Raw genomic sequence first — 57,671 nt, forward strand, 5'->3', positions numbered from 1 at the left:
TATAGGTTTTGAACAATACCGAAATTTACTATGAAAAAAACTCTTTGTGCTGTTACAGCATCTGTTTTGGCGACCACCGCATTTGCCCAAACTTCTGGTCATGGTGCAGGTCAGCTTAATGTTTATGGTAAAGTCACTCAAAATACTTGTCAATTAGCGCCAAGTTCTGCTAATGTTCAAGTTGAATTGGGTAGTACTCCAGTTGACCAATTGGCAAAAGCAGGTAGTGTTTCTGCTCGTCCAGCCAAGCCTTTTACGATCGAATTGATTAATTGTCCAGCAAGTTATGTGGTGGTTGATGGCGAGCAGGCTGGTACTAAGCTGACTCAAGCAGCGGTTAAATTTGCCACTTCTCCTAATGTTACCGAAGATGGCTACTTGAAGAATGTGTCAGCCAGTGCTGCTAAGGCTGAAAATGTTCAAGTGCGTTTATTGAACGCTGATGCAGGTGATGAGGTCATTAATTTAAGAACCAATGCTAATGCACCAAGCAAAAATTTAGCAGATGCCAACGGTAGTATTACTTTTAATCTAAAAGCTCAGTTGGGTTCTAAAGAAGGCAATGCCACCCCAGGTCATTTCCAATCAAGCGTACCATTTGAGATTGTTTATAAATAATAGCAGTATTTTCATCCGTTGATGATGTGATGCATTTGACCAAAACCATCTGATTTCGGATGGTTTTGTTGTCTTTGTGCTAAGTACGAGGAAGATAAAGTGTCAAAATTTTTATTAGGATTGGGTGTTTTTTGTTTAAGTATGGCGGCTCAGGCCAGTATTGTCATTCAAGGCACGCGAGTGGTTTATCCAGGCGATGCCAAAACTGTTGAAGTAGAGCTGTCAAATCCAGATACTCTGCCTGCACTTGCACAATCTTGGATTGAACATAGTGATAAAAATAATCCAGGCAAGATTCCTTTTATTATTACACCGCCGCTAACCCGTATCGAAGCCAATACCGAGCAGAGCTTGCGTGTACGCTACACGGGTGAGGCTCTGCCAAGCAATCAAGAAAGTTTATTTTATTTAAACATTTTAGATGTGCCGCCCAAGCCTAAAAATGCTCAAGACGAACAGAGCTATCTGCAAGTGACAATTTTAAGCCGATTGAAGTTTTTTTATCGTCCAAAAGGTCTGCCGTATTCAATCGATGAGGCATACGATAAAGTGACGTGGCAGCTACAAGGGCAGTCCCTGACACTGCATAATCCCACGCCTTATTACATTACTTACGCGGCTCTTGCAATTAAAGATGCTAACCAAACAGTTGTCCAATCGATCTCAGAGATCGATATGATTGCGCCGTTTTCCACTCAGACGATTGAACTACAACAGCACGCGCCAAATGCTACTAGCGTACAGTGGTATATTATCAATGACTATGGGGCGACTCAGCATGGCACCTCAAAGCTTCAATAATTTTGGCTAAAATATGATGAAATCACTGTTTCAAATAAGTATGGTGATAGGCTTAATCATACTGCCATCTGCGGTATTGGCGGACGGTGAGTTTGAGTTTGATGACGCATTTCTGTATCAAACAGGGCAACATATCAGCACTGAGCAGTTTCGTTTCGGTAATCCCATTGCCGCAGGTCAATATGTCGCTGATGTCTATGTTAATGGCGCTTATCGTGATCAGCTGACACTTCGCTTTGTGGATAGTGATAGCGAGCCCATTCGCGGATTGTGTTGGTCGCAAGAGCTTATGGAGGCGCTTGAGCTAAAAGCTGAAGCCGTAGTTCTGCAGCCAACTGCCAACTGTATATCAGCGCTGGATGCCACGCCAGAGCTTGGTTATCGTTTTGATATCACCACGCATAGACTTAATGTTGATGTACCACAAATCTATATAAATGCACGACCAAAAGGCTATATCCCTCGCTCAAGCTGGCGAGAAGGCGTGACTGCTGCGTTTTTAAAATATAGCCTCCATGGATACCACCAAAAAAATGATAGCAAAAGATCTGATCATCATTTTGCCAGTTTAAATACTGGGGGCAGCTTTGGGCGGTGGTCCCTAAATCAGCTGGGTTCAGCAAGCTTTGGGGAAGATGATCGTTATCAGCATCAGCAGCTGTATGTACAGCGTGATATGGATGATGTCGATGGCAGGCTCAAGATCGGTGATTTTTATACCCAAAGTCCATTGATTGATAACATCTCACTGCGAGGCGTATCACTGCTGTCTGAACCTAGGATGCTACCATATATTCAAAATGGTTACGCCCCTCTTATCCGAGGTCATGCAAGCAGTCCTGCCGTGATAAAAATTTATCAAAATGATTATATTATCCACGAGTTGTCAGTCGCGGCAGGACCGTTTGAGATCAGTGATCTACCTGCACTGTCCTCCACATCAGATACGCTCAGAGTGGTCATCTTGGAAGCAGATGGTGTCGCACGTGAGATGCTTGTACCATTTGCAAGGACAGCACAAATGCTCAGACCTGGACATATGCGCTATCATCTGTCGGCAGGTGCTTATCGCCAAAATCAGCATACTGATGATAACCTGCTGGTACACGGATCGGTACAGTACGGCATGAATAACCATCTGACTGCACAGGCAGGTGCGATCGTTCATCCAGACTATCAGTCAGTCACTGTGGGCGGGGTGACGGGCTTAGCATGGGGAGCGCTGTCTTTTGATATGAATGCTGTCCAAGCTGAGGGCTGGGACAGTGCCAGTAAGCTGCATTTGGGTTATCAGCATTATTTAAAATCTTCAAAAACTTATATTGACGCCGATGCTTATCATTATTTTTCTAAGGCTTATCCAAGTTTGGGCGATGTCATCAATCATACCAATCAGCCAGTTACACAAAACAAACACCTAAAGCAGCAATATCGGCTAAATGTCAGCCAAGATCTGTCTAAAGGGCTTGGCAGTGTGTATGCCTCAGGCACACTCAATCGCTATGATGACAAAAACGAAAGCAGTTATCAATTTGGTTATAGCAATGCTTATAAAAATATCCAGTATCGTCTCGGTGTCGGCAAAAGCTATAATCTGAATACTGATCGCTATGAAAATTCATGGTTTGCACATCTAACGATGCCATTTGATGAATATCTAAAAAATCCGTCCACGATCAGCGCGCAGCATAATCATCGCCAAGGCAGCGATTATTCACAAGTTTCATGGAATAGTGTCTTTGGCGATGCCGATCAACATCACTACTCGGTCGGGGTGGGTAAGCAAGATCATGAGGATGCGAGCGTTTATGCCAGTATTTCTGCAGGACTGCCAACAGCGCGCGTAGGGTTATCGGCATCACATCAAGGTGATAGCAGTCAGTTTAGTTATTCGGCATCAGGGGCGGTGGTGGCTCATGAGCACGGCGTGACTTTGGCTAATAACTTGGGCGAAACCTTTGCGATCATACGCGCCAAAGGGGCGAAAGGCACACCGATTACCGGAGGTAATGGTAACAAAATCGATCGCTTTGGTCATGGTATTGTGCCGACTTTGTCGCCTTATCAAATCAACCGTATCGGCATTGATGTCAATCATCTGCCCGATGATGTGGAGATCGAAGCCACAGCCAAGACACTGATTCCAAGAGCTTATACGGCGCATTTGGTAGAGTTTGCGACAAAGTCTGGTCAATTGGTGCTGTTTGATGTGAATAATTTGGATCTGCCCCCACTTGGCAGTGTCTATGATCAAGCCGGCAATCTGATCGGTCAAGTGGTTCAAGATGGCAGGGTATTGGCGCGCGTTCCAGACAGTCAAGGACAAGTGCGCATATCTTGGCAGTCGGGCGAATGCTTGATTGATTATGACATTCAAGATGAGTCAAGCGAGCTTGTCATCTATCCTGCCCAATGCCAAAATTAAGGAAAACCCATGAAACCAAACATAACATATGGCGTAATATTGGTGGGTATATTGACCAATGCGGCATTTGCCAATCACCAAGATATGCCAAATATTTTACCAGATGCCCATGCGACTTCGGCTGATCAAGTAAATCAGACGCTGGCGTCTGACGATCAGGCTATGGGAGCGGTCTTGGCGGTGTCATCTCAGATCCAAGATTGTCAAGTGTCTGTAGCGACAATCACCTGCACAGAAGAGCTGGTGCTCCAAAAGCCTGCAAATCAGCCTGAGCATTTTTGGATAAAAGCTGCCGACATGCCACCTGCTGGCAATGTCCGCACTGATATTTTTATCAATGATATTTGGGTGCCGACCATCGCTCATGAGTGGCAGCAGCGGTCAGCTTATTCAGTCACCGATATGCTCAGGCTAAAGGTCGTTTATACAGTTGATGCGCCAAAAGCCGGCGATTATCGCATGCCTTCTTGGAAGGTGCTTGATTATGTCTTGGGCTTACCTGACAGTCAGCACTCAATTGGGGTGAAGATGGGATTTTCAAAAGCGACTCAGCCAGTCATATGTACACTTGATAAGCAAAGTCAAAGCGTGACACTTGAGAATGTCGCAAGCAGTCAGCTTCGCCACCAAGGAAACAAGGTCAAGGCAGGCAGTTTTGTGGTGGGGTTGACCTGTAACAGCGATAGCCCTCAGATTGCCATGGCGATGACCGATGTCACACAGCCAAGTAACACCAGTGATTTACTGAGCATAGCCACAGGACGGGCATCAGCCAAAGGCTTGGCTTTACAGCTAAAGCGATCTGATGATCAAAATGTAAGCTTTACACCTCAAGCAGCCAGTTTTGAGATGCCGTCAGCCAATCAGTGGTATCTGCAAGCCAAAAACAGCACCCCAAATCAGCAGTTTGATGTGTATTATGTGAACACTCAAGGTCAGGTGACGGCAGGCAAAGTAGAAGCCAAGGCCACAGTGACTGTCGCATTTCGCTAGTCGTTAACGCATAAAAACCCAAAGCTTAGGATCAATCTAGGCTTTGGGTTTTTATGGATTAAATCACACTGTCAAATAAGCGGTGTTTTGATTTAGTCAGTTTGATTTTTGGTGCTTATTCATGTAATTAGCCACAAAACTACAGCTTGGAATGATTTGCTTGCCTTCAGCTTCGGCATATTCAACAGCGTGCTTGACAAGGGCTGTGCCAACACCACGACCTCCAAGCTGCGGCGGTACAAGCGTGTAGTGATAGTTAAGCGTATTATCATCAATGATGGCATAGCTTAGATAGGCAGTATGACCATCAATGGTAGTCTCAAAACGCTGAGTATCGGGGTTGTGGGTGATGGTGGGATTTGTCATCGCTAATCCTTAGACTGTTGTTTAACCTGTTGTCTTACCATGCTAGCATAAAATCAATATAATTAAAATCATCTTTTAATTCATCAGGCAAAACTATCATCTTTGATCAAATCAATGCCGATGTAAATCCCTTGCCCCACCTGCTAAAGCGTGCGATAATAGACGGTTATATATCTTAATTTGTATAGTTTACCAAATCGTTAATTTTAATTGTTAATCAAAGGCTTAGTATGGCTCAATACATTTACACCATGAACAAGGTGTCAAAAATTGTTCCCCCAAAGCGTGAAATCCTAAAAGACATCAGCTTGTCATTTTTTCCAGGTGCCAAAATCGGTGTCTTGGGTCTAAACGGGGCGGGTAAATCTACCTTGCTACGCATCATGGCAGGCGTGGACACCGAGTTTAATGGCGAAGCCCGAGCGGCAACAGGGATTAAGATTGGCTATCTGCCTCAAGAACCCCAACTTGACCCAAATAAAGACGTGCGTGGCAACGTTGAAGACGGTGTGCGTGAAGCCCTAGATGCCCTTGACCGTTTAAATCAAATCTATGCCGAATATGCCGAGCCTGACGCAGATTTTGATAAATTGGCTGCCGAACAAGGCAAAATGGAAGACATCATCCAGGCGTGGGACGCCCATAACCTAAACACTCAGCTAGAAAAAGCCGCCGATGCCCTGCGTTTGCCGCCGTGGGATGCTGATGTCTCTAAGCTGTCAGGCGGTGAAAAACGCCGTGTCGCTTTGTGCCGTTTGCTACTATCTAAGCCTGATATGCTCTTACTTGATGAGCCGACCAACCATTTGGACGCAGAATCGGTGGCGTGGCTTGAACGCTTCTTAAAAGATTATTCTGGCACGATTGTGGCGATTACGCACGACCGCTATTTCCTTGATAATGTCGCTGAGTGGATTTTGGAGCTTGACCGTGGCTATGGCTACCCCTATCAAGGCAACTACACCGAGTGGCTAGAACAAAAAAATAAACGCCTAGAACAAGAACAAAAACAAGAAGAAGCCTTCGCCAAAGCCCTAAAACAAGAGCTAGAATGGGTGCGTAAAAACCAAAAAGGTCAGCAAGCCAAATCCAAATCTCGCCTAGAACGCTTTGAAGAGATGAACTCACGCGAGTTTCAGCAGCGTAACGAAACGGCGGAGATTTATATTCCGCCGGGACCACGTCTTGGCAATAAAGTCATCGAAGTCAATAATATCTCCAAATCTTTTGACGGACGCTTATTGTATGAAAATCTGTCATTTAGCGTACCGCCAATGGCAATCGTCGGTATTGTTGGTCCAAACGGTGCTGGTAAAACCACGCTGTTTAATATGATTACTGGCAAAGACACGCCTGACACAGGCTCAGTGGAAGTGGGCGAGAGCGTGAAAGTGGCTTATGTTGGTCAGGTCAGAGATGAGCTGGACGACAAAAAGACCGTGTGGGAAGAAGTCTCAGACGGCTTGGATATGATTACGGTGGGTGAGTACACCACGCCAAGCCGTGCTTACATTGGGCGTTTTAATTTTAAAGGTCAAGACCAACAAAAACTCGTGGGCAACTTATCAGGTGGTGAGCGTAACCGCCTGCAACTTGCCAAGACCTTAAAACAGGGGGCGAACGTTATCTTGCTGGATGAGCCGTCCAACGACCTAGATGTCGAGACCTTGCGTGCCTTAGAAGATGCGGTGCAGGTGTTCCCTGGCACAGTCATGGTGGTGTCGCATGACCGCTGGTTCTTGGACCGTATTTGTACGCATATTTTGTCGTTTGAAAATGAAGAACCTGAATTCTTTGACGGCAATTACAGCGAATACGAAAAATGGCGTAAAGAACGCCTAGGTGCAGACGCCACACCCAAGCGGATGAAATATAAGAAGATTGGTGGGTAAATCGCCCAAGCCCCATCTTGATTGCTGATCAAGATGGGGTATTTTTATTAAGGATTATCAAGTGATTATAAAAGATTATACCATGGGTACAGTATTTACCAATCAAGACTTGATGGATACTTTTAAGGTATCTAATTCAGGGGGTATGCGCCGCAGTAAAGCAGCCGCCAGCATAGCCCTTAAAATTGGCATGGATCAACACGCCTTAGGCTGCCGTTTATGCAATGATTATCGCTTGGATAGGTGAGTTATTGTAGTTCATCACTGATCTTACTGTCTTATCATCATCCCACAAATATCCTTTTGGGATGATGAGTTTTGGTTCATTAAGTGGGTGGTTTGTTTGACTTTTTATAAGATAAAGCCTAGCATATCGCGCCATAAAAACAAAAAACGACATCATTTGATGCCGTTTTTTTATGATTTAAGGTTTAAAAACGCGACTCGTCATCTTGAGAATTGGGTAGGATAACTTTGTTGTCGGCTTCATTTTCTGCTTTATCTTGAATGCGCTTAAGTAGGCGAGCTGCCGCTTCACGACCACCCAAGCCAAACGCAAGCGCAAATGCCACCGCCACCGCGCCAAGCGTCAAGCCAAAGGCAAGATTGACAATGCTATCTGCAATGCCCATCGCGCGCAGACCCATCGCCAAAACCAAACCCATGATGAGCACGCGCACGATGTTCGCCAAAAGCCGCGAGCCTTGTTCTGAGCGCTCAACGATGCCCGCGATGAGATTGGCAAGCCAAAACCCGATGACCAAAATTAGGGCTCCAAGTATGATTTGACCACCAAAGGTGATGAACATCGCCACCAAAGTACGAATTTGCTCAAATCCTAAAATATCCGCTGCCGCAGTCACAGCAAACAACATGGCAAAAAACATGATGGTGCAGCCGATGACATCAGACAGCTTTTGATTGCCCAAAATGCTTTGTAGTCCCACGCGGCTAGGCAGCGCATCCAATTGAGTGCTTGCAAGCAACCCTTTGATAATGTTCGTGATCAAGCGAACCACATAATAGGTGATGATCAAAATGGCAGCCGCCGTAAAGATGTTTGGCAGCGCCTCCATGATTTTATTAAGCATATTGGTGGCAGGGCGTGAGATGGCTTCGATCTTTAGCGCATCCAGTGCCGCGATCGTAAAGGGCACAATCACCAATAAAAACGCCAATGAGCCTGCGATGCTTGGCAAATTATTTTGTTCGCTCACGCCGGCTTTTGTCGCCAAAGCTTGGATATTAAAGCCTTGTAAAAGATTGGTGACGATGCTGCGGACGACGCGCGCCACAATCAATCCCACAAAGAACACCAAGCCTGCCATCAAGAAATTTGGAATAAAATCAAAGATCTTATCGACCATATTGGTCAATGGTGTGAACAGGCCAGTGAGCCCAAGCTGACCGAGTACCATGGTCAGCACAATGAGTAAAATAAACCAATAAACCACATCAGCGATGGTGCTGCTCATTGGCTTGACGCCGGCTTCGTGAGACAGTTTTTCGTCCAAATTGGTTTTATTAAGCGCCATTTTGGCAGAGTTTTTTGCGATGGTTGCAACGCCCCAACCGATCACCCCGACGGCAATGGCGGCAAGCAGATTGGGTAAAAATAGCAGCACTTGATTGATCATATTGGCAAAAGGCACCGAGATCGAATTTAGGTTCACTTGATTGAGCGCCCCTGAAATCCCAATGATAAAAACAAACCAAAACACAAGCTTAGATAAGATCTGATCTACCTGATAATGTGTTCCTGTTGAGCGCTGAATGCGCCCATTGATATTAAATTTATTCAAAGCTTTTCGAGTGGCAGCAGCCAACACCAAAGCAGCCACCCAACCAAGTAAAAAAATCAAGATGGCGCCGATGATTGAGCCTGCAGGACCCTGCAGCCCCTGATTAAAAATCATCATTCTATGAAAATCCATGTCATACCCCTAAATAACACCCCGCCGAACCTTTGGGTATAAAAAGCTTGCACTACACCAAAGGCTGGCTTGATCCATGATTAGCAAACATGGCGAATGCCAGATGATTGCCGATAACTGAGTAAGATTGTAACACCAAACCCAAGCATTAAGCAGCTTTGGTAAATGTATTTTGATAATCTTAACAAGAATAATACAAGCTTTTTATGAAAGATTATTTAAAGCATAGTAAATTAGCCTAATTTTTGATATGATTAGCCAACCTTTTTAGTGACAAATTGTGAAATAGAGACAGTTTATGAAAAAACATGCGTTAGTTGCTGCTGTAGCTGCCACCTTGGTTTTGGCAGGTTGTAATAAAGATTCGTCAGCGGCTGAGCCTAAAGCGGGCGAAAAATCAACTGTGGTTACCGATAAAAGCACCGAAATTGAGCAAGTCAGTTATGTGTTTGGTTATGACGCAGGCAAATCTTTAAAAAGAATTGAAGAGCAGCTTGATATTGATGTCTATATGAAAGCCTTTAAAGATGGCTATGCTGGTGCTGAAAGTGCGTTGACCGAAGCGCAAATCCAGACGCTGGGTCAAGCTTATGAAAAGCGTAAGACTGAAGAAGCGATGAAAAAGCAAGAAGAAGCAGCGGCTACCAATAAGGCCGAAGGTGATAAATTCTTAGCCGAAAATGCCAAAAAAGCAGGTGTACAAACCACCGCTTCTGGCCTTCAATATAAGGTGATCACCGAAGGCACAGGCAAATCGCCGACTGCCACCGATGGCGTTTATGCTGCTTATGAAGGCAAGCTGACTGATGGGACGGTCTTTGATTCATCAGAAGGCGAAGCGGTACCATTTATGCTAAACCAAGTCATCAAAGGCTGGACAGAAGGGCTTCAGCTGATGAAAGAAGGTGGCAAATATGAGCTGTATGTGCCCAGTGATTTGGCTTATGGCGAAAATGGCGCAGTGAATGCTGGCATCGGTCCAAACAGTGTCCTGATTTTCACCATTGACCTAAAAAAAGTCGCCGACCAAAAAACCATCGAAGCTGAACAGCGCGCGATGATGGAAGCTCAAATGCGTGCCCTTGAGCAAGCACAAGCTCAGCAATAATTGCCGACACGCCAAAAACCACCCCATTGGGTGGTTTTTTATTGCTAAATTCTCACTAAATCATTGCAACCGAAAAATAAATTCGCTATAGTGAGCAAAATCATTGACAGCCTGTCAATTAACATGGATACATCATGCTCGGCACAACAAACTTATTGACGTATTTTTTGGCGGTGGTCGTGGTGATCATTTTGCCGGGTCCGAACAGTTTGTACTGCCTATCAGTGTCGGGATCGCATGGTCGGGAAGCAGGCTTGCGCGCACTAGCGGGCGTTTTGCTTGGTGATAGCATACTGATCATTGCCACCGTATTTGGTGCAGGTGCACTATTAAAGGCGCATCCGCAAGTGTTTGAGATGCTAAAGCTGATCGGTGGGACTTATTTGGCTTATATTGGGCTTAGGCTATTGATGGGCGCTTATCATACTTTCAAAAATCGCCAAGCCATTCTTGAGGCGACCGTTTCCATCAAGCCGCCCAAGCAACAAAATTATTTTTATCGATCCTTGAGCTTGAGCCTAACCAATCCCAAAGCGATTTTATTTTTTCTGTCGTTTTTTGTGCAGTTTGTTGATCCAAGTTATGACAAGCCTTTATTGAGTTTTTTAGTTTTGGCGGTGATTTTACAACTGGTCAGCTTTAGTTATCTGATGCTGTTGGTTTATACTGGCAAAGCTTTGGCTGAAAAATTTTCAAAACGCCCTGTCTTTAGTAGCTTTGCAATGTTTGGTGCTGCGATGTTATTTATCGGGTTTGGGGTGAATATGTGGACAAGTCAGTTATAACTTTGCCAACCAATTGGCGGCTGATGGATGAGAATGTAGAGGTTTTGATGCGATTTAAACATGTTATGATTTACGCGCTGATGATGAGCGCGGCGCCGATCGCCTTGGCAAATGAGTCAAATACTCAAGCCAATGACACTCCGCTGCAGACCGAAGCGGAGGAACAGACTCCTGATCCAGACCAGGCAGGGTGGGCTGATGAAAATCATCAGAACTTCAAAGACTGGCTACAAGACAGTGCGGATAATATTGATGGTTGGTTTGGTGAAAAAAGATCAAAACAATCTGCCAGAGCCAGTTTACGCGTGATGGTAGATACGACCTGGAATGAGTATGATGGCACCAAAATCAAGCCGCGTGTGCGAGGTCGAATCAAGCTGCCAACCCTTGAGGATCGTTTTAGCGTGGTTTTTGGTGACGATTCATTGGATTATGAAGCGCATGATGGTGCGCTCAATGATGATCGTACGGTCGCGCCAAACGCCAATGATCGCCGATACGATCGCCGCGAAACACGAGAAAGCAACTCCTCTTTGGCGCTGCGGTGGTCAAATTTTCGCCGTGATAATAAGATCGATGCTGATGTTGACCTAGGTGTCAGATCAAACGATGTCTATATCCGCGCCAAAGCCGAAAAAAAATGGCAGCTTGATCATGACATTGAGATGCGTTTTGAGCAGATGTATCGCTACGGCACCCACACTGAACATACCGCCGTCTCAACGCTTGAGTTTACTCAGCCGCAGTCGGAGCGTAGAAATTTGGTCAGTCGCAGTCAGCTGCATTATACCCATAAAGGCGACGAAAATTTATATTGGCACAGCAGTTTGTTTCAGCGCCATTTTATACCTGTCAAACATGGCACAGGCGAGCTGAACTATGGCTTATATGTGGGCGGGGACATTGAAGATAAAAAGGCACACCTGAACACTTATGGACCATATGCCGGCTATCGTCAGCCCGTATGGCGCCCTTGGCTGTTCTTACAAAGTGATGTCAGCTATTATAATAACAAACGTGAAGATCGAGACCATCACGCGTCAGTATTTGGGCGAGTCGAAGTCATTTTTTGATCAAATCTTTGACTGATGGCTTTTGTGATTACCTGAGCCCAAAGATCGTAGGTGATGGCACTGGGATGAAAGCCATCACTGGCAAACAGCTTATCAATGCTGTAGTCATCTAGAGAAAACTCGCCCCGTAGATACATCGCTTTGCCTGTTTGATCGGCTTGGCAGGTGTCAGCAAGCAGCTGATCAAGGTGCGCTGCTTGGGCTTGGATGAAGTGATTTAGCGGTCTTGGTAAAGCAGGCATCAGATGCATGGGCGGCAAACTCAAAAAGATGATTTGCTTGGCGCTAAATTTTCTTACCAAGATCTGAATTATGGCTTCGATATTATCTTGCCATTGCCTATCGGAAGTCTGCTTTAGCACATCATTGACGCCCATGCTGATCACGACTGTCTCTACAGGGCGGGCGCTCAAGGCATAAAGTCTTGCCAAAATTTGATGGCTGGTATGCCCAGAAGTGGCGTGCAGCTGATAATCGATGCGCCCAAATCTGCCGCCCTGTAAATGCTTGGCAAGATGAAAGTTAAGGCGACCTAATACTGCTTGGGCTTGGGTTGTGACGCCTACACCCGCCCCTGCCGAATCGCCAATGACCATCAGGCGTATCGTCGCTAGGTCTTGTCTGCTATCATCGATCACAAAGCTGCCAGTTCTATCACCGCTTGGCTCACCTAAGCTGATGACCGATCTTTTGACTGTGCGTGCTTGATGCAAATATAGGGGAATGAGTAACCAGTCGCGTTTACGAAATTTCATATCAAATCGCCAAATTTTTGCCAAATTCTAAGCGCTCATCTGATCGCTGCGTCAGAGTCTTAATAATTTGCAAATGATGCCATAATGATCTTCAAACATGGTTTGGGCGTCCAGCTGTGATAGCGGCAGCCAAAAAGCAGAATCGGCATCATCACCGCCTTGGACATTAGGCAGCTTGTCTTGGGGCGGCAACTCAAAATAATACGCCATGGTCACCGTCCGAGCGCGCTGGCTGCGTCCAGGTGCATCAAATAAGTGGCTTGCTTTTAGGCTGTTTTTGAGTAATTTGCTATCCAGCTGTGTTTCTTCTTGGACCTCGCGAATGCAGGCGTGATAAAAATCTTCATCGCCATCCACAAAGCCGCCAGGCAGTGCATAGAGCCCACGCCCATAGTCACCCCCTCGCTTGACCAATAAAATATGACCAGATTGCACGATCACGGCATCGCTTGTGATGAGACTTGGGGGATAGGGCGCCTCTTGCCAAGCAGCTTGATATGCTTGAATGTGCTGATATTCGCGTTTAAGATAATGATAGCTATCCGTGCGCTCAAACGCATCTAAAAACTTGCCACTGGCAGCAGTCAGTCTCTCAAACGCGGTGGACTTTTTATCCAAATCATCACCAAAATACGCTTTTCTGATCGGCGTGGCGGACAGCCCTTGAAAATTATCTACCTCAAAGCTGCCATACTGGGGAAAAAGATGCAGATAATACGAGCTTTCGTCTTTGGTGTGCCCGATGATGCCGATGCGTTTTTGGGCGCTGTCGCCTGTCATGCTCGTTATGGCGCGCTGCACACCGATCAGCCATTTATTATCATTATAAGTGGCGTCATTAATGGGGGCGCAGTGTATACGCTCACGCTCAAGTTCGCCAAAACTATTTAAAATCATGGTGCGCCGCTCATCGGCAGTGAACGGATTTTTTGGGGTGCGTGGCGCGTTCGATGAGCCAATCAAAACAATCACCCGATCTGCATGCGCCAGTGCCTGCATCACGACATGATGATGACCTTGATGAAATGGCTGAAACCGCCCAATAAAAACCAAATAATCAAACTGCCGTGATGAGTGCATATTTTTATCCAAAATTTAAAAAAGTTGGGTTGATAAAGTTAGGCTATGTTACCATATAGGATAAAGATTTGCATGATTTGTTGCTTAGGGTTCAAGTGCGCCATCGCTTGATGGGCTTGATTTGGGCTTAAGCCATGTTATTTTGACAGGATAATTAAAAAGAGAATTGCCATGAGCGAAGCTTTAACCAGTAATATTAAGATCACAGAGTCTGCCCAAGATTACCTTGCTGAGCTGCTTGCTAAGCAAGCGGTTGAGGGGATTGGCGTGCGTATTTTTGTGGAACATGCAGGTACGCCGCGTGCCGAGTGCTGCATGAGCTACTGTCAGCCTGACGAAGTTGATGAGGCAGATTTGCACATTGACTATGCCAAATTTACCGCACACATTGATGCTGATAGCATTCCTTATCTGCATGATGCGGTGATTGATTATAATAAAGATCGCTTTGGTGGTCAGCTGACTTTCCGCGCGCCCAACTCAAAAGTGCCACAAGTCGGCGAAAATGCCAGCATCGAAGAGCGCATTAATTATGTGCTGCAATCAGAAATCAACCCAAGTCTTGCAGGTCACGGCGGTTCGGTAGAGCTTTTGGAAGTCATCGAAGATGAAGCGGGTCTGACGGCTGTGCTGAAGTTCGGCGGCGGCTGTCAAGGCTGTTCGGCGGTGGATGTCACCTTGCGTCAAGGGGTAGAGGTGCAGCTAAAGCAGCAAATTCCTGAGCTGACCCAAGTGGTGGATGACACCGACCACAGCGTCTCGGACAACGCATATTATAAATAATTTGAATAAAACGCCCTTTGATGATCGTCAAAGGGGGTTTGTCTTATATGACAGAATCTTTAATGGCTTGATAGTCTTTAACGAGCAGGCGTGGACCAAACTGACTGACAATTGCAGACGCCACCGCGGCAGCTAAGCGGCCGCAGCTTGGCAAGTCCAAACCTTGTGATAAGCCGTATAAAAAAGCACCGGCATAGTTATCACCTGCACCGTTGGTGTCGATGACTTGGCTGACAGCGACACTCTCAATGCTGTGCTCAATGATGCCATTATCACCGCGGCAGGCTATGGTCGTAGGCTTATCGGAATTGGTGATGACCACCAAGTCGCTGTATTTAAGCAGTGCATTGACAGGGTCAGCATCGCCATCTGCCTCGGCAAACAGTGATGCTTCATCAGCATTACAGAACACGGCATCCACGCCTCGGCTTAGCATGGCAGTCAGCCCATCTTTGGCAAATTTAACGACAGCAGGATCAGCAAAGCTCACCGCAATCTTAGCGCCAGCAGCGCGCGCCTGTTTGTGCATCTCGCCAAGTGCTTCGCTGATAGAAGGCGACATGGCTAGATAGCCTTCTAAGTACAGCCACTTTGCACCCATCAGCGTCTGAAAATTAATATTAGTAGCGTCAATCTTGCTGCTTGCCCCTAAGTGGGTCTGCATCGTGCGCTCTCCGTCTGGTGTCACCAGTACGGCGCAGGAGCCCGTCGTACCATTGACTTGTACGGCATAATCAGCATCTGTATCGACGCCAGAGTCTGCCAAATCTCCCAAATAAAAATCCCCCATATCATCACCCCCGACTCGGCAGTGATAATAAGCACGACCACCCAAAGCTGCAAATGCCACCATGCTATTGGCTGCCGAACCGCCGCCAGCTTGTTTGGCAGGTTTTAGATTTTGTTCATCCAGCTTGGCAAACAGCGCATTTTGGGTATCGGTATCTGCCAGTGTCATATTACCGCGGGTTAAACCAGTGGCATCTAAAGCATCATCAGATAGGGTAAACTCAGTATCAACCAAGGCATTGCCGATGGCAACTACATCATACATGGCGCATTCTCTTTGAATTGTGGGGTGGATGGCTGATTGATGCCATCAGCTTAGCATTAATCAATGATTTAATACAAATTAAAATAAGCCATCTGATCGTCACAATCAAACGACTTATTCATGAGATGTCAGGATCAGTCGGCGGCTAATTGAACGACCAATAGATCGCTTTCAACATCAGGCAAGATGCTATCAGCAGTCGCGCCAGCAATCCACGCTGACAGACCTGTACGCTTATGACGACCAATCACCACTAAGTCCACCGCATGCGCTCGGCAATAATCAACAATGCCTTTACGCCCTGAGATGGCGGTCTTGATATTGACATGGTGCGCTTGCAAGTGGTTGCGCGCAAGCACTTCTGCTAGGCGTACACGAGCTTTTTGGCAGCGTTCATCGTCGATTTGTTCGTGTAAGGCTGACGCAGGGATCAGCTCATACCCAAAGCCAAGCATGGTCTCTTCGACGATGTGTAAGACCGAAAGCTGAGCTTGTGGTTCTGACTCCAAAATCCATTTGGCTTTTTGAGCGACCAGGTCGGTGTCGTCTTTTAGGTCGGTCACGAGTAATACATGCTGATACATCACTTTCTCCTTAGTTTGCCAAGCCGTTGGGTTAGTTTTAGTATATCAAAAGCTTGGTGATAAATCATCTTGGATTTGCTAAATTTTACCTTACATGATCATGCTTTTGTCATTGTCATCGCTATGGAGTTTGCCAATCTGTTCGCCATTATCTGAGATGGTCAGCAGATACACATCGCAGTTATTTGGGCGGACAGCCAGCTCATACGCAGCAAAGGCGCGCTTATCATGGACTTTTTGACCATCGGCATGAAGCAGCTGCCAAATGAGCATCCCAATCCACATGCCATGGGTAAAGACCACATAATCGCCATCATCCATTTGGGCAAAAGCTTGTCTGGCGGTCTTGACGCGCGTTACGAATTCATCAAAAGAGTCCGTCTGATCGCTGTCACGATGGGCGTTATCGGTTGCCCAAAATTCATCTGCCATCACACGAATTTCGGCTAAGCACTTTCGCTCAATCCTTTGAAAATCCAGCATATTAAATTCTTGGAGTGCATCAATGAGCTGACTTTCACGCCCAAGCTTGGTCAAATAAGGCTTGGCGGTCTGTGCGGTACGAATATATGGCGACACAAACACCGCTTGTGGATTAGGCAGTATTTTTATGAGCTTTGCGCTGAGTGTTTCGGCTTGTTTGATGCCCAGTTCGGTCAGATTGATGAGATGATTTTGGTTGATGATAATGCCTGCGTTGGATTCGCTTTGGGCATGACGGATAAGAAAAAATCGTTTCATAGAAAGCTAATATGAGCGCTAAAAGTGGCTGTATAAAAATCGCAAAACAGGTGTCTTTGATGGATCAAAGCGCATAAGAGAGCATAATTATGTTAAAATAACACACTTTTTTAGATAAATATATGACTTAATAAACAGTTTAACCAAAATTTTGGACAATTTCATGACGACACTTCATTCAAGTTTTGAGCTGATCGACAAGCGCAGCATTGAGGCGCTTGATATCACCGTTTTGACTTCGCGCCACCGTGCCACTGGTGCCATCCATTATCATTTGGCGTGCGATCATAGCGAAAATGCCCTGATGATTGGCTTTGCGACGCAGCCGATGACATCGCGCGGCGAGGCGCATATCCTAGAGCATGTGGTGCTGTGTGGCTCCGAAAAATACCCCGTGCGCGACCCATTTTTTAGTATGATTAAGCGGTCTTTGAATACTTTTATGAATGCGATGACGGCGAGTGATTGGACGGTTTACCCCTTTGCCAGTCAAAACAAAAAAGACTTTTTTAATTTATTGTCGGTGTATTTGGATGCGGTGTTTTTTCCCAACATTCATCCGCTTGACTTTGCCCAAGAGGGTATTCGCGTTGAGATCAATCAAGACAATCAGCCTGAATACCACGGCATTGTATTTAATGAAATGAAAGGGGCGATGAGTGGCGAGATCGATCAGCTGTATTATGCCTTGGCGCCGCATCTGTTTCCGACGACGACTTATCACTATAATTCGGGCGGCGATCCTGCCAAGATCCCTGATCTGACGCATGAAGATTTGGTGGCGTTTCATCAGGCGCATTATCACCCAAGCAATGCCATCATCATGAGCTTTGGCGATATCGCAGTCGATGACATCCAAGCTAGGATTCATGACGAGGCTTTTTCGCGCTTTGATGATATCCAACGACCAGCAAAAGGTAGAAAATTTTCATCTGTGCTTGAAAAGTCTTTGGATGCACCAATCCAAGTGAATGACACTTACAGTTCAGACAGCGCCGATCAGCAGATGACCCATCATGTACTGGCATGGCTTTTGCCAACGATCACCGATCCGCGCCTGCGCCTGTCGCTGCGCTTAGTGGAGGGGGTGCTGGCTGAACACAGCGGCTCGCCTTTGCGTGCGTATTTAGAAAGCCATCCACTTGCGACCGCACCAAGTCCGCTGCTTGGGCTTGATGACAGTCATTATCAGATGGCGTTTTATGCTGGTGTGCGTGGTTCGGAGCCTGAACATGCCGAAGAATTAGAACAGGGGATTTTGGCGTTATTAAACCAAATTGCCGATCATCCAATTTCCCAAGAAGTCATTGAAACCATTTTACATCAAATCGAAATTGATCAGCGTCATATCGGCGGTGATAGCATGCCGTATGGGCTTACCTTGATGCTTGAGGCGTTTAGTACCGCGATTCATGGCGGAGATCCATTGGATGTGTGGCAGATTGATGAGCACTTAGCATGGCTCAAACAAAAAGCCCAAGAGCCAAATTGGGTACAAAATTTGATTCGTGAATATTTGATTGATAATCCGCATCGCGTCCGCTTGACACTGTCGCCTGATACCCAAAAAGCGGCGCGCCTGATTGCTGATGAGCACGCTGCTTTGGCAGCCTTGGATGCGACGCTCAGCGATGATGATAAACAAGCGCTGATCAAGCAGGCTTTGGCATTGAAAGCCCGCCAAGCGGCACCTGATGATATCAGCGTATTGCCAAAAGTGGGACTTGAAGATGTGCCAAGCCAAGTGGCATTCACTCAAGGCATTAAGACCACGCTGACGGCAGACGATCAAGAATACCCTGTGCATTTGTATCATGCAGGCACCAATGGACTGTATTATTATCAAGTGATCACACCGCTAACCAATGAGGTGACAGATCAGGTGATGAATAATCCACTGTTGCCACTGTACTTGACGCTTTTTTCGGAAGTGGGTACCAAAAAATATGACGCGCGGACTTTTCAAGCGGTGCAAGCGTCGCATTCCTCTGGCGTGACAGCGCGCATCAGTCAGCGCACAGATTTGGCAGATCCTCAGAGACTGAGCAGTTATTTTGTGGTTGCCACGCGCGCATTGAACCGTAAACTTGAAGCCATTGAGCTGGTCAGCGAGGTGCTCAATGACTCAATTTTTAGTGAAACAGATCGCATTCGTGAGATTTTACAGCAAAAGCAAAGCAGCTGGCAGGCTCGGTTGGCTGGAGCGGGGCATGCCTATGCCATGCAGACAGCCTCTCGTCAGATGAGTCGTCAGGCGCGTACCGAATATGCCTACTCTGGCTTGCCTGCATTAGCAGCGCTCAAATCATTTTTGGCATCCGCGCAGTCTCATGAGGCGCTTTGGGACAGTCTATGCCATCGACTCAGTGAGCTGCACCAAGCCTTGATAGGCTTACCAAAGCAGGTGCTACTTGTATGTGAAGAGCAGGCAAGTCAAGAGTTATTAAATGAAATCTCAAAGCACATTAATGCGCCAAAAGGTGATACATCAGATGAGTGGTCGCATGAGCCGCTTGTATTTGATACATTAAATGCTGTGCGTGAAGATGATGCACCAAAAACCGCTTGGCTGATCTCAACCAATGTTTATCATAATGCCGCAGCTTACCAGGCGACCACTTCAGGGCATGAAGATACGCCAGCTTTGATGGTACTTGCGCCATTTTTGCGTCATGGGTATTTGCATAGCGCCATCAGAGAAAAGGGTGGTGCATATGGCGGCGGCGCCAGTTTTGATAGCAATGCTGCGGCGTTTCGTTTTTATAGCTACCGCGATCCACACTGTGCCGAGACTTTTGCACATTTTGACAAAAGCATTGATTGGCTTTTGGAAAATGAGCATGAGACCGAACAGCTACACGAAGCGATTTTGGGGATTATCTCAGGTATGGATAAGCCAGGCTCGCCTGCAGGCGAAGCGGTTAAGTCATGCTTTAGCGAGCTGCATCACCGTGATCAAGCGTGGCAGCAGCAGCTACGCGCCAATATCTTGTCGGTCACCATCGACGATCTAAAGCGTGTGGCGAGAAAATATCTCAAAGATCAGCCATGCTACAAAGCATCGCTTGCACCGATGGAATCTGAGTCTGTACTAAACGAGATGGGTTTTGAGATCAAAAAATTGGGCTAGTATTGAGCTAAGTCCGCCAATGCCTACATACACCAAGTCTAAGTTTGGATTTGATAAACTTGGGCTTGGTGTATTCTTAGTGTGATTACCACCGCATTCCGATACTTTCGGCGCAGGCATAAGCGCTCGCCCATGCCCAAGCAAAATTATAACCGCCCAGCCAGCCTGTCACATCAAGCACCTCGCCAATGAAATACAAATTTGGCTGCAAGCGTGACTCCATCGTCTTGCCTGATACTTCACGCGTATCAACGCCGCCCAAAGTCACTTCTGCCACACGATAGCCCTCGGTACCGCTTGGTTTGAGTGTCCAAGCGTTCAGCTGTGCGCCAATGTGACGGATGATGTCATCTTTTAGATTGGCAAGCTCAGTGTCTTGAGATGCCTGCCACAAAAGTGCCTCAAGTGCTGTGATGAGCTTTTTGGGCAGTAGGGGTGTCAGCGCAGTGCGTATCAGCTGCTTTGGGTGGGCGCGCTTGGCATCCAAAAGATACTGGATCATATCTTGGTGTGGCAAAAGATCGATGGTGATGTGCTCACCTAATTGCCAGTAGTTTGACAGCTGTAGCATGGCAGGACCTGACAAACCGCGATGCGTAAATAACATCGGCAGTGCAAATGATGCCTTGTCATTATAAGCAACCACATCTAGGCTTAGTCCTGCCAGTGACTTGATCATCTCACCTGTTTTATCGGTAAAAGTAAAAGGCACCAATCCTGCACGAGTTGGGATGATTTGATGCCCAAATTGGGTCGCTACTTGATAACCAAAGCCACTGGCTCCAAGTGTCGGAATAGATAAGCCGCCAGTGGCGATCACCAATGAGCTTGCTTGTATGGTGATCGACAAATCATCGCGCTTGTGTTTGGTGCTGACCATAAACCCTGCGTCGTTGGCGCAAATACGCTCAACTGCCGTATCTAGCCGAATCTGCACGCCAGCAGTGCGGCATTCATTGAGCAGCATCGCCAAGATATCTTTGGCGCTATGCTCACAAAACAGCTGACCATACTCGCGCTCTTGATAAGCCACCTGATGGCGATCGACCAATGCGATGAAATCTTCTGGATGATATTTTGATAAGGCAGATTTGACAAAATGCGGATTTTGGCTGATGAAATGACGCGGCTCAACTTGGCGATTGATAAAATTACATCGCCCGCCGCCAGACATGAGAATTTTTTTGCCAGCTTTATTGGCATGATCAATCACGAGCACCGATTTGCCATACGCGGCTGCGTTAAAGGCGCAAAACAGCCCCGAAGCCCCCGCGCCGATGATCAGGGTATCTACACTTATGCTCACAAAAACTCACCGATGGATAAATAAAATAAAAGGCGACTTATGGTAGCATTTTTGGCAGCCAAAAGCACGATTTGAAATCACCGAAATTCAGTAAAATCCATAGCAAATCGCCCAAAAATTCGGTATCATAATACAAATTTATCAAAAACCAAGCTGCATGAGTTCAAATCCACAATCTGAGCAAGTCAAAAAACCCTCAGTATTTAATTTACCTAATAATCTGACCATCGCGCGCATTGTGATGATTCCTTTGTTTGTGGCGATCGCCTATTGGCCGCCAGCGCTTGGCATTGGTATGCCTGCGATTCCTGATAATGCCATCGCGCGCTTGGGGATGATGGATTATAGTGATAGTATGCTTAGGCATTTGATCTTGACGCTGCTGTTTGTTTTGGCGGCGGTGACAGACTGGCTGGATGGTTATTTGGCTCGGCGTATGAATATCACATCGGCATTTGGGCGGTTCTTGGATCCTGTGGCAGACAAGCTGATGGTCGCCGCTGCGCTGATCGTCCTTGTGCAGTGGCATCCAAATATTGTGATGGCAACGAGCGCGATTGTGATTATTTCGCGTGAGATTGCAGTATCGGCGCTGCGTGAGTGGATGGCTGAGCTTGGTGCGCGCACGAGTGTCGCGGTATCCTATGTCGGCAAACTCAAAACCACATTTCAGATGATTGCCATCACTGTGTTTTTGCTCAATTGGCAATCGCTTGAGATGATCGGCTATGTGCTGATGGTCATCGCGGTGATTTTGACGCTTTGGTCAATGATCATTTATCTAAGAGCCGCTTGGCCCTACCTTAAGCAGCCATAAAAAATCCGTCCTAAAAACGGCTTTTTTATGTACCAGCTGAATTATGAGCGACCCAATGCACTGGTGCGGCGCCAAAGATCATGCATCACCCATGCAGGTCCAATCAATAAAAACTGCAAATCTTCAAAAAATGATGGCTTGGCACCTTCAATTTTATGACCAATGAATTGACCAATCCAGGCTACCACAAACACGCCCACCCAAAACCAAAGCCCCAATCCCAAGCCAAGCAGCGCCATCGTCACACCAACACAAATCGCCATAAATCCTGCCATTAGCATAAATAGACCTGCCGACAAGCGCCAATAAAACCACAATACGCCCAAGGCAACCAAAGCAAATAAATAAGGGTGGATCAGAAAAATGAGTGCGACAATGCACAGAAAAATGATCGGCACGCACAGCCAATGAATGCGTTTATTGGTGGGATTTTGGTGACTGATGGCATATTCATCGAGCCAGACATTGAGCGGTTTTTGGCTTGAAAATAGCGACATAACAACTCCTTTTGTTAGCCTTTTTGTTTTGCTCACTATAGCCAAATTTTAAGGTGATTGCAAGCGGGATAACTGCTCAGAGCGGTGCCAGCCATACAGCCCTACAAAGGCATTGATTTGATAGATCACCGTTTGAATGGCAAAAATGGTATTACCTGTCATCAAATTGACAATGAGCCAAACGGCATTCACCAAAATCCACAGCCACCAATTAAACGAGTAGCGTAAAATCATCGCCGTTTGTGCGGTAATGGATAGCACAAACGCCACCACATTAATCCAAAAAAAGTCGATCATGCCAAGAAAACGGCTGCCATCATCCTCAATAACGCCGTAGCCAAGTTCGCTAAGCTTGGTATTGATGGGCGGAAATAGCATAAGTCCTAGGGCAATAAATCCAAGCGTCATGAGCCAAACATATTTGCTGGCTGATTTTGGGATCATATCGCCATCGGCATCGGTATGGCTTGACCAATATTTGACGCCATAGACATGCGTAAAAAAATTAAATAACGGCGCAAGCATCAAACCAACCGCGCCAGACGTCCCTTGAACCACCACTTCGCCTGCCGTTGCGACCATGCCAAGCCCATTGCCAGCGATGTTCTTACGAAAGCTTAGGCTCACCACACAAACTAAGCCGACCACTGAAATGGCAAAATAAAACCAGTCTAAACGCGTTTGATCAGTAGTTGTCCAAAAGCCGATGAACAGTGCAATCAGTCCGCTGACAAACCAAAGTAGCACCCAGCCTGTCGTCCAATCTTTTTCACCAAAACCTGTGATGTTGTCAAGTATTTCAATTTTCATCAGTTGCCTTCCCTGAAATGCGCCCATCATCTGATAAATTGCCCAAAATATGGCGGTCTATCCATGCGACCGCCTGAAGATAGCGCGCATGATAGTCGGCATCATCAATCGTATGATGACTGATGCCATGACGCGCCAAAATATTTAAAAGCTGCTCAGCAAAGGCACTGCGCTTGGCATCATCTCCCAGTCGGCGCATGCCATCAGCGACCCAAGCGACATTATTATCCAAATAAATCGTAAAATCCATGCGCTGACTTTCGATCAGCGACGCCAACAGTGGATGCGTCCGACCTTCATAGGTCTCACAAAACGCCTGCGTCGTCGCAAAATCGGTATCTATCAAGGTGATGGGTGCAGTCGCAGCATGGATGGCGGTATCAATGGCTTTGGCATGGTTGATGGCAATGGGCGCATAGTCGCTGTATTGTAGCGCAAGCTCGCTGCCACCAAGGTGACTGTGAGTGTATAACCGCCCCATTTCAAGCGCCACGCTTGCGCCATAGTGATTGGCAAGCTTATGCACTAAAGTGGTTTTGCCTGAGCTTTCGCCGCCGACGATGCACACGGTTTGGGTATAAAAATATCGGCAAGCAGGTGCCAAGCGATGAAAGTAAGCCAAAGGCTGTTCAAAGATGGCTATGGCATCATCACAAGTTTTGGGCAGGCGGTGTAAAAATGGCGGTGCTTGATCAGGAGAGTTTTTGATGCCAAGCTTGGCTGACTTATAAGGGATATCAAGTGCTTGACAGATGTCCAAAAATGCTTGCTCATCCAAATGATCGTCAAATCGATAATCAAAAGATATTTTGGGTAACCCAAGGCTATCAAAAGTATGAACTTGAACAAATCCAAATGGCTGGCACGCCACTTGCACCCAGCGCACCACATCGGCAAGCGTTGGCGCGCGTCCACTGGGGAGCGGTGAGCGGTTAGGCGAGTGCACGATGATGTGCAGTGTGTTAGACAGCCCTGCAGCGTGATTGATATCAGCCAGCATCCCAAGCGTGAGCGGTGCAAAATCCCCAATTAAAACGGTATGACTTGGCTGCATTGTCTGACATCCTTGTGAATAATTTTTATAAATTGACAAATTTAAAGATTAAAGTTAAAAAAACATTTCAAATAAAATACTTGAGCGCTCTTAGTGTTATCTTATCAATGTCATCTGCTGATTACGATAACGCTGTGTAAAGTTTTTATGGTACTTGGTAACCAAACCCAAAAATCGCTTGAAATCACTGGTAAAAATGACCATTAATTCACTAAGCCAAGGCTGTCGTGATCATACCGCAGCCACAGACGATTAGGAGAATGTATGTCAAAATTAGTCAAATTACACCGCTCAAACAATCACCGTATGATCGCAGGAGTGATGGGCGGTATCGCTGAATATCTGGGATGGTCGCCTAATATGGTGCGCATCGCCTTTGTGATCATCTCAAGCTTATCGGCTGCCGTGCCAGGGATTTTGATTTATTTGGTGCTCTGGCTGATCATGCCAAATGCAACGCCAGCATCGTATGCAAATCATACTGATTATTCAGGGCAGCAGGGCATCAAGCGGCTGTGAGCTGATTTGATAATAAAAGCGATAAAATAAAAATCAAATGTCCATACAAACCAAGATAATAAATAAAGATAACACATCCAATAATCACTAAAATCAGCTGCCCCCACCACCAGCAGTGCCGATCCTTGGGTCGGCGCTGCCTTCAAACTGAGCCAAATGCAAAAATCAATAGAAAAAAAGCCCAGTGTCTAGTAAAATGGTTGTATTTTTATGATGACTTTGGGCAAAATTATGACTTTTCAGCAAATCATTTTAACACTTCAAAATTATTGGGCATCTCGTGGATGCGTTGTTTTGCAGCCTTATGATATGGAAATGGGTGCAGGCACCTTCCATACCGCGACTTTTTTGCGTGCTTTGACACCTGAAAAATGGAACGCCGCTTATGTGCAGCCAAGCCGCCGTCCTACCGATGGGCGCTATGGCGATAACCCAAACCGCCTTCAGCACTATTATCAATTTCAAGTCGTCTTAAAGCCAAACCCTGCCAACATCCAAGAGCTGTATCTTGGATCGCTTGAAGCGCTTGGCATTGATACACTGACGCATGATGTGCGTTTTGTGGAAGATAATTGGGAGTCGCCAACTTTGGGCGCGTGGGGGCTTGGTTGGGAAGTGTGGCTAAACGGCATGGAAGTGACCCAGTTTACCTATTTTCAGCAAGTGGGCGGCATCGAGTGTTTCCCAGTGACAGGCGAGATCACTTATGGGCTTGAGCGCTTGGCGATGTATATCCAAGGCGTCGATAGTGTCTATGATTTGGTGTGGGCGGATGGCGAGTTCGGACGCGTCACTTATGGCGATGTCTTCCACCAAAACGAAGTGGAGCAGTCCACCTATAACTTTGAATATGCCAATGTCGATAAGCTGTTCGAGCTGTTTGATTTTTATGAAAGTGAAGCTGACCGTTTGGTGCTCGTCAATTTGCCTTTACCTGCCTATGAAATGGTGCTAAAAGCCAGTCATACCTTTAACTTGCTCGATGCGCGCGGCGCCATTTCGGTTACCGAACGTCAGCGCTACATTTTGCGTGTGCGGACTTTGGCACGCAAAGTGGCGGTCAGCTATACCCAAGCGCGCGCCAAATTGGGCTTTCCTTTGGCGGATGACGCGCATAAGGCAGAAGCTTTACAAAAATGGCTGCCAAAAGATGAGTAGCGATGTAAGATCGTATGATAAAAAGTGAACTTTCGTTCACTTTTTTATTTTGATTAGACAATTTTTCATTAGTTATTTTAAAGAAACATTTGTTTACTAAAATACTGAATATCTCGTTTTGGAATGTCTTTATTTTGTTATATAGATTGCTTATACTAAAAGAGCAACCTAAGTCGATGAGCGAATCATTATGGGAAAATTAATCCAAGATATCCTAATCGTGATGGACTCATCTGCTCGGAAGCATTTACAAATAAAAGCTGAGTTTCATCGGCGATCAAGCTTATATATTTATTAAGGAAGGTAAACAATGACTGTATCTCAATTTTTCATGCCAAGTACCAATTTGATCGGGCCGGGCGCCTTAGATGAAGGGGTGGATCAAATCGTTCGACTTGGATTTAAAAATGCCTTGATTGTTACCGATGCTGATTTGGCAAAAATGGGCATGGCACAGACATTGGTGGATAAATTAAAACATCAAGGCATTGAAGCGGCTGTCTTTGATGGCGCGCAGCCAAACCCAACCGTTTCGAATGTCAATGATGGTCTTGAGATGCTAAAACAGCATTCAAGCGACTTTGTGATTTCTTTGGGCGGTGGTTCGCCGCATGACTGCGCCAAAGCGATTGCCTTGGTCGCGACTAATGGCGGCAAAATTGAAGACTATGAAGGACTTGACCAGTCTGCCAAACCGACGCTGCCTTTGGTGTCGATCAATACAACAGCAGGCACTGCCTCTGAGATGACCCGCTTTACCATCATTACAGATGAAACTCGCCATGTGAAGATGGCGATTGTGGATAAGCATGTAACGCCTATGCTTTCTATCAACGATTCTGAACTGATGGAAGGCATGCCTGCATCTCTGACTGCAGCCACTGGTATGGATGCTTTGACGCACGCGGTGGAAGCGTATGTATCGACAGCGGCGACACCTTTAACAGATGCCTGCGCCAAGCAAGCCATTGAGCTGATCGCTGAATATCTGCCACAAGCCGTCAAAGAGCCAACCAACAAAAACGCACGCGAAAAGATGGCTTATGCTCAGTTCTTGGCAGGGATGGCATTTAATAATGCATCTCTTGGTTATGTGCACGCGATGGCGCATCAGCTTGGCGGGTTTTATGACTTGCCACACGGCGTTTGTAATGCGCTACTGCTGCCACATGTCGAAGAATTTAACTTAAAAGCTGCCAAAGATCGCCTAGAGCATGTCGGCAAATTGCTTGGTGATAATAACTCTGACCTGCAAGGCAAAGATGTCATCTCGGCGATCAAGACATTGGCGGATATCGTTGGTATTCCTAAGTCGCTTGAAGAGCTTGGCGTCAAACGCGAAGATTTTAGTGTGCTAGCTGACAATGCGCTTAAAGATGTGTGTGGTCTGACCAACCCTGTACAAGCCAATAAAGATGAAATCATCGGCATTTTTGAAGCAGCTTATACCAAGCGCTGATATGTGCTAAATGATTTTTGATAACATCCTAAGGTTCATTTAGGCTCAAGCCGTCCAGATTTTTTGGGCGGCTTGATTTTTTAGCCCTAAAAATGTGTTAAAATGAGTGCAAAATTTTGACCGATTTAGTAATTGATTATTTTAAACTTTGCCACCTTGTGGGGCAAAAAAAGGCTGATTTATGACCACGATTTTGTTTGAACTTGGCACTGAAGAGCTGCCACCAAAAAACCTAAAAACACTGCGCGACGCTCTAAAACATAGCGTCCAAACTTTGCTGAATGATCAAAACATCAGCTTTGATGATATTCGTGCCTTTGCTGCACCGCGCCGCCTGGCACTGACCATTACAGGCGTTGGCGAATTTCAGCCTGACCGCATCGAAACCAAAAAAGGTCCAAGCGTCAAGGCGGCGTTTGATGAATCGGGTCAGTTGACGCGTGCAGGTCAAGGTTTTTTGCAGGGTTTGAATGCCACTGGGCTAAATCTTAGCGCCGAAGATCTGGGGCGTATCGCTGATAAAAAAGGCGAATACATTGCCTATGATTTGACCATCAAAGGCGAAAAAATCACCGATTTAATGCCAACCATCTTACAAAAAGCGCTTGATGATTTGCCGATTGCTAAGCGTATGCGCTCAGGTAATGATCGCCATGAGTTCGTTCGCCCAGTGCAATGGGTGGTGCTGATGTCTGATGCTGCCGTGATTGAGGCCACCATTCAAGGTCATAAAACGGGCAATCAAAGCCGTGGTCATCGCTATCACTCACCTGATTTTTTTGTCATTGATCATGCCGATCATTATGAAAATTTACTAAAAAACCATCACGTGATTGCTGATTTTGATCAGCGTCAAGCCGATATTTTGGCGCAAGTCAAAACATTGGCTGATGAGGTCAATGGTACAGCGATCATCCCTCAAGAGCTGCTGGATGAAGTCACGGCTTTGGTGGACTTGCCAGTTGCGCTAAGAGCAAGCTTTGAGGAACGTTTTTTGGCTGTGCCTCAGGAGGCGCTCATCAGTACCATGCAGGCGGATCAGAAGTATTTTTGCTTGACTGATCAAGCAGGCAAGCTGATGCCGCATTTTATTTTTATCAGCAATATCAACTCTAAAGACCCTGCCGAGGTTATCGCAGGTAATGAAAAAGTCGTGCGTCCACGCCTTTCGGATGCTGAGTTCTTTTTCTTACAAGATCAAAAGCAGCCGCTGTTTGAGCTCAGCAATCACCTAAAAACTCAAGTGTTCCAAGATAAATTGGGTACCTTGTGGGAAAAATCTGAGCGTGTGGCAAATTTAGCTGCTTTCATCGCGAATCAAATGGATGCTGATACTGATGCAGCACACCGAGCTGGACTGTTATCCAAATGCGATTTGGCGAGTACGTTGGTGGGTGAATTCCCAGAGCTACAAGGTGTTGCGGGCACTTATTATGCACGCCTAAATCAGGAGCCTGATGCGGTGGCAGATGCCATCGAAGAGCAGTATCTGCCAAAATTCAGCGGCGATCAGCTGCCTGCAACTGATGTGGGTACAGCGCTTGCGTTGGCGGATCGTTTGGATACCTTGGTGGGGATTTTTGGGATTGGTGAAATTCCAAGTGGTTCAAAAGATCCCTTCAGCTTACGCCGTGCGTCCATTGGTATTTTGCGTATTTTAATTGAAAAGCGCTTGCATCTAAGCTTGCCTGATTTGGTTAAAAAAGCCTTAATGGGCTATGGTGATAAGCTTGAAAATGTCGATGAGACCTTGACAGAAGTCATGGAATTTATCAATGCGCGCTATCGGGCGATGTACAGCGAGCAAGGCGTCGCGGTGGATACGATTCAGGCGGTACAAGCGGTGCAGACGGATGTGCCGATGGACTTTTATGAGCGTATCCAAGCGGTGACGGCGTTTCGAGCACTGCCACAAGCAGGCATCTTGGCAGAAAATAATAAACGTGTGGCAAACATCCTTGCCAAAGCTGACACAGTGCAAGGCGCTGTAGATCCTCAAAATCTGATCGAACCAGCCGAGCAGGCACTGTATGACGCGATCGAATCCGCCAAAGCCAGTGTTCAGCCTTTGAATGATGATGGCGATTATCAAGGGGTTTTGACGACGCTTGTGAGCTTATCGGAGCCTTTGACGCAGTTCTTTGATCATGTCATGGTCAACGCTGATGACGAAACTCTAAAACGTAATCGTTTGACGCTACTAAATCAAGTGCGTGGACTGTTTCTGAGCGTGGCGGATATTGGACTGCTTCAACAATAAAAAACCAATGACAAAAGCTGAATTATTGAGTATAATAATCAGCCTTGGTGACGTGGCTGAGTGGTCGAAAGCGCACGCCTGGAAAGTGTGTATACGTTAATAGCGTATCGAGGGTTCGAATCCCTCCGTCACCGCCAAATTCTAAAAACTTCCATATCGGTCGTTGCTGATATGGAAGTTTTTTATGAATTCTTGATCGTCTTCACTAGATTTATTAAAAGTTATCTTTATATATTTCAATTATTTGGGTGAATTAGTCAAATCAATACAAGGCATTTGCATCGAAGCGCCTGAAATCCCCAAGCATGGCGTCATCACCAAATCTTTAAGCGATTCTAAAAACTCATCTCTTGGCATCAAATCTGCCCCAAGGCGCATCAAATGCGGATTTTCAAGTTGGCAATCTATGAGCTTTATGCCGCATTTATGCGCCCAATGCATCAACGCCCAAAAGGCAATTTTTGAAGCATCAGTACGCCTGTGAAACATACTTTCTCCACAGAAGATCGACCCAAAGCTCACTCCGTATAAGCCCCCAATCAGTTCGCTATCATGCGGCATACCTGCCCAAACTTCTATACTTGCTGCCGCACCGATTTTAAATAACTGTCGATACGCCAAAACCATATTATCATGGATCCAAGTCTTAGAAGTGTCGCGGCGCGGCGCACGACAAGCGCTCATAACAGCATCAAAATCGACATTGGTGGTGATGATCCAAGGCTGCTTCTTGGCGGTGCGTATCAGTGATTTACTGGGATAAAAATCACTCGGCACAATCACGCAGCGCACCTCTGGCGACCACCAGCAGATAGGATCTTCTTCATCAAACCAAGGAAAGGCGCCAGAGCGATAAGCATGTAATAGCGTCGGTACCGTCAGATCGCCCCCTGCACCCAAAAAGCCATCGGTATATGCCCCGCCCGCAGGCGGACTAAAATCATATGGGCAGGTATCAGCCAGTTTGTGGAGGCTGCTAAGCTTGTCTTTTGGTAATAAGCTCATGATTATCTAAGTATGATCACATCGAGAACGGCTATATATTTTAGCAAAATTTTTTGGAAGTAATCTGTATTTTGACTATTAGACAGCTTTCAGTTAGCTGATTTTAAAATTTATGTGAGATAAAATAACAAAATGAAGGTCAATAGAAAAATAATATAAAAATTTAATATTTTTTGTTGCAATTCTGAAAGATTACAGATATATTACATCAATCTTTGAAATCTCGGTCTATACAACTCTTATAGAACCATTTCAAAGATATTTTATTGAACTAAAGTTAAGGATTGCTTGTCAATGAAGTTTTACTACCCTTATTTTGGACTGCTGGCTCTTGGCAGTTCTTTTTTGATACCTCAAGCGCATGCTGCTTGGCTGGACAATAATTTACGTGATGGTCTGCAATTTAGTATTGGCGCGACCATTAGTCCAACTTTGACTCAAAGATCAAGTAAATTTACATATCTGTATGGTGATCCTAGTATTTATGGGCCCAATGGCAGTTTGGAGCAAGTACTTAAAGATCAAGACAAGCGCGAAACAGACGAGCGTATGCGCTTAGATGGTCAAGAAAGTGTTATGGCCTATATTTCGGCGCAGCAGATGCTAACACGAGACATCCGTATTTTTGGATCTGTTGGTCTGTGGGCAAGCCCGAATACAGCATCACGCCGTGGCTATTCCTTTGGTGCGACCATCAATCACAATAAAATCGGCTCCTTGGGCATCAATACAAGTAGTGCTTTTTCTACAAGCCGTATCGCCACTTCTCGCACCTATACAGCCTTGGATACGGCTGGTTCTGCGGTATCAGCAAGTTATACAGCCATTCCAAACTTAACTGTATCAGCTTATCACGCATTCCCAGAATCAGGCGACACCAGATCAGAATATGATGTCGGCTTGCATTCAGGTTACGGTGTGGCTGCTTCCTACAATTTTGATTTTGCGCCAAGACATCAGCTAACTATTGGTGCAGGTCATACTAAAGGTGAGCGTCATGTAGAGGTGATCGGTGATCGTGCTACTGATCCTTGGGGGCGTGTGACTAGTACTGCTAAGGAAAAAGAGGCAACTGCGCTGGGCTTTAGCTATCAATTAAATGATTGGAAGCTATCGGTAGATGGTGGTAAAGCAGAAGAATATTTTAATGGGCATTTTTATAATCGCACCAAAACGGATAACTATGGCGTGCGCATTGATTATGAAGTGACGCCTCGCATATCCACCTATGCTTCTTATGGTAAGAGAAAATCCAAAAAAACACCTACTGAGGGCAATCAATTAAGTTACGAAAACCTCATTAATAATAATTTAGGTGTCAATGAGTCATTGGTATTTGATCAGGTTAAGCAAGATCGCTATACCTTAGGTGCTGAATATGACTTATATCATAATATTACGCTGCAAGGCTCAGTTTCTGGTACTAAAACTAAAAACTATGTCACCGAAGGCGCTTTTAGTAAGCGAGAAGCATTAAACTATCAAGCTGGCGTTAGCTTTAACTTCTGATTGGATATTTAGTAAATTAAGGATTATTGTATGAAATTAAGAGTATTAACATCGACCATGATCATGGTATTGGGTGCAAGTACATTACAGTCGCACGCAGTTTATAATTTGTATAAAAAAGACGGTCTAAGCTTGGATGTTAATGGTGAGATTAATGTTCATTTTAAGAATGACCGAAAACAATACACCTATCAGTACGACCAACCTGGCACTATCGGGGCGCCTCAATACGACTATAGCTTAGGTCAGTGGGTATCACCGCAGATTTTGGTCGGTGCTTATGAAGAGCGCACTGACCGCCGCACGCGTTTGGGGCATGATGATGGCGCTTCTTGGCTTGATATCCGTGGTTCTCAAAAACTACCTCAAGACTGGCGTGTGACAGGCACAGTGGGCTTTGGATATGCAGACAGCGGCACAGGGATGTACCTAAATAGTGCTAATTTGGCGTTTGATAAGCTTAATACAGGGTCAATTTCTTTGGGTCGTCAGTACCTGCATTCAGGTTATGTGACGCGTACAGGTACATTTACAACTTTAGAGACATTTGCGGCAGCATCGATACGTGCAGACTACACCGCCATTCCAAATTTACACCTAAGCGCTTATTACAACACGCCATCAAGTCCAGATGTGCGTAATAATAGCAGCCGAGAAGTTGAGGGTTTTGGTGCGTCTTTGAGCTATCGCTTACCGATGAGTCAAGAGCAAAATCTACGTTTTGCAGCAGGCTATTCAGATTCTCGTGCCAATCCAAATCTATCAACTCGTAGTGGTAACCAAGTGGCGATAGATTCAAAAGGCTATGCTGGATCTGTCGAATATCGACATGCTCAGGTTTTGGCTGCTTTGGATTTGGGCGGTAAAAAAGAAGATTTGAATGGCACCGTCACCGATTCAGCAAAAACTGACTTTTTTGGTGTTAAAGTTGGATATCAATTCACGCCAAGATTTAGCCTAACGGCAGGGCATGGTAAAAAAGACATCACCAGGGATAACAAACAGGGCGTGCAAGTGGTTGCTAATGCAGCGCGTGATGCCACGAATGTCGCTTATGCTTATGAGTCATTTTTATTCCCCAAAACCGAAGAAAAGCGTAGCTATGTTCGAGCGGATTATTATTTACGCGAAAATGTTCGCCTATATGGACGCGTTGACAATATTGAGTTACAGCATCAGTTAGATGGCAAGGATTATGCAAAATTAGAAGACACTGCCTATCGTGCGGGTGTGTCGTTTACCTTCTAATTTGTCGCCGTTTGGTCGTTATTAACAAGCTAGCCAAGCCTGTTTAAGTATGAGCTAGCTTGTTTGACTTTACTCTAGGATGAGTATGGAGAAACTTATGAAATTAAAAAAACTCGTCTTGTTGATTGCCTTGGCTTCGGGTGTATATTCAGCACATGCTATGGCTCAAGACACCAACGCCACTGCAGCAACCAATCAATTAATCTACCCAACAACCCGCGTGCACCAGCAGCAGCAAGACCATTTTTTATATGGTGAATATGGTCGCCCAAGTAATTATGTCAGCGCAAGCGGTGGAGTTTTAGACACTTCAGAGCGTCCGCGCCCTGATGATGGCGTGGATCACTACTTTGATGAAACGGTGGTGGACAAATACCGCTGGCTTGAAGAAATAGATGTCATCAGCCCTGAATACGCCAAAGAAACCAGCGCCGATCGAGATCGTAACTATATTGGGACAAGACTGGAAAATGAAGTGCCTGATGATCAGTTTGATAATCGCACGCTTAAGGCTTTACAAACCGTTGGTGAGAAAACATCCAGCGAAGTTAATGACTGGGTTAATGCTCAAAATGCTGTAACCCAAGCGTATCTGAATAGCATTCCATATTATGACCAAATTCGTCAGAATATCGATGGATTGATGGATTTTGAACATCAAATTCGAAAAAGTAAATTTGATCAATTGGGCGAGCTTTATTTGTATCGCGGCGTAGATGGCTATACACGCTTACGCTATACAGACTTGTCCGGCAATCAGCGCATTATCTTTGATGAAAAAACGCTGTCTGAAGATGGACGAGTGGTCATTGCTGATGGGGATATGCATCCAAGCAAAGACGGGACTTATGTTGCCTTAATTATGCGTGAGGGCGATACTGATACTGATAAATATTATATTCAAGTCTTGGATAGTAGAACCGGTGACATGGTAGGTCAGCGTATCAATCACATCAATGCCTCTTCGATGTCAATTTTTTGGGCTGATGATACCAAGTTTTATTATGCGACTACAAATGGTGGCTGGCCTGAAGTACATCTGCGCGATGTCACACAGCCCCGCTTTAATGACAAGATTGAAGTTGCTCGCAGTCATCTAACCAGCTGGATTGGCGATATTTGGTTGGAGGGTGATGACAATCGCTATATGGTGATTGAGCATACGACACCAGTAGATAATTTTTATATTAAGGATTTGCAAACTGGTCGCTATTATCGTATACACAATCAAAAGCACTACAATAAAAAATACCATAAAGCCGATTCATTTACTGCTGGATTTTTAGCGCGCTATGTGCATTTTGACCCAAAAACTTTGGATGTGATGTTTATATCTGAAGAGAATAATCCAAAGGGTGAAATTTTAAAAATTAATTTAAAAACACCAAATCGTCGCGAAGTAGTGGTGAATGCACCAAGTAGCTATGATGAAATTTTAAGCGCAGTTTGGCACGATGAAGGCGATGGCTATTTTTTAATTAAATATTCAAAAGATGGTACACATCGCCTGGTATTGACGGACGCTCGCGGTAATTTCTTAGAAGATATCAGTCCATCGGATGCTGGCAATGCGGATGACTTGCGTTCGGTTGTCGCAGGTAAAGATACCAGTCATGGTGATAAGGAAGCGCTAGATTCTCTTGAGGTTCAGGATAATTATGTGTCATTCCGCTATTTTAGTACGATTACCCCGCGTACGATTTATAAATACAGTCCGACAAAGCGTGAGTTCATCGACATTCGTCGTAGGGATTTACATCCTTTTGTCAGTGAAAATTACGAAACCAAGAACATTACATATACATCCAAAGATGGTACCAACATCCCAATGGTAATCAGCCATAAAAAAGGATTGGTGCTAGATGGTAAAAACCCAACCGTGTTATATGGTTACGGTGGTTTTGGCGTGCCTTCTGATAATGCGTTTCGCTTTGATCGAGCTGTTTGGCTTGAACACGGCGGTGTCTGGGCGACAGCACATCTGCGCGGCGGTAGTGAGCTTGGCGAAGAGTGGCATCAAGCTGGTAAACGTTTGAATAAAATGAACGTTTTTGATGACTTTGAGGCAGCGGCTGATTACTTGATTGATAAAAACTATACGTCTTCAGACTATCTGGCAATTTCAGGTGCATCGAACGGTGGCTTATTGGTGGGTGCGGCAATGACGCTCAACCCAAATAAGTATCGTGTGGCGCTGCCTGAAGTGGGCGTGTTAGATATGCTGCGACATGCAGATAACTACCATACGCAGTATTGGGTAGCTGAATACGGCACGCCTTTTGATAGCCGAGCCATGTATGATGTGCTAAGAGGTTATTCGCCTTATCACAATGTCAAAGCAGGCGTATGTTATCCATCAACGATCGTCATGACCTCTAAGCGAGATGATCGAGTAACGCCATCGCATTCTTATAAGTTTGCTGCGGCGCTACAAGAACATCAAGCTTGTGATAATCCAACCTTATTACACGCTGCAGAGATTCATGGACATGGCGCACGTATATGGGTAGATCGTAAGGATAATTATCAAATCGTCACCGCTTTTCGTTTGCACGAAATGGGCATCACGGACATACCAACTAACATTTACCGACCAACTCCAGAGGAGCTTAAGGGTGAAAAGTGGTTGGCTGAGGAGGCTCAAGAATCCGCTGAAACTTTAAGAAAGCAGCAGCAATATCGTCAAAACCTAGAAAATCAATAACCATCAAAAAGTCCGCAGTAAGATCGACTGCGGACTTTTTAAATTTAAAATCTCTAAATAAAAGAGATGCTCAATATCACTGAGCAGCTCTTTTATTTGACTAAAGTTAAGATTATTGGTGACGAGTTACTTCACATTACGCTCATAAACAGGCAGTTTTTTGCAAATTTGGGCGACTTTTTCACGCGTTGCTGCCAAGACTGCTTCATCGCCGCGTGCGTCTAAGACATCACAAATCCAGCCTGCCAATTCACGAGACTCCGCCTCACCAAAGCCACGTGTAGTAATCGCAGGTGTACCGATGCGGATACCCGAGGTAACAAATGGTGATTTTGGATCATTTGGTACAGCGTTTTTATTGACGGTAATGTGTGCATCACCCAGCCATTTATCCGCTTCTTTTCCTGTGATCTCTTGCTTGATTAGGCTGATGAGCATCAGATGGTTTTCGGTACCGCCAGAGACGATCTCGTAGCCGCGATCTTGAATGACTGCAGCCATCGCTTTGGCATTGGCGACCACTTGTTTTTGATAGGCTTTGTAGTCATCGCTCATCGCTTCTTTGAAGCACACAGCTTTTGCGGCGATGGCGTGCATGAGCGGACCGCCTTGGTTGCCTGGGAAGACGGCGGATGCCAATTTTTTCTCAATTTCTTCATTGGCTTTTGCCAAGATCAAGCCAGAGCGTGGACCGCGTAATGTTTTATGAGTTGTAGTGGTGGTGACATCGGCGATTTGTACTGGATTTGGATAAACGCCAGCAGCGACCAAGCCAGCAACGTGCGCCATATCCACCATCAGATATGCGCCCACTTCATCAGCGATATCACGGAATTTTTGCCAATCGATGACTTGGCTATATGCCGAAAAGCCGGCAATGATCATTTTGGGCTTATGCTCGCGTGCTAGACGGGCAACTTCTTCATAATCAATCAATCCTGTTTCGGTGTCTAGTCCATATTGAACCGCGTTGTAGTTGCGTCCAGAAAAGTTCACCGAAGCGCCATGAGTGAGGTGACCGCCGTGAGCCAGACTCATGCCAAGTACGGTATCATTTGGCTGAAGCAGTGCCAAGAATACGGCGCTGTTAGCATTTGATCCTGAATGCGGCTGCACATTGGCGTAATCTGCACCAAACAGCTCTTTGGCGCGATCGATAGCGATTTGTTCAATCACATCAACATGCTCACAGCCGCCATAATAGCGCTTGCCTGGATAGCCTTCAGCGTATTTATTGGTCAATGATGAGCCTTGCGCTTCCATCACCGCAGGCGAGCAGTAGTTTTCAGAGGCGATCAGTTCGATGTGATCTTCTTGGCGCTGAGTCTCTGCGTCAATCTGTGCTGCCAAATCTGGATCGTATTGATGTAGTGAAATTTCTTTAAACATAAATTTTCCTTGTTTGATAGGAGAACAAAAAGCCAAGATTAGTTTAGCATATTTACCCAATCTTCACTAGGGCAAAGCTTGCTTTTTCGCCGATAAAACCAAAGCCAAACTGTGTCATTTTAATCACACCAGCCACGCCATCATTGATCCAAAGAGGCTTCAAAAGCTGCCAAAAACAGCTCATCAATCAAAATTTTGCGCCCATCGATGTCATAAACCGTTTGCCGACCAATTTGATTATCACACCGATAAAAATGACGCTCAATTGGCAGCTGCCGCCGCTTTTTGAACAACACATAGCCAATGGGTGTCGTGCCCAGTGCTTTTAGACGCATTAACGAACCTGTCAATGCTGCCAAAGGAAAAATACTCTTGGCAAGCACCCAAGCATCTGACCCATCGCCGTATAGCTTGACGCTGCGCACCCAAGCCATTTGTGGGCGATTTGGGGGCAGTCCAAGCTGTAATTTTTGGGCAAAGGTGAGTGGCTGATAGCCTTGATGGAGAATTTCAACTTTCAAGGGCTTACCTGACTGCGCTTCTAATAACGCAGTCAACGACCCTTGCGCGAGTACAAAACTGGCAAGTCTTGGGGAGTGGTGGTCAAATATCTCATCCATTGGCACGAAGTCATCATCTATTGGCGGTACAGGTGTATAATTTTAGCATAAAATCCGCTGATAAAGATAAATTTGGCGACGATGATTGGCTCAATTATAAAGAATATCTTATCATATTGATTAAACAAATTATGATAGACAACTTAAAAAATCTGAGACAAATCAACCTTTAGTGACAGTATGATATTATTTATTTGAAAATTTAATGACAATTTCATAGTCATTTATTTTAAAAATGGTGAACATTGGTCAAGGCTATTGGATTAATTGTGTAAATTTGGGTATTCTGTATGTAACGGTTGGGATGATCGGTAACTTTAGTAGACCCTAAAATCACCCACTCAGCCATGAGGCACTAAGGTGCAATCTTGTTATAAGATATTTATTGAGTTGTCAAATCAAAAGGAGTTAGCAATGACTTATCAATCAGCGCTAGAACATGTTCGTAATGTAAAAGAAAAATTGGGCGGTACTTGGGATGCGATTCGCGCAGAAGATGCGGCTCGTATGATTGTACAAAATCGTTTTAAAACTGGTCTAGACATCGCCAAATATACTGCTGCGATCATGCGTAAAGATATGGCAGAGTACGATGCTGACAACAGCAAATACACTCAGTCACTAGGCTGCTGGCATGGTTTCATTGCTCAACAAAAAATGATCGCCAACAAAAAATACTTTGGCACCACCAACAAGCGCTATATCTACCTATCAGGCTGGATGGTTGCAGCACTTCGTTCAGAATTTGGTCCACTACCTGACCAATCTATGCACGAAAAAACCGCTGTGCCTAAGCTGATCGAAGAGATCTACACTTTCCTTCGTCAAGCAGACGCCAAAGAGCTAAACGATCTGTTCCGTGCGATGCAAAAAGCAGAAGCAGCAGGCGACGATGCCAAGGTCAAAGAAATCGAAGCACAAATCGACAACTTTGAAACTCACGTTGTGCCTATCATCGCTGACATCGACGCAGGTTTTGGTAACGAAGAAGCCACTTACTTACTTACTAAGCAAATGATCGAAGCAGGCGCGTGTGCCATCCAAATCGAAAACCAAGTATCAGACGCTAAGCAGTGTGGTCACCAAGCTGGTAAAGTGACTGTACCACACGAAGATTTCCTAGCCAAAATCAACGCTGTTCGCTATGCATTCCTAGAGCTAGGTGTCGATGATGGTGTGATCGTAGCGCGTACCGACTCTGAGGGTGCTGACCTAACTCAAAAAATCCCAGTATCTCGCGAGCCAGGCGATCTAGCATCTAAGTACATCAGCTACCTAGAAACTACTGAAATTGACATCTCTGAAGCGCAAGAAGACGAAATTTTGATCAAGCGTGATGGTAAGCTACACCGCCCAACTCGTCTGCCATCAGGTCTATATCAGTTCCGCGAAGGCACCCAACATGACCGCGTTGTTCTCGACTGCGTCACTTCACTACAAAATGGCGCAGACATGATCTGGATCGAAACTCCAACGCCAGACGTTCAAGGTATCGCAAGCTTTGTCAATGACATCAAAAAGCAAGTACCAGACGCTAAATTGGTTTACAACAACTCGCCATCATTTAACTGGACAATCAACTTCCGTCAACAAGCGTACGATCGCTGGGCTGCTGAAGGTCGTGATTTGTCAGGCTATGACCGCGCCAAATTGATGGATGCACAGTATGATGATTCTGAATTGGCTCGTGATGCTGATGAAAAAATCCGTACTTTCCAAGCGGACGCTGCGCGCGAAGCAGGTGTTTTCCACCACCTAATCACGCTACCAACCTACCACACAGCAGCACTATCAACGCATGAGCTTGCTAAAGGCTACTTCGGTGATGAAGGTATGCTTGCGTATGTGGCTGGCGTACAGCGTAAAGAAATCCGCGGCGGTATTGCTTGCGTTAAGCACCAAGCGATGGCAGGTTCGGATATCGGTGACGACCACAAAGAAATCTTCTCTGGTGAGAATGCACTAAAAGCAGGTGATGCAAGCAAAAACACCATGAACCAATTCGGTGGCTAATTCCACGATGGTTTACTCATGATGTTTTGACATCTGCAAAGGCGGTGTTTTGATTGGAGAACCCAGTTAAAGCATCGCCTTTTTGATTTTAATTTAGAATATTTTAAGGATAAAAATATGGCTACCACTCGTATTCAAAAGGGCAGTTTGGCAGTAGATGAAATGCTTTTCAACTTTATTGAAAAAGAAGCTCTGCCTTTATCAGGTCTTTCAAGTGATGAATTTTGGTCAGGATTTGAATCTATCATTAAAGATTTGACCCCAAAAAACAAAGCGCTGCTTGAGCGCCGTGATGAGCTGCAAGCTAAGATCGATGATTGGCACGCGAACAATACTTATGAGCTTGAAAGCTATAAACAATTCTTAACCGAAATCGATTATCTTGAGCCTGAAGTGGCAGATTTCACCATCACCACCGAAAATGTCGATGATGAGATCGCAACGATCGCCGGTGCACAGCTGGTGGTGCCTGTGCGTAACGCGCGCTACTGCCTAAACGCTGCCAATGCGCGCTGGGGCTCATTGTATGATGCCTTATATGGCTTTGATGTGATTGCTGAAACGGATGGGGCTGAAAAGGGCAAAGGATACAATCCAGTGCGCGGCGAGAAGGTCATCGCATTTGCCAAGCAGTTTTTGGACAACACTTTCCCATTGGCAGAAGGATCTCATGCCGACGCGACAGCTTATGCGATTATCGATGGTCAATTGGTTGTCAAATTGGGCGATGGCGAGACAACTTTGGCTAAAGCTGAGCAGCTGGCAGGCTTCAATGGCGAGTCGTCAGCACCAAATCAAATTGTCCTAAAAAACAACGGCTTACATGTTATTATTGAAGTCGATGCAGCAAGCTCTATCGGTCAAACCGACAAAGCTGGCGTCAAAGATGTGATCTTGGAAGCAGCGGTAACCACCATTCAAGACCTTGAAGATTCTGTTGCTGCTGTCGATGCGGCAGAAAAAGTTGAGGGCTATCGCAACTGGCTGGGTCTGATGAAAGGTGATTTGACCGAAGTCATGGAAAAAAATGGCAAAACCATTACTCGTCGCCTGAATGAAGACCGCACTTATACTGATCTTGATGGCAATACCCAAACTCTGCATGGTCGCTCGGTGATGCTGCTTCGCAATGTGGGACATTTGATGACCAACCCTGCCATTTTGGTTGATGGCGAAGAAGTGTTCGAAGGCATCATGGATGGCGTCATCACGCCGCTGCTGACGATTGTAGATCTAAAGGGCGAAAATACACTCAGAAACTCTCGCACAGGCTCAATGTATATCGTAAAACCAAAAATGCACGGCTCTGAAGAAGTGGCATTTGCTGTTGAACTATTTGAGCGCAGTGAGCAGCTGCTTGGCTTGCCTGCCAAGAGCTTGAAAGTGGGCATTATGGATGAAGAGCGCCGTACTTCTGCCAACCTAAAAAACTGCATCGAAAAAGCCAAAGATCGCACCATTTTCATCAATACTGGATTTATGGACCGTACGGGTGATGAGATTCACACTGCTATGAAAGCAGGTCCATTTGTCCGTAAGGGTGAGATCAAAGGGCAAACTTGGTTTAATGCGTATGAAGAGCGTAACGTTGCCATCGGTCTTCAATCAGGTCTTAAGGGCCGTGCTCAAATCGGTAAAGGCATGTGGCCAAAGCCTGACGAGTTGGCTGATATGTATAAGTCTAAGATTGAGCATCCAAAAGCAGGTGCAAGCTGTGCTTGGGTACCATCGCCATCAGGCGCGACCATCCATGCGATCCACTATCATCAGTGCAGCGTGGCTGAGCGTCAAGAAGCCTTAGCACAGCAAGCTGCCCCAAGCTTGGATGATTTGCTGACCATTCCTTTGGCAACCGATACCAACTGGAGTGACGAAGAAAAGACTCGCGAACTTGAAAATAACTGCCAAGGCATCTTGGGCTATGTGGTTCGCTGGGTTGATTTAGGCGTAGGCTGCTCAAAAGTGCCGGACATCAATGACGTGGGTCTGATGGAAGACCGTGCGACCTTGCGTATTTCAAGCCAGCATGTTGCTAACTGGCTTGAGCATGGCGTGGTGACCGAAGAGCAAGTCTGGGAAGTCTTAAAGCGCATGGCGAAAGTTGTCGATGAACAAAACGCAGGCGACCCCGCCTATCGCCCAATGGCTGCCGACTTTGATAACAGTATCGCATTCCAAGCGGCTGCCGACTTGATCTTCAAGGGCGCACAGCAGCCTTCAGGCTATACTGAGCCGCTACTTCATGCCGCTCGCCTAAAGCTCAAAGGCTATACTGGCGATTGATGGCTAATCCATTAATCTGATCAAAAACCGCTTTTTACGACTGAGTAAAAAGCGGTTTTGTATTTGTATGGCGTTAAATAGTTACACTCTTAATACAACTTAAGATCATCTGTAAATCGTTAAACAAATGGTAACTTGAAATTATGGATGTCCTTTCCTACAATGAATTAGGCGAATTAATTGACAAGTACACTAGGGGAAGTGATGAATTTTAATCAAAAATTGTTTAAAACCGAAGCATACATTGATGGTCAATGGCTGTCGGCAGATAATAAAAGCGCCATTGAGGTGACGAACCCAGCAACGGGTGAGGTCATCGGCACTGTCCCAAATATGGGCGCCAAAGAAGCGACAAAGGCGATAGAAGCTGCCGAGCGAGCACTGCCGACTTGGCAAGCCAAAAGTGCACAGGAGCGTGCTGACATCATGCGTCGCTGGTTTGATTTGATGATGGAGCATCAAGATGATCTTGCGCTGATTATGACGGCTGAGCAAGGTAAGCCCTTGAAGGAGTCAAGTGGTGAAGTTGCTTATGGCGCGTCTTATATTGAGTGGTTTGCTGAAGAAGGTAAGCGCGTTTATGGTGATACCATTCCTGCCAAATCAGGTTCTGAGCGTGTGCTTGTCATCAAGCAGCCAGTTGGGGTATGTACCGCCATTACGCCATGGAATTTTCCGAATGCCATGATTGCCAGAAAAGTAGCGCCTGCTTTGGCGGCAGGGTGTACTTTTGTGATTCGTCCTGCTTCTTTGACGCCATTTTCGGCGTTGGCGATGGCAGCGCTCGCTGAGGAGGCGGGCATTCCTGCAGGCGTTTTTAATGTGATTACAGGCAAGGCTTCGGATATTGGTGAAGTGCTCACACAGCATGACAGCGTGCGTAAATTTAGCTTCACAGGCTCAACGCCAGTGGGTCGTCAGCTGCTCTCACAGTGTGCCGACACCATCAAAAAAGTGTCTATGGAACTTGGAGGTAATGCGCCTTTCATCGTCTTTGATGATGCTGATCTTGATGCTGCCGTCGAAGGCGCGATCGCGGCTAAGTATCGTAATGCAGGACAAACTTGTGTCTGCGCCAACCGCATCTATGCTCAAGCGGGGATTTATGAGGCATTTGTGGAGAAATTGATCGATAAGACCGCTGAGCTAAAAGTTGGCGATGGCACCAAATCAGGGGTGGATATCGGACCTTTGATCAATCAAGATGCCATCGATAACAGCCTAGAGCTGCTTGAAGATGCCAAAGATAAAGGCGGCGAGATCGTCGGGGGCGGTAAGCTGGAAGATCAAGGCGAGCTGTTCTTCAAACCTGCAGTGATCAAATATGCCAATGATCAGATGCGCGTCGCTCAAGAAGAGATTTTTGCACCGATTGCGCCAGTGTTTCGTTTTGAGGATGAAGAAGAAGTCATCCGCCGTGCCAACGATACCGAATTTGGTTTAGCGTCTTATTTTTATAGTCAAAATCTTAACCGAGTCATCCGTGTCTCTGAGCGCTTGGCGTTCGGTATGGTGGGCGTGAACACTGGACTGGTATCTAATGCAGCCGCTCCTTTTGGCGGTGTTAAGCAGTCAGGGCTTGGGCGTGAAGGCTCAAAATACGGCATTGAAGATTATTTAGAAATCAAATACGTCGCCATCGGTGGTGTTCAGTGATCGCTCAATGCGTTTACCCATTTTAGTTTGATACTCGCTTTACACCAAATAGGATGTTATCCCATTAACAACAATTGATCTTTGGGTCAATTGTTGTTAATTTTTCACATTTATTTGCTAAAATTCTTTGCTATCTTAGATTACGATCAGTATCAAATGACGATGATAAAAAAAGCTTTGCTAACGGCGCTTAGTGCCACCATGCTATTGACAGGGTGTGTGACAACTCAGTTCCCCATCGAAACCGCTCATCAAGCACAAGGGCAATCTGAGCGTATTGAGTACATCGTGCTCCACTATACCGCTGAAGATGATCAAAATTCTTTGGAGGTGTTGACCACTGGTCGAGTCAGCAGCCACTATCTGATTCCGTCTGGGACGGATCCGCGCATTTATCAATTGGTCGAAGATCACAAAAAAGCTTGGCACGCAGGGATGAGCCGCTTTCAAGGTAAGTCTGCGCTCAATGACATCTCCATCGGTATCGAGATCGTCAATGAAGGCGTCTATCAGCAATATTTGGGCTCAAAAAACTATCTGCCGCCTGAGGCTTATGTGCCTTATGAACCACTTCAGATTCAAAAAGTGGCTGAGCTTTTGTCGCACCTCATCAAAAAATACGACATCAAGCCTACCAATATCGTAGGTCATTCAGACATTGCACCTTCTCGAAAAATTGATCCAGGTGCGCAATTTCCTTGGGAGTATCTATATCGTGAGCATGGGATCGGCGCATGGTATGATGAAGATGATAAAGAGCAGCTTTTGATGGAGCTGAATCAAGTGGGAATGGATGCCATATCCATTAGCCAAATCAAACAGGAGCTGGCGCGCTATGGCTATCATATCAATTCAAGCGATGAATGGGATCGGGCAAGCCGAAATGTGATTTATGCGTTTCAGCTGCATTTTCGTCCTGAGCGCTTAACCGGTGAGATGGATGCTGAAAGTTTGGCAATTTTACGCGCGCTCAATAAAAAATATCACCCTGATGCTCTTAAGTTTTAGTCATTTCAGCCTAAACTAACAAAAGCGCCATGAATACACATGGCGCTTTTTGATGCACATACTCTGTGCGTCAGTTGTTGGCTGAATCATCTGCTGATTCGGCAGATGGCGTCTCCGAAGGTTCCACAGGCTTAGATAGCTTGCGCACTTCTACCTTAGTTGGTTTTTTGCTTGGCTTTCTAGGCGCTCTCGTTTTGGTTGGCTTAGGCGCTTTGGCAGACTTGGCTGCCATCAGATTTAAGATGCCGACCTGAGGCTGTAGCTGACCTGCGACATTTTCAATCATGTCTTTGTAGCTATTTGCTTTGGTCTTGCGCTCTGTTTTTTGGTCAGCGGTGATCTCTTTGATTTGGCTGCCTTTTTTGGCTTTGCCATTTTCAAGTTCTTCTTGCTCATGAGTGTCTTCCTCCACTGCTGTGGCGGCGTCATCAGCCGTATCAGGCAGAAGTAGATCTGCAGCCGCCGAGACGACGGTTGAGATATTAGCCATCGTCTCGCTGACGGTGTCACCAATGCTGTCAGAGATTTGTTCTGTAGCAAGCGCAGTGGCATCGATGGCATCATCGATCAGATGTTCAACTGCTTCAACCGCTTCGCTAAGCTGGCTATCATCCGAGTCAGGTTCAGATGCGGTAGCCGGTTTGGATGCCTCATCCGACGCTTTAGTGTCGATGATCACCTGCGCGCTTTGGTTATCTGCACTGCGGTCATCAGCGATATCTTCTAGTCGAGATTCGGCAGTTTGTGCCACTTGGGCGACTGCTTGGGCTGGGGCGATATCGCTGTCCGAGACAGTAGAGGCGGCTTGATCGGCATCTTGTAAAACAGTTTCGATCGCCTGCTCAGTACCAGTGCTGGTCTCTTCGACATACTCAGGATGCTGACCGCGAGGGTCGTTGGCAGCGCGGCGCGTAATTGGGCGCGGCTCGGTCTTAGTTTTACCCTGTGGAGCCGAGGCTTGAGCGGTGGCTTGGGTCAATTTGCCAAACTCATCTTTTGCAGCGGCATCCAGTGGTGAGTAACCAAAGTTAGCAAAATCAAATTGTGAAGGTGCTGACATCTTTGCCACTGCATTCATAAAATCAGTCACAAAATTGCCTGTGGCAGACTCACCTAAGACGCGCAGGATAAGCGCCCCTGCTGTCATCCCATTGAGATTGACAGCCTGAGTCTGCTGAAGGGCGATTTGTACCACTCGAGGGTCATTGGCAGCCTTATTCATCGATTTGGCAATCGCCTGAATTTTTTCAGCCAGTTTCGGCTCAATGCCCTTAGTGGATGAGGCTTTAGTTGGCGTGCCGATCTCGTCTGGCTGTATAGCTGGCTCAGCTTCAGCTGGCTTGGGCTTGACAGGCATGGGCTCTTTTTGCGCTTTGATCGCTTTGTCTGCATCTGCTTGAGGTGCAGCTTTGACATCGTCTTTAACGTCGTCTTTGGTATTCGACGGCTCGTCTTTGGATGGTTTTGCCAACTTGCTGCCATCTAGCGAAAGATGTATGACTTGCGCAGTATTTTCAGCGGCTTTGATGCTGCTCACATGTAGCACCACATCTTCAGGATTGGCTGCTTTTTGGCGTGGCGGCTTATCGGCTTTTTCAGATTTGGGCTTATCGGCACGAACTGGCTTCTCAGCCTTCTGTGTTTTTTCTACTTTTTCTTCGGCTTTATGAAGCGTCTCACCACGCACGATCTCTCCGCGAGACTCACGGCGAGAACCTGCTTCACGCTTTTGATAGTGCTCTTTATCGCGTTCTTTTTTGGTTTTTTTGTCCGCTTTTTCAGGGGTTTGGGCAGCGGTCTCTTCGCCTGATTCCTTCTTGGCATTTCGAGGCTTTTTATGGCGCTTGTCTTCTGCTTGAGGGCGTGCATTTGACTCCGCTGTCGGTGCTGGGATATCTGCCATGCTGCCCGCTGCGCCTAGGCTTACTGCGCCGCCGTTTACCAGTGCTTCGATGGCAGAAGCAGCATCTGCCGTCCCCAAGCTGCCAGCAACTTTGGCTTGTGGCTTTGGTGCGAACAGATTGGACAGCCATGCCACTGCTTGAGGTTTGGCTTTGGCTGCTGGTTTTGGCTCAGCGGCAGGGGCTTTTTGGGTAGGCTTTAGTTCGGATTTCTGCCAGCGGCTTGAGTCTTGTTTTTCGTGCTCTGTTTGCCAGTTGACTTCATAGCCACGATCAATATTTTCTTTTTCTTCGGTGTCCGCGATACGCTCATAGCTTGATGGCGCAAAACCATCTGGATTAAAGTGCAGGCTAAAATTAGGGCTTTCAAGATGCGCGTGCGGCAAAATGGTGATGCGTGCACCGCTGTCTTGCTCAAGATATACCAAGCTTTCACGTTTTTCATTTAATAAAAAAGCAGCGATGTCGGTTGGCACTTCGGCTTGGATTTCGCCCATGCGCTCTTTTAGGGCGATTTGTTCAATTTGACGCATGATGGACAGCGACAAAGAGCGCAAATCACGAATCATGCCATTACCATGACAGCGTGGGCAGATATAACCTGTGGCTTCTTCTAGTGATGGGCGCAGTCGCTGGCGGCTCATCTCCATCAGACCAAATTTGCTGATCTCGGCAAATTGAACACGCGCACGGTCATGGCGCGTCGCTTCGATGAGTCGTTTTTCGACGTCTTTTTGGTGGCGCGGATCATTCATGTCAATAAAGTCAATGACAATCAAGCCGCCCATGTCTCTTAGGCGCAGCTGGCGAGCGATTTCATCGGCAGCTTCTAAATTGGTGTGGTAGGCGGTTTCGGCGACGTCTGAGCCTTTGGTAGATTTTGATGAGTTGATGTCAATGGATACCAAAGCTTCGGTCTGATCGATGACAATTGAGCCACCAGAAGGCAAGCGCACTTCGCGCTGATAAGCAGTTTCGATTTGACGCTCAATGCCAAAACGCGCAAACATCGGCTCATAGTCGGTGTATTTACGCAGTTTGCTCATTTGAGCTGGCATCACGGCTTTGATAAAATTTGCCGCTTCATCATAAGCATTTTCGCTGTCAATCCATACTTCGCCAATGTCATCACGCAGATAATCGCGCACCGCACGTGTGACGACGCCGGCTTCTTGATGCACCAAGCAAGGGCTTGGGCGGTTTTTGTTTTGGTCTTGGATGGATTTCCAAATGTCTAACAGATGATCAAGGTCATTTTGAAGGTCGACAGCACCTTTGCCCAAACCTGCGGTGCGAACGATGACGCTCATGCCTTTTGGTAGGCTAAGACCTGCGATGATTTGCTTCATCTCTTCACGGACTTTACCTGAGATTTGGCGGCTGATACCACCTGCTTTGGCATTATTTGGCATCAAAACCAAATATCTACCCGCCAATGAGATAAACGTGGAGAGCGCCGCGCCTTTGTTACCGCGCTCTTCTTTTTCGACTTGAACGATGACTTCATCGCCTTCTTTGATGAGCTGCTTAATGCTATCTTCGCGCGCATTGCCGTTTAGGTATTCAGGCGCAATTTCTCGAAGCGGTAAAAAGCCTTGGCGCGCTGAGCCATACTCAACAAACGCAGCTTCCAAAGAAGGCTCTACACGGGTAATGTGCCCTTTGTAGATGTTCGCTTTTTTTTGTTCACGAGTACGATTTTCAAGGTCGAAGTCGTACAGATGATTGTCTTTACAGAGTGCAACACGAATCTCTTCGTTATGCGTGGCGTTAATTAATATGCGTTTCATGATGTTCCTTAATGGGCAAAATCGCCCCAGTCAAGCAACATCGGTATTAAGTTTACGAAGATTTATCAATCACATCCAAGCTGTCTTGGGCGTGATGGGTTAAGTTGTCACAAATCTATCCATCTTGGATAAACATTAAAACCGCTTGCACCGATTTTAAAAACTCACTGTTTCTTTGGGCTTTATTGGGGATTACCTTGCAAAAGCAGAGTCTGTCTTGTGCTTTTGAACCAATAGTTCCCAAAATCATACCATGCGCATCAATGGGCGACTGGCAAAATCTTGTACGGTATCAATACCGAAGTTGCATTACAAAAGTTTTATTTAACACAGCCAAACTTTTGTTTAGTGAATGATATTTTGGTGGTTGCAGGTCAAATTTATCAAACAAACAGGCGCTATCATCGGATGTCATCAGGCATGATGAATCAAATGATCGATAAATAAATCTTATCAATGTGATGTACTATCGCATCTCATGACGATGATGGCAACACACACAATGGTGCGTTCGTTCTTACCGTGATTGATGATAAGTGCCGATCAAAGGTTTTATAAATTTGCAGTGATGGGATAAAATTTTTCTATCAAGATAAAAATTATCCTGTCCTAAGTTGCAACATGATAAACTATACCAAAACTTTTGCCAAACGCCTACTAAAAAATGTCAAAACTATGAAAAATTTACAAAAAATGCCGAAAAAACAGTCATCAGCTCGTGATACAAGTCACCACTCTGCCAAAAATGCCAGACCCAACACATCAGGCTCCCACAAGCGTACACCATCGCGCACAACCACCAAGCAAGGCATGACTGATAAAAAACCCGCCAAAAAACCTGCCAAGCAGTCTGCAGATGTCGCCATCACAAATTTTGATCAGGTGAATTTTTTGACCGTCACTGATAATCAAGATGGGCAGCGGGTGGATAATTTTTTGTTAGCCAGACTTAAGGGGCTGCCGCGCTCACATCTGTATAAATTGATCCGTAGCGATGAAATTCGGATCAATGGCAAAAGATGCAAGGCGCATGATAAGCTGTATGCAGGCGATGTGGTGCGCATTGCTCCCGTCCGCTTGAGCGTACGCGAAGCGCCGATCATCAGCGAGCAGCTCGCCAAAGGGCTGCTTGCACGCATCATCTTTGAAGATGATGGCTTGATGGTGCTCAATAAGCCGCACGGCATGGCGGTGCATGGCGGCTCGGGTGAGAGTTTTGGGGTGATTGAAGCGATGCGCATGGCAACGGGCAAAAAATATCTTGAGCTGATTCATCGGATCGATAAAGATACTTCAGGGCTGCTATTAATCGCCAAAAAACGCAGCACTCTAAAGGCGCTCCAAACGCAGTTTCGCACCAAGACCATCCATAAACAGTATCTGTGCTTGGTATCAGGTTATGTCAATGCTAATCAGATGAATATTGACAAGCCTTTGCTTCGCTATACTTTGGCAAATGGTGAGCGCCGCGTCAAAGTCGCCCATCCCAATGAACAAAAAGGTGATGAGCGCGCCAAACCAAGTCTGACCAAAATAAAAACTTTGGCAAAATTTGAACTCAGCGGTCACCCTGTCAGCTTGGTGCTTGCCATGCCTGCCACTGGACGCACGCATCAGATTCGGGTGCATATGGCGCACATCGGGCATGCGCTGCTTGGAGATGATAAATATCAGCAAAACCCATCGGCGCTGGCTGTGGGGCGCCTTTGCTTGCACGCTTGGCAGCTTGAGCTTGAAAAAACCGACGATGCCGACGATCAGCGCCCAAGCCGATACATCGCACCTGTGCCCAGCGATATGACAGATATAATCCCTGAAGATGTCCTAAAACTGATCAAAAGTCAGTAATTTTGGTAGAAAAGCTGGGCAAAATTGATGGATAAAAACGACCATCTGTCGTAAAATAATCCCATTTATTGAACACATTACCCAAGGATTTGCCATGAAACCAGCCGTCTTAGACAACACCCAACGCCATCAACAAATCGCCAGCGCCATCCATGATGCGGTCGCCATCGGTCGCGATGAGATGCTAGGCTCTATCGATTTGGGCTCAAACAGTTTTCATTTGGCAATCGGTCGTTTGGATCATGGTGAAGTGCGTAAAGTTGCCTCCATTTCAGAAAAAGTCCAGCTAGCAGCAGGCTTGGATGATGATAATATGCTGTCTGAAGAAGCGATGCAGCGTGGCTTGGAGTGCTTGAATCGCTTTGCGCAGCATGTGACGGAGATTCATCCCAGCCGTTTGCGCATCGTCGCCACTAACGCCCTTCGTAAAGCGGTGAATGCGGCTGAATTTATTCGCCGTGCCAATGCCATTTTGCCAAAGCCGATTGAAATCATCTCAGGTCGCGAAGAAGCGCGCTTGATTTATTTGGGTGTGTCGCATTCAAACGCCAGTACCGACACGCGCTTGGTCATTGACATTGGTGGCGGCTCGACGGAATTTATTATCGGTCAGGGGTTTGAGCCGATTGAGATGGAATCTTTGCAAATGGGCTGTGTGTCTTATACCAAAAAGTTTTTTGCTGACGGTAAAATCACCGAAGAAGCCTTCGATCAAGCCGCAAAGTACACGCAAGCTGAACTGCTGGCGATCGCCAAACGCTATAAAAAAGTCGGCTGGGATAATGCCATCGGCTCATCAGGCACGATCAAGGCAGCGCGCTTGGTGCTTGCTGAGCTTGGGCTTAGCACTGAGAGCATCACCCTTGATGGGATGCAAAAACTCAAAAAACATCTGATTAAGCTTGGCAGTGTCGATAAGATTGAATTTGAAGGCGTTAAAGCCCATCGCCAAGCCGTTTTCCCAGCAGGCGTGGCGGAGCTGCTTGAGATCATGCAGACTTTGCAGATTGATGAGCTTGGCTATTCAGATGGTGCGCTCAGAGAAGGTGTGATGTACGATATGCTGGGTCGCCTAAACTCTGAGGATGTGCGTGACCGCTCAGTGGCAGCGATGGCGGAGCGATACTCGGTGGATGTTAAGCAAGCAGGACGCGTGATGACGCGCGCCGCCAGATTGTTTAATCATGCTAAAGATGCTTTGGATTTTGATGAAGAAGATGCGGATTTATTGCGCCGAACTGCCAATTTATACGAGATCGGTTTGGCGGTAGGTCATAGCAATTATCAGCGCCACAGTGCTTATTTGCTTGAGTACTCAGACATTGCAGGATTTTCTCAAATTGGGCAAGAGATGATGGCACAAATCGTGCGACACCATCGCCGCAAACTAAAATCGGATGCCCTAGAGACAGTCGAGGAACTTGGCGGTCGCAAATTGGTGTATCTGTGCTTGATTTTAAGATTGGCTGTACAATCTAGCCAAAGCCGCACCACCAAGGCAGCAGCGATTGATTTACATGTGATCACGCCAGATCATTGGCAGGTGACCGTCGGCTTTGGCTTACATGAAGATTTGATCTTAGATCAGCTTGAACAAGATGCGCGCCAATTTGCCAAATGGGGCGTACTTCTAGAAGTGGTTGGCTGTCGTCATTAATGCCACTAAAATGCTGCCAAAAACCTCAAATTTTAGATAAAACAGATGACGAGACCCAAAAAAAGTGCTAAACTTAATATCAGTTTACATTTGTACAATTTATTGAGTGTTCTATGAATCAAGTTTGGGAAAGCGTGCAATTGGCGCGTCATGCAAAGCGTCCATTGTTTTTGGATTATGTGGATTCTTTGTTTGATGAATTTGATGAGCTGCATGGAGATCGCGCTTTTGCGGATGATCGTGCCATTCTGGGCGGTCTGGCTCGGTTCAATGGCGCGCCGGTGCTCGTGGTCGGTCAACATCGTGGGCGCAGCACACGCGAGCGGATCGCACATAATTTTGGCATGGCAAATCCTGAAGGCTACCGCAAAATCATCCGTTTGGTGCAGTTGGCGGAGCGTTTCGGTCTGCCGGTGTTTACTTTTATTGATACCCAAGGGGCCTATCCTGGTATCGGTGCCGAGGAGCGCGGTCAAGCCGAAGCGATCGCTAAAAGTATTGCGGTATTTTCAAGCCTAAAAACGCCTATCATCGCCACGGTGATCGGTGAGGGCGGCTCGGGCGGCGCGCTTGCCATCGGTGTGGCGGATAAAGTGAATATGCTTGAAAATAGCATCTATTCGGTCATCTCCCCAGAAGGGTGCGCGTCTATCTTGTGGAAAACTGCCGAAAAGGCGCCTGATGCTTCAGAAGCGCTCAAGCTAAATGCCGTGAATCTGCATCAGCTTGGCTTGATTGACGAAGTCATTGACGAGGGCGCCGGTGCTCACGAAGCGTCTGAGCCTGTGATGGCAGCGCTCAAAAGCCTGCTGACAGTACAATTGGCAGAATTACAAGCGCTGCCAATTGATGAGCTGCTTGAAAAGCGGTATCAGCGGCTCATGCAGTTTAATTCAAAAGTATCGCTTTGACTTCCTCCCCGCCCTAAAGTGCGGGGATTCCTACAGCTAGACGGTCAAGCCCGACCGCAAGAATGTTCTTAGCGGCATTAATATCTCTATCATGCCATGTGCCACACTTTGCACAAGTCCATTCTCTTATTCGCAAACCTGCTCTACCTTTCGGACTACTGGACATATCGCCACAGCACGAACAAGTTTGGGTAGTGTATCTTTCTGATACGATTACAAAACGGCAACCTGCATGCTTACATTTATAGGTCAGTTGCCGTTTAAGCTCAAACCAACCTGCATCGTAAACCGATTTGGCGAGTTTGCCTTTTTTACTGTTAAATTGAGTGGTTTTCACATCACCGACCACGATTAGGGCGTTATCCTTGACTAATTGGGTGGTGAATTTGTGGATGAGGTCTTGCCGTGTATTTTTGATTTTGGCATGGATAGCCTTGATACGCTGTTTGTTTTTGGCTCTTTGGGCAATGGCTAACTCTTTGGCGTATTTAAGCGTTTGCTTAATATGCAGTTTATCCCCGTTTGAGGTAGTGGCACTGTCTTTTAAGCCAAGATCAATACCAACCGAACCTGTGCCACAAGTTTGTTTTGGATAGTTCTTGACAGTGAGACACGCATACCAGCGGTGACGGCTGTCTTGGACAATTTCGCAAGTGTTGATTTGATATAGTGATAGGTTGTCGCTATCCCATAGGTCAATGACTAGCTTTTGTCCTTTGGCTAGGGATAGTTGCAAGGTGGATTTTAAGCCTTTTTTACCGCTTTGTCGTGTCGCTAGGTGTTTGATGGCGGATTGTTTAAACGGTATCCAGCCAAGCGATTTTCGTTTAGACTTTGGGTTGTTGGTTCGCCAGTTAAGTTTTGCCTTCTTAAACTGCTTGCGACTTTTAGCATGGGTTTCATTGATGGCTTGAATGGTTTGAGAATGTAAGCCTAGTAGCTCACCGCTACCTTTGGTCTAATTTTATGTCAAGTCCTAAAACAGAAATAAGACGGGGTCGTCATGTGGTATTTAATCTTCATGTACATTTGGTCTTTGTGGCTAAATATCGTAGAAAAGTGTTTACCAAAGAGATTTTAGACGATATGCAGGTTATCTTTGAGGAAGTTTGTTCAAAGTTTGAGGCACAATTAGTCGAGTTTGATGGTGAAAACGACCATGTGCATTTATTGGTGGTTTATCCGCCTAAAGTGGCTATTTCTAGTTTGGTGAATAGCTTGAAAGGCGTGTCTAGTCGGCTATTGCGTAAGAAAGAATACCCGTCCATCAAAGGGCAGTTATGGGATGATGCGTTGTGGTCGCCTAGCTATTTTGCAGGTAGTTGTGGTGGTGCTCCAATTGAGATTATCCGCCCGTACATTGAACAGCAAAATACACCTCACTGAATACCATCTTTGTGTAAGCATGGTTATGGGGTTGCCTTATATCCACCGCCTAGAGTCGGTGGTTTTACGGCAACGACAGATAAATTGACAGCGACTATAATAAAGTTGTTATAATCAACATATCAAGAACAAGGGGTAAAAGCTGCTCCTTGTTTTTTATTGGAGTTGGTAAAGTTTATGACTGACGATCTTTTGACACCCTTATCGACAGCTTTTGAAGGGCTGGCATTGCCCGCTCATGCTAAGTTATATCTGGCTTGCAGCGGCGGCAGGGACTCATTGGCTTTGGCTTATGCCTGCTTGATGTTGTATCGGCAAGGTGTGATAAAAACTTTGCCCACACTATTGCATGTGCATCATGGGTGGCAGGCGGCAAATGATACTTGGGCGCAGCTGGTAGAAAGATGGTCGGACGAGCATGGGTTTGAGTGTCAAGTTTTGAAAGTCAATTTACCAAAAAATAGCGAAACACACGCTCGCGAAGCACGCTATCATGCCTTTGGCAAGGTCATGAACCAAGGTGATGTGCTAATGCTTGCACACCATGCACATGATCAAGCCGAAACTGTGCTGATGCGGCTGGTTTCGGGCGCAGGACTCCAAGGGCTATCGGGCATGAAAGCCTGGCAAGCCAAAACTGTGCGCACAGATGAGACGACCAAAACCATCACACTGTGGCGACCATGGCTTACGATATCTAGAGATAAGATCAGTCAATTTGCCAAAGCTCATGCGCTGCCCTATGTGGATGATGTGACTAACACTGATCCTGCCTATGCCCGAGGGCGCATTCGTCAAGATATCTTGCCACATCTTTTGGCACTCAATCCTAAGGCGATTGAGAATATCAGTCGGTCGGCTGATCTGCTATCGACGGCATCTGCCCTGGTGGATCAGCAGATGAAGACTTTGCTGGCATCTTTGGCGCATCCTGCCAGCCAAACGCCTTATCAGCGAGTGCTTGCCATTCAGGATTTTTTCAATTTATCAGAGCCTGAGCAGACACTGGCGCTACACCGCTGGCTTCAAGGTGATGAACCGCTGCCACCAAGTCATCAGCTGAGTCGTCAGGTTATTGAGATGATTTGCCGACAGGATAATGATCATAGCAGTCAGCTACTGTGGCAAGCTGCGCGTTCGGCTTATGTTCTGTGTCGCTATGATGACTGCCTATATCGTTACCGTGCTGATGTGTGGCAGCTATTTGGCACACACATGGCAGAGGCGCTGGCGGATGACCATGGGTGGGTGCTGGCGGATGATGGCAAATGTCAGCTAAGGCTGATGGCAGATATTAGCCACATTCAAAAAATCACCAAAAAAGAGTCGCTCATCATCGGAAAGCACCACTATAAAGGCAAAAAACTGGCTCAAAAACTCAGGCTTCCACCTTGGCTAAGAGCGCATCTGTGGCGAATCACGGTGCATGATCGCCAATATTTGATAGCGCCGATGATGGCGTGGGACTTAAGTAGCGGTCAGCGTTTGGATAACTTTGCACCAATAGGGCGAATGGTGTACAATGCGTTTGATTCCCATTAATCCATCAGATATCCATGCTTGTATGCTAAGAATATCAGTCAAAGACGGCGGAGAAAACAGATGACGGATTTTAGTGCGCTCAATGAAAAAACCATCAGCTTCATTGGCGGTGGTAATATGGCAAGAGCCATCATCGATGGGCTTTTAAAAGCAAAACACGAGCATCATTTAACCCTAAATTTGGGGGTCTCTGACAGCGATCCTTCCAAGCTTGATGAGTTTATTGCCAAAGGATTGAGTGCGGTCAGTCCTGATGACGCCAAGCAAATCATCGAGGGCGCCGATGTTGTGGTATTGGCGGTTAAGCCCCAGGTCATGCGTGATGTGGCTGGTAGCATCGCACCGTATCTGAATGAGCAAATCGTCCTATCCATCGCAGCAGGACTGTCTGTGGATACTTTGTCAGATATGCTTGGCGGCTATCGTAACATTGTGCGCTGTATGCCTAATTTACCTGCCAGCCAAGGCTTTGGAGCATCTGGGCTATACGCCTCAAACCCAAGCGAAGCAGCACGCTTGATGACTCAAAACATCATGCAGGCTTCAGGCATGGTTTCTTGGGTGGAAGATGAGTCACTGCTGCACGCTGTGACCGCAGTGGCAGGCTCAGCGCCAGCTTACTTTTTTTATGTGCTTGAAAATATGATTGCCAAAGCGGTGGAAATGGGACTGTCGCCAGAGGATGCACACGCTTTGGCAGTGCAAAGTATGCGCGGCGCAGCAGCTTTGGCAAAAGACCAAGACCCTGCGACGCTGCGAGAGCAAGTCACCTCCAAAGGCGGCACCACCGCTGCAGCGCTTGATTGCTTATATCGAGACGATGTAGGCGGTGCTTTTGCTCGCGCCATGCAGGCGTGTAGCGATCGCAGCTTTGAGCTGGGTCAGACGCTCAGTCAGAGCTAATTTTTATCCATTATAGATATCATTTATGAATTCATTGTCTTTTGTTTTGACAAACATGCTCATCAACTTTGCTTTGATGCTCTTGTTTGTGCGCTTTATGATTCAGCTGGCACAGATTGATGGCAGTGAGCCTTTGGCGCGTGCAACCTATCGCTTAACTGGCGTGGTTGATATTTTTACTCGTATTTTCCCAAACATGGGTGATGGGCGTATCAGTTTGGCAGCGGTGGTTTTGATGCTGCTGCTATATCTGATTAATATCGCCGCTAATAATGCCATTTTAGGCGTCTCAATGA

45 protein-coding genes, 1 tRNA gene and 1 pseudogene (1 of these 47 running past the window's edge) are annotated in these 57,671 nt (G+C 46.2%); 31 read left to right on the forward strand and 16 right to left on the reverse strand.

Features of this window, described 5'->3' with window-relative positions; genetic code table 11:
• Window positions 1–30: 30 nt before the first annotated feature.
• The 4 genes from B0180_RS08120 (at window position 31) to B0180_RS08135 (ending at window position 4,837) form a co-directional block, all read left to right on the forward strand.
• Complete coding sequence (locus B0180_RS08120) at window positions 31–618, forward strand: fimbrial protein (RefSeq protein ID WP_078256480.1); 588 nt, start codon at window positions 31–33, stop codon at window positions 616–618.
• A 99-nt stretch (window positions 619–717) separates the two neighbouring features.
• On the forward strand, window positions 718–1,419 hold the full coding sequence (locus B0180_RS08125) for a fimbrial biogenesis chaperone (protein WP_208609397.1): 702 nt from the start codon (window positions 718–720) through the stop codon (window positions 1,417–1,419).
• A 13-nt stretch (window positions 1,420–1,432) separates the two neighbouring features.
• Window positions 1,433–3,844: a fimbria/pilus outer membrane usher protein gene (locus B0180_RS08130; RefSeq protein WP_078256482.1), complete on the forward strand. Its 2,412-nt coding sequence runs from the start codon at window positions 1,433–1,435 to the stop codon at window positions 3,842–3,844.
• A gap of 9 nt (window positions 3,845–3,853) precedes the next feature.
• Complete coding sequence (locus B0180_RS08135) at window positions 3,854–4,837, forward strand: fimbrial protein (RefSeq protein WP_078256483.1); 984 nt, start codon at window positions 3,854–3,856, stop codon at window positions 4,835–4,837.
• A gap of 96 nt (window positions 4,838–4,933) precedes the next feature.
• On the opposite strand, the gene B0180_RS08140 is transcribed toward B0180_RS08135, so the two are convergent.
• Window positions 4,934–5,203, reverse strand: a complete 270-nt coding sequence (locus tag B0180_RS08140) for a GNAT family N-acetyltransferase (RefSeq protein WP_078256484.1) — start codon at window positions 5,201–5,203, stop codon at window positions 4,934–4,936.
• Between the two features lie 230 nt (window positions 5,204–5,433).
• Here B0180_RS08140 and ettA point away from each other — a divergent pair, with 230 nt between their 5' ends.
• Window positions 5,434–7,095 carry an energy-dependent translational throttle protein EttA gene (ettA, locus tag B0180_RS08145; protein WP_078256485.1) on the forward strand — a complete coding sequence of 554 codons (1,662 nt, stop codon included), beginning with the start codon at window positions 5,434–5,436 and terminating at the stop codon, window positions 7,093–7,095.
• Between the two features lie 61 nt (window positions 7,096–7,156).
• Window positions 7,157–7,342, forward strand: coding sequence for a hypothetical protein (locus B0180_RS08150; protein WP_078256486.1), 186 nt, complete (start codon window positions 7,157–7,159; stop codon window positions 7,340–7,342).
• A gap of 184 nt (window positions 7,343–7,526) precedes the next feature.
• On the opposite strand, the gene B0180_RS08155 is transcribed toward B0180_RS08150, so the two are convergent.
• Window positions 7,527–9,029: a mechanosensitive ion channel gene (locus B0180_RS08155; RefSeq protein WP_078256487.1), complete on the reverse strand. Its 1,503-nt coding sequence runs from the start codon at window positions 9,027–9,029 to the stop codon at window positions 7,527–7,529.
• Window positions 9,030–9,327: 298 nt separating this feature from the next.
• Between B0180_RS08155 and B0180_RS08160 the strand changes: the two genes are divergently transcribed.
• From B0180_RS08160 to B0180_RS08170, 3 genes are all read left to right on the forward strand, one after another.
• Window positions 9,328–10,137 carry an FKBP-type peptidyl-prolyl cis-trans isomerase gene (locus B0180_RS08160; protein WP_078256488.1) on the forward strand — a complete coding sequence of 270 codons (810 nt, stop codon included), beginning with the start codon at window positions 9,328–9,330 and terminating at the stop codon, window positions 10,135–10,137.
• Between the two features lie 134 nt (window positions 10,138–10,271).
• Window positions 10,272–10,922, forward strand: a complete 651-nt coding sequence (gene leuE, locus B0180_RS08165) for a leucine efflux protein LeuE (protein WP_078256489.1) — start codon at window positions 10,272–10,274, stop codon at window positions 10,920–10,922.
• Between the two features lie 47 nt (window positions 10,923–10,969).
• Entirely contained in the window at window positions 10,970–11,995 is a 1,026-nt protein-coding gene (locus B0180_RS08170; RefSeq protein ID WP_233424959.1) for a hypothetical protein, read from the forward strand.
• On the opposite strand, the gene B0180_RS08175 is transcribed toward B0180_RS08170, so the two are convergent.
• Together B0180_RS08175 and B0180_RS08180 are read right to left on the reverse strand one after the other, a co-directional pair.
• On the reverse strand, window positions 11,956–12,750 hold the full coding sequence (locus B0180_RS08175; protein WP_078256490.1) for an SGNH/GDSL hydrolase family protein: 795 nt from the start codon (window positions 12,748–12,750) through the stop codon (window positions 11,956–11,958). The genes B0180_RS08170 and B0180_RS08175 overlap by 40 nt on opposite strands.
• Window positions 12,751–12,801: 51 nt before the next feature.
• Window positions 12,802–13,830: a bifunctional nicotinamide-nucleotide adenylyltransferase/Nudix hydroxylase gene (locus B0180_RS08180; protein WP_078256491.1), complete on the reverse strand. Its 1,029-nt coding sequence runs from the start codon at window positions 13,828–13,830 to the stop codon at window positions 12,802–12,804.
• 171 nt (window positions 13,831–14,001) lie between these two features.
• Between B0180_RS08180 and nfuA the strand changes: the two genes are divergently transcribed.
• Window positions 14,002–14,613 carry a Fe-S biogenesis protein NfuA gene (gene nfuA, locus B0180_RS08185; RefSeq protein ID WP_078256492.1) on the forward strand — a complete coding sequence of 204 codons (612 nt, stop codon included), beginning with the start codon at window positions 14,002–14,004 and terminating at the stop codon, window positions 14,611–14,613.
• A gap of 43 nt (window positions 14,614–14,656) precedes the next feature.
• Here nfuA and B0180_RS08190 read toward each other — a convergent pair whose 3' ends face one another.
• The 3 genes from B0180_RS08190 to B0180_RS08200 all read right to left on the reverse strand — a co-directional run bounded on the left by B0180_RS08190 (window position 14,657) and on the right by B0180_RS08200 (window position 16,992).
• Window positions 14,657–15,667, reverse strand: coding sequence for an adenosine kinase (locus tag B0180_RS08190; RefSeq protein WP_078256493.1), 1,011 nt, complete (start codon window positions 15,665–15,667; stop codon window positions 14,657–14,659).
• A 134-nt stretch (window positions 15,668–15,801) separates the two neighbouring features.
• Window positions 15,802–16,251, reverse strand: a complete 450-nt coding sequence (locus tag B0180_RS08195; protein ID WP_049237512.1) for a universal stress protein — start codon at window positions 16,249–16,251, stop codon at window positions 15,802–15,804.
• Window positions 16,252–16,341: 90 nt separating this feature from the next.
• Window positions 16,342–16,992, reverse strand: coding sequence for a histidine phosphatase family protein (locus B0180_RS08200; RefSeq protein WP_078256494.1), 651 nt, complete (start codon window positions 16,990–16,992; stop codon window positions 16,342–16,344).
• 163 nt (window positions 16,993–17,155) lie between these two features.
• Between B0180_RS08200 and B0180_RS08205 the strand changes: the two genes are divergently transcribed.
• Window positions 17,156–20,122: an insulinase family protein gene (locus tag B0180_RS08205; protein ID WP_078256495.1), complete on the forward strand. Its 2,967-nt coding sequence runs from the start codon at window positions 17,156–17,158 to the stop codon at window positions 20,120–20,122.
• 85 nt (window positions 20,123–20,207) lie between these two features.
• On the opposite strand, the gene B0180_RS08210 is transcribed toward B0180_RS08205, so the two are convergent.
• Window positions 20,208–21,428: a BaiN/RdsA family NAD(P)/FAD-dependent oxidoreductase gene (locus B0180_RS08210; protein WP_078256496.1), complete on the reverse strand. Its 1,221-nt coding sequence runs from the start codon at window positions 21,426–21,428 to the stop codon at window positions 20,208–20,210.
• Between the two features lie 157 nt (window positions 21,429–21,585).
• Between B0180_RS08210 and pgsA the strand changes: the two genes are divergently transcribed.
• Entirely contained in the window at window positions 21,586–22,245 is a 660-nt protein-coding gene (gene pgsA / locus B0180_RS08215; protein WP_049237506.1) for a CDP-diacylglycerol--glycerol-3-phosphate 3-phosphatidyltransferase, read from the forward strand.
• A gap of 41 nt (window positions 22,246–22,286) precedes the next feature.
• Here the strand turns inward: pgsA and B0180_RS08220 are convergent, their stop codons facing one another.
• Genes B0180_RS08220 through nadR form a run of 3 tightly spaced genes read right to left on the reverse strand, consistent with a single transcriptional unit; the run spans window position 22,287 to window position 24,606 of the window.
• Window positions 22,287–22,742 (reverse strand): Mpo1 family 2-hydroxy fatty acid dioxygenase, encoded by a 456-nt coding sequence (locus tag B0180_RS08220; protein ID WP_078256497.1) that lies wholly within the window; start codon window positions 22,740–22,742, stop codon window positions 22,287–22,289.
• A 48-nt stretch (window positions 22,743–22,790) separates the two neighbouring features.
• The gene (gene pnuC, locus B0180_RS08225; protein WP_078256498.1) at window positions 22,791–23,552 is read right to left on the reverse strand and encodes a nicotinamide riboside transporter PnuC; all 762 of its coding nucleotides are present in this window, start codon (window positions 23,550–23,552) and stop codon (window positions 22,791–22,793) included.
• Complete coding sequence (nadR, locus tag B0180_RS08230; RefSeq protein WP_078256499.1) at window positions 23,542–24,606, reverse strand: multifunctional transcriptional regulator/nicotinamide-nucleotide adenylyltransferase/ribosylnicotinamide kinase NadR; 1,065 nt, start codon at window positions 24,604–24,606, stop codon at window positions 23,542–23,544. The genes pnuC and nadR overlap by 11 nt, the downstream gene beginning before the upstream one ends.
• A 264-nt stretch (window positions 24,607–24,870) precedes the next feature.
• Between nadR and B0180_RS08235 the strand changes: the two genes are divergently transcribed.
• From B0180_RS08235 to B0180_RS08255, 5 genes are all read left to right on the forward strand, one after another.
• Complete coding sequence (locus B0180_RS08235; protein ID WP_078256500.1) at window positions 24,871–25,125, forward strand: PspC domain-containing protein; 255 nt, start codon at window positions 24,871–24,873, stop codon at window positions 25,123–25,125.
• A 231-nt stretch (window positions 25,126–25,356) separates the two neighbouring features.
• Complete coding sequence (gene glyQ / locus B0180_RS08240) at window positions 25,357–26,283, forward strand: glycine--tRNA ligase subunit alpha (protein WP_407666576.1); 927 nt, start codon at window positions 25,357–25,359, stop codon at window positions 26,281–26,283.
• A 310-nt stretch (window positions 26,284–26,593) separates the two neighbouring features.
• Window positions 26,594–27,742, forward strand: coding sequence for an L-threonine dehydrogenase (gene yiaY / locus B0180_RS08245; protein ID WP_078256501.1), 1,149 nt, complete (start codon window positions 26,594–26,596; stop codon window positions 27,740–27,742).
• A 181-nt stretch (window positions 27,743–27,923) separates the two neighbouring features.
• Window positions 27,924–30,002, forward strand: coding sequence for a glycine--tRNA ligase subunit beta (gene glyS, locus B0180_RS08250; RefSeq protein ID WP_078256502.1), 2,079 nt, complete (start codon window positions 27,924–27,926; stop codon window positions 30,000–30,002).
• A gap of 46 nt (window positions 30,003–30,048) precedes the next feature.
• Window positions 30,049–30,139, forward strand: a tRNA-Ser gene (locus tag B0180_RS08255).
• A 103-nt stretch (window positions 30,140–30,242) separates the two neighbouring features.
• Here the strand turns inward: B0180_RS08255 and aat are convergent.
• Window positions 30,243–31,007, reverse strand: coding sequence for a leucyl/phenylalanyl-tRNA--protein transferase (gene aat / locus B0180_RS08260; RefSeq protein WP_078256503.1), 765 nt, complete (start codon window positions 31,005–31,007; stop codon window positions 30,243–30,245).
• Between the two features lie 294 nt (window positions 31,008–31,301).
• On the opposite strand from aat, the gene B0180_RS08265 reads away from it, so the two are divergent.
• The 3 genes from B0180_RS08265 (at window position 31,302) to B0180_RS08275 (ending at window position 36,468) form a co-directional block, all read left to right on the forward strand.
• A complete protein-coding gene (locus B0180_RS08265) occupies window positions 31,302–32,516 on the forward strand; it encodes a porin family protein (RefSeq protein WP_078256504.1) in 1,215 nt (404 codons plus the stop codon).
• Window positions 32,517–32,546: 30 nt separating this feature from the next.
• A complete protein-coding gene (locus tag B0180_RS08270; protein WP_078256505.1) occupies window positions 32,547–33,764 on the forward strand; it encodes a porin family protein in 1,218 nt (405 codons plus the stop codon).
• Between the two features lie 97 nt (window positions 33,765–33,861).
• The gene (locus B0180_RS08275) at window positions 33,862–36,468 is read left to right on the forward strand and encodes a prolyl oligopeptidase family serine peptidase (RefSeq protein WP_167366940.1); all 2,607 of its coding nucleotides are present in this window, start codon (window positions 33,862–33,864) and stop codon (window positions 36,466–36,468) included.
• A 126-nt stretch (window positions 36,469–36,594) separates the two neighbouring features.
• Here B0180_RS08275 and glyA read toward each other — a convergent pair whose 3' ends face one another.
• Both glyA and B0180_RS08285 read right to left on the reverse strand, forming a co-directional pair.
• Window positions 36,595–37,857, reverse strand: a complete 1,263-nt coding sequence (gene glyA / locus B0180_RS08280) for a serine hydroxymethyltransferase (protein WP_078256507.1) — start codon at window positions 37,855–37,857, stop codon at window positions 36,595–36,597.
• 140 nt (window positions 37,858–37,997) lie between these two features.
• Window positions 37,998–38,483 carry a chorismate--pyruvate lyase family protein gene (locus tag B0180_RS08285; RefSeq protein ID WP_078256508.1) on the reverse strand — a complete coding sequence of 162 codons (486 nt, stop codon included), beginning with the start codon at window positions 38,481–38,483 and terminating at the stop codon, window positions 37,998–38,000.
• 408 nt (window positions 38,484–38,891) lie between these two features.
• Here B0180_RS08285 and B0180_RS08290 point away from each other — a divergent pair, with 408 nt between their 5' ends.
• From B0180_RS08290 to B0180_RS08305, 4 genes are all read left to right on the forward strand, one after another.
• Window positions 38,892–40,490 carry an isocitrate lyase gene (locus tag B0180_RS08290; RefSeq protein ID WP_078256509.1) on the forward strand — a complete coding sequence of 533 codons (1,599 nt, stop codon included), beginning with the start codon at window positions 38,892–38,894 and terminating at the stop codon, window positions 40,488–40,490.
• Between the two features lie 117 nt (window positions 40,491–40,607).
• Entirely contained in the window at window positions 40,608–42,773 is a 2,166-nt protein-coding gene (locus B0180_RS08295; RefSeq protein WP_078256510.1) for a malate synthase G, read from the forward strand.
• Window positions 42,774–42,977: 204 nt separating this feature from the next.
• Window positions 42,978–44,429 (forward strand): NAD-dependent succinate-semialdehyde dehydrogenase, encoded by a 1,452-nt coding sequence (locus B0180_RS08300; protein ID WP_078256511.1) that lies wholly within the window; start codon window positions 42,978–42,980, stop codon window positions 44,427–44,429.
• A gap of 162 nt (window positions 44,430–44,591) precedes the next feature.
• Window positions 44,592–45,437: an N-acetylmuramoyl-L-alanine amidase gene (locus B0180_RS08305; RefSeq protein ID WP_078256635.1), complete on the forward strand. Its 846-nt coding sequence runs from the start codon at window positions 44,592–44,594 to the stop codon at window positions 45,435–45,437.
• Window positions 45,438–45,507: 70 nt separating this feature from the next.
• On the opposite strand, the gene B0180_RS08310 is transcribed toward B0180_RS08305, so the two are convergent.
• The gene (locus B0180_RS08310) at window positions 45,508–49,128 is read right to left on the reverse strand and encodes an Rne/Rng family ribonuclease (protein WP_078256512.1); all 3,621 of its coding nucleotides are present in this window, start codon (window positions 49,126–49,128) and stop codon (window positions 45,508–45,510) included.
• A 621-nt stretch (window positions 49,129–49,749) separates the two neighbouring features.
• On the opposite strand from B0180_RS08310, the gene B0180_RS08315 reads away from it, so the two are divergent.
• The 3 genes from B0180_RS08315 (at window position 49,750) to B0180_RS08325 (ending at window position 53,544) form a co-directional block, all read left to right on the forward strand.
• Window positions 49,750–50,976: an RluA family pseudouridine synthase gene (locus tag B0180_RS08315; protein WP_078256513.1), complete on the forward strand. Its 1,227-nt coding sequence runs from the start codon at window positions 49,750–49,752 to the stop codon at window positions 50,974–50,976.
• Window positions 50,977–51,070: 94 nt separating this feature from the next.
• Window positions 51,071–52,633, forward strand: a complete 1,563-nt coding sequence (ppx, locus tag B0180_RS08320; RefSeq protein ID WP_078256514.1) for an exopolyphosphatase — start codon at window positions 51,071–51,073, stop codon at window positions 52,631–52,633.
• A gap of 113 nt (window positions 52,634–52,746) precedes the next feature.
• On the forward strand, window positions 52,747–53,544 hold the full coding sequence (locus tag B0180_RS08325) for an acetyl-CoA carboxylase carboxyltransferase subunit alpha (RefSeq protein ID WP_078256515.1): 798 nt from the start codon (window positions 52,747–52,749) through the stop codon (window positions 53,542–53,544).
• A 13-nt stretch (window positions 53,545–53,557) separates the two neighbouring features.
• On the opposite strand, the pseudogene B0180_RS08330 reads toward B0180_RS08325, so the two are convergent.
• Window positions 53,558–54,502, reverse strand: a pseudogene (locus B0180_RS08330) (RNA-guided endonuclease InsQ/TnpB family protein); the annotation flags it as partial.
• A gap of 8 nt (window positions 54,503–54,510) precedes the next feature.
• Between B0180_RS08330 and tnpA the strand changes: the two are divergent.
• The 4 genes from tnpA to B0180_RS08350 form a co-directional block, all read left to right on the forward strand.
• Complete coding sequence (tnpA, locus tag B0180_RS08335; protein WP_078256516.1) at window positions 54,511–54,930, forward strand: IS200/IS605 family transposase; 420 nt, start codon at window positions 54,511–54,513, stop codon at window positions 54,928–54,930.
• A 177-nt stretch (window positions 54,931–55,107) separates the two neighbouring features.
• The gene (gene tilS / locus B0180_RS08340) at window positions 55,108–56,472 is read left to right on the forward strand and encodes a tRNA lysidine(34) synthetase TilS (protein ID WP_078256517.1); all 1,365 of its coding nucleotides are present in this window, start codon (window positions 55,108–55,110) and stop codon (window positions 56,470–56,472) included.
• Between the two features lie 60 nt (window positions 56,473–56,532).
• Window positions 56,533–57,375 (forward strand): pyrroline-5-carboxylate reductase, encoded by an 843-nt coding sequence (gene proC / locus B0180_RS08345; RefSeq protein ID WP_078256518.1) that lies wholly within the window; start codon window positions 56,533–56,535, stop codon window positions 57,373–57,375.
• Between the two features lie 25 nt (window positions 57,376–57,400).
• Window positions 57,401–57,671: the 5' portion of a YggT family protein gene (locus B0180_RS08350; protein WP_078256519.1), read on the forward strand. It continues 293 nt past the right edge of the window; the window shows 271 of its 564 coding nt (coding positions 1–271); the start codon lies at window positions 57,401–57,403; its stop codon lies off the right edge, out of view.

This window comes from Moraxella canis (assembly GCF_002014965.1).
GTDB classification, from domain to species: domain Bacteria; phylum Pseudomonadota; class Gammaproteobacteria; order Pseudomonadales; family Moraxellaceae; genus Moraxella; species Moraxella canis.

Bases quoted from the DNA above. Each gene is read 5' to 3' on its own strand.
- glyS (WP_078256502.1), top strand. From the start codon at position 27,924: ATGACCACGATTTTGTTTGAACTTGGCACTGAAGAGCTGCCACCAAAA.
- aat (WP_078256503.1), bottom strand. From the start codon at position 31,007: ATGAGCTTATTACCAAAAGACAAGCTTAGCAGCCTCCACAAACTGGCT.
- tnpA (WP_078256516.1), top strand. From the start codon at position 54,511: ATGTCAAGTCCTAAAACAGAAATAAGACGGGGTCGTCATGTGGTATTT.
- nadR (WP_078256499.1), bottom strand. From the start codon at position 24,606: ATGCAGCCAAGTCATACCGTTTTAATTGGGGATTTTGCACCGCTCACG.
- B0180_RS08195 (WP_049237512.1), bottom strand. From the start codon at position 16,251: ATGTATCAGCATGTATTACTCGTGACCGACCTAAAAGACGACACCGAC.
- B0180_RS08175 (WP_078256490.1), bottom strand. From the start codon at position 12,750: ATGAAATTTCGTAAACGCGACTGGTTACTCATTCCCCTATATTTGCAT.
- B0180_RS08140 (WP_078256484.1), bottom strand. From the start codon at position 5,203: ATGACAAATCCCACCATCACCCACAACCCCGATACTCAGCGTTTTGAG.
- B0180_RS08235 (WP_078256500.1), top strand. From the start codon at position 24,871: ATGTCAAAATTAGTCAAATTACACCGCTCAAACAATCACCGTATGATC.
- glyA (WP_078256507.1), bottom strand. From the start codon at position 37,857: ATGTTTAAAGAAATTTCACTACATCAATACGATCCAGATTTGGCAGCA.
- yiaY (WP_078256501.1), top strand. From the start codon at position 26,594: ATGACTGTATCTCAATTTTTCATGCCAAGTACCAATTTGATCGGGCCG.
- B0180_RS08180 (WP_078256491.1), bottom strand. From the start codon at position 13,830: ATGCACTCATCACGGCAGTTTGATTATTTGGTTTTTATTGGGCGGTTT.
- B0180_RS08135 (WP_078256483.1), top strand. From the start codon at position 3,854: ATGAAACCAAACATAACATATGGCGTAATATTGGTGGGTATATTGACC.
- tilS (WP_078256517.1), top strand. From the start codon at position 55,108: ATGACTGACGATCTTTTGACACCCTTATCGACAGCTTTTGAAGGGCTG.
- B0180_RS08290 (WP_078256509.1), top strand. From the start codon at position 38,892: ATGACTTATCAATCAGCGCTAGAACATGTTCGTAATGTAAAAGAAAAA.
- leuE (WP_078256489.1), top strand. From the start codon at position 10,272: ATGCTCGGCACAACAAACTTATTGACGTATTTTTTGGCGGTGGTCGTG.
- B0180_RS08270 (WP_078256505.1), top strand. From the start codon at position 32,547: ATGAAATTAAGAGTATTAACATCGACCATGATCATGGTATTGGGTGCA.
- B0180_RS08205 (WP_078256495.1), top strand. From the start codon at position 17,156: ATGACGACACTTCATTCAAGTTTTGAGCTGATCGACAAGCGCAGCATT.
- B0180_RS08315 (WP_078256513.1), top strand. From the start codon at position 49,750: ATGATAAACTATACCAAAACTTTTGCCAAACGCCTACTAAAAAATGTC.
- proC (WP_078256518.1), top strand. From the start codon at position 56,533: ATGACGGATTTTAGTGCGCTCAATGAAAAAACCATCAGCTTCATTGGC.
- B0180_RS08305 (WP_078256635.1), top strand. From the start codon at position 44,592: ATGATAAAAAAAGCTTTGCTAACGGCGCTTAGTGCCACCATGCTATTG.
- B0180_RS08170 (WP_233424959.1), top strand. From the start codon at position 10,970: ATGCGATTTAAACATGTTATGATTTACGCGCTGATGATGAGCGCGGCG.
- pgsA (WP_049237506.1), top strand. From the start codon at position 21,586: ATGAGTTCAAATCCACAATCTGAGCAAGTCAAAAAACCCTCAGTATTT.
- B0180_RS08160 (WP_078256488.1), top strand. From the start codon at position 9,328: ATGAAAAAACATGCGTTAGTTGCTGCTGTAGCTGCCACCTTGGTTTTG.
- B0180_RS08200 (WP_078256494.1), bottom strand. From the start codon at position 16,992: ATGAAACGATTTTTTCTTATCCGTCATGCCCAAAGCGAATCCAACGCA.
- B0180_RS08190 (WP_078256493.1), bottom strand. From the start codon at position 15,667: ATGTATGATGTAGTTGCCATCGGCAATGCCTTGGTTGATACTGAGTTT.
- B0180_RS08295 (WP_078256510.1), top strand. From the start codon at position 40,608: ATGGCTACCACTCGTATTCAAAAGGGCAGTTTGGCAGTAGATGAAATG.
- B0180_RS08120 (WP_078256480.1), top strand. From the start codon at position 31: ATGAAAAAAACTCTTTGTGCTGTTACAGCATCTGTTTTGGCGACCACC.
- pnuC (WP_078256498.1), bottom strand. From the start codon at position 23,552: ATGAAAATTGAAATACTTGACAACATCACAGGTTTTGGTGAAAAAGAT.
- B0180_RS08265 (WP_078256504.1), top strand. From the start codon at position 31,302: ATGAAGTTTTACTACCCTTATTTTGGACTGCTGGCTCTTGGCAGTTCT.
- B0180_RS08310 (WP_078256512.1), bottom strand. From the start codon at position 49,128: ATGAAACGCATATTAATTAACGCCACGCATAACGAAGAGATTCGTGTT.
- B0180_RS08325 (WP_078256515.1), top strand. From the start codon at position 52,747: ATGAATCAAGTTTGGGAAAGCGTGCAATTGGCGCGTCATGCAAAGCGT.
- ettA (WP_078256485.1), top strand. From the start codon at position 5,434: ATGGCTCAATACATTTACACCATGAACAAGGTGTCAAAAATTGTTCCC.
- B0180_RS08220 (WP_078256497.1), bottom strand. From the start codon at position 22,742: ATGTCGCTATTTTCAAGCCAAAAACCGCTCAATGTCTGGCTCGATGAA.
- B0180_RS08300 (WP_078256511.1), top strand. From the start codon at position 42,978: ATGAATTTTAATCAAAAATTGTTTAAAACCGAAGCATACATTGATGGT.
- ppx (WP_078256514.1), top strand. From the start codon at position 51,071: ATGAAACCAGCCGTCTTAGACAACACCCAACGCCATCAACAAATCGCC.
- nfuA (WP_078256492.1), top strand. From the start codon at position 14,002: ATGAGCGAAGCTTTAACCAGTAATATTAAGATCACAGAGTCTGCCCAA.
- glyQ (WP_407666576.1), top strand. From the start codon at position 25,357: ATGACTTTTCAGCAAATCATTTTAACACTTCAAAATTATTGGGCATCT.
- B0180_RS08155 (WP_078256487.1), bottom strand. From the start codon at position 9,029: ATGGATTTTCATAGAATGATGATTTTTAATCAGGGGCTGCAGGGTCCT.
- B0180_RS08130 (WP_078256482.1), top strand. From the start codon at position 1,433: ATGATGAAATCACTGTTTCAAATAAGTATGGTGATAGGCTTAATCATA.
- B0180_RS08275 (WP_167366940.1), top strand. From the start codon at position 33,862: ATGAAATTAAAAAAACTCGTCTTGTTGATTGCCTTGGCTTCGGGTGTA.